This window comes from Rhodopseudomonas telluris, assembly GCF_042432815.1.
GTDB classification, from domain to species: domain Bacteria; phylum Pseudomonadota; class Alphaproteobacteria; order Rhizobiales; family Xanthobacteraceae; genus Rhodopseudomonas; species Rhodopseudomonas telluris.
The window spans coordinates 869,448-925,287 of sequence record NZ_JBHLWM010000008.1; the positions used below are offsets into that span (position 1 = coordinate 869,448).

General features: G+C 65.6%; 56 protein-coding genes and 1 tRNA gene (2 of these 57 only partly in view). 17 read left to right on the forward strand and 40 right to left on the reverse strand.

Features of this window, described 5'->3' with window-relative positions; translation table 11 throughout:
• The 3 genes from ACFFJ6_RS21485 to ACFFJ6_RS21495 form a co-directional block, all read left to right on the forward strand.
• Window positions 1-599 carry the 3' portion of a L,D-transpeptidase gene (locus ACFFJ6_RS21485; protein WP_378391653.1) on the forward strand. Its footprint begins 1,054 nt before the window's first position, so only the last 599 of its 1,653 coding nucleotides appear in the window; the start codon falls outside the window, past its left edge; it ends in the stop codon at window positions 597-599.
• A gap of 216 nt (window positions 600-815) precedes the next feature.
• A complete protein-coding gene (locus ACFFJ6_RS21490; RefSeq protein ID WP_378392255.1) occupies window positions 816-1,760 on the forward strand; it encodes a polysaccharide deacetylase family protein in 945 nt (314 codons plus the stop codon).
• A 39-nt stretch (window positions 1,761-1,799) separates the two neighbouring features.
• The gene (locus tag ACFFJ6_RS21495; RefSeq protein WP_378391655.1) at window positions 1,800-2,369 is read left to right on the forward strand and encodes a dihydrofolate reductase family protein; all 570 of its coding nucleotides are present in this window, start codon (window positions 1,800-1,802) and stop codon (window positions 2,367-2,369) included.
• Here the strand turns inward: ACFFJ6_RS21495 and ACFFJ6_RS21500 are convergent.
• From ACFFJ6_RS21500 to aspS, 3 genes are all read right to left on the reverse strand, one after another.
• Window positions 2,366-2,812, reverse strand: coding sequence for a DoxX family protein (locus tag ACFFJ6_RS21500; protein WP_378391657.1), 447 nt, complete (start codon window positions 2,810-2,812; stop codon window positions 2,366-2,368). The genes ACFFJ6_RS21495 and ACFFJ6_RS21500 overlap by 4 nt on opposite strands.
• A 206-nt stretch (window positions 2,813-3,018) precedes the next feature.
• The gene (locus ACFFJ6_RS21505) at window positions 3,019-5,328 is read right to left on the reverse strand and encodes an NADP-dependent malic enzyme (protein WP_378391659.1); all 2,310 of its coding nucleotides are present in this window, start codon (window positions 5,326-5,328) and stop codon (window positions 3,019-3,021) included.
• A gap of 216 nt (window positions 5,329-5,544) precedes the next feature.
• Window positions 5,545-7,317, reverse strand: a complete 1,773-nt coding sequence (gene aspS / locus ACFFJ6_RS21510; RefSeq protein ID WP_378391661.1) for an aspartate--tRNA ligase — start codon at window positions 7,315-7,317, stop codon at window positions 5,545-5,547.
• A gap of 247 nt (window positions 7,318-7,564) precedes the next feature.
• On the opposite strand from aspS, the gene ACFFJ6_RS21515 reads away from it, so the two are divergent.
• The 3 genes from ACFFJ6_RS21515 (at window position 7,565) to ACFFJ6_RS21525 (ending at window position 11,253) form a co-directional block, all read left to right on the forward strand.
• Window positions 7,565-9,043 carry a protein adenylyltransferase SelO gene (locus tag ACFFJ6_RS21515; RefSeq protein ID WP_378391663.1) on the forward strand — a complete coding sequence of 493 codons (1,479 nt, stop codon included), beginning with the start codon at window positions 7,565-7,567 and terminating at the stop codon, window positions 9,041-9,043.
• A gap of 111 nt (window positions 9,044-9,154) precedes the next feature.
• A complete protein-coding gene (gene rnd / locus ACFFJ6_RS21520; RefSeq protein WP_378391665.1) occupies window positions 9,155-10,333 on the forward strand; it encodes a ribonuclease D in 1,179 nt (392 codons plus the stop codon).
• Entirely contained in the window at window positions 10,330-11,253 is a 924-nt protein-coding gene (locus ACFFJ6_RS21525) for a bestrophin family protein (protein ID WP_378391667.1), read from the forward strand. The genes rnd and ACFFJ6_RS21525 overlap by 4 nt, the downstream gene beginning before the upstream one ends.
• 14 nt (window positions 11,254-11,267) lie before the next feature.
• Here ACFFJ6_RS21525 and ppx read toward each other — a convergent pair whose 3' ends face one another.
• From ppx to ACFFJ6_RS21545, 4 genes are all read right to left on the reverse strand, one after another.
• A complete protein-coding gene (gene ppx / locus ACFFJ6_RS21530) occupies window positions 11,268-12,773 on the reverse strand; it encodes an exopolyphosphatase (RefSeq protein ID WP_378391669.1) in 1,506 nt (501 codons plus the stop codon).
• Window positions 12,774-12,785: 12 nt separating this feature from the next.
• Window positions 12,786-14,987 (reverse strand): RNA degradosome polyphosphate kinase, encoded by a 2,202-nt coding sequence (locus ACFFJ6_RS21535; protein ID WP_378391671.1) that lies wholly within the window; start codon window positions 14,985-14,987, stop codon window positions 12,786-12,788.
• Window positions 14,988-15,134: 147 nt separating this feature from the next.
• A complete protein-coding gene (locus ACFFJ6_RS21540; RefSeq protein WP_378391673.1) occupies window positions 15,135-15,812 on the reverse strand; it encodes a P-loop NTPase family protein in 678 nt (225 codons plus the stop codon).
• A gap of 46 nt (window positions 15,813-15,858) precedes the next feature.
• Window positions 15,859-16,404 (reverse strand): CDP-alcohol phosphatidyltransferase family protein, encoded by a 546-nt coding sequence (locus ACFFJ6_RS21545; protein ID WP_378391675.1) that lies wholly within the window; start codon window positions 16,402-16,404, stop codon window positions 15,859-15,861.
• Window positions 16,405-16,667: 263 nt separating this feature from the next.
• On the opposite strand from ACFFJ6_RS21545, the gene purM reads away from it, so the two are divergent.
• Both purM and purN read left to right on the forward strand, forming a co-directional pair.
• On the forward strand, window positions 16,668-17,741 hold the full coding sequence (gene purM / locus ACFFJ6_RS21550; protein ID WP_378391677.1) for a phosphoribosylformylglycinamidine cyclo-ligase: 1,074 nt from the start codon (window positions 16,668-16,670) through the stop codon (window positions 17,739-17,741).
• Complete coding sequence (gene purN / locus ACFFJ6_RS21555; RefSeq protein WP_378391679.1) at window positions 17,713-18,396, forward strand: phosphoribosylglycinamide formyltransferase; 684 nt, start codon at window positions 17,713-17,715, stop codon at window positions 18,394-18,396. The genes purM and purN overlap by 29 nt, the downstream gene beginning before the upstream one ends.
• Before the next feature lie 60 nt (window positions 18,397-18,456).
• On the opposite strand, the gene ACFFJ6_RS21560 is transcribed toward purN, so the two are convergent.
• Window positions 18,457-18,660, reverse strand: a complete 204-nt coding sequence (locus ACFFJ6_RS21560; RefSeq protein ID WP_378391681.1) for a cold-shock protein — start codon at window positions 18,658-18,660, stop codon at window positions 18,457-18,459.
• 420 nt (window positions 18,661-19,080) lie between these two features.
• Between ACFFJ6_RS21560 and ACFFJ6_RS21565 the strand changes: the two genes are divergently transcribed.
• The gene (locus tag ACFFJ6_RS21565) at window positions 19,081-19,968 is read left to right on the forward strand and encodes a Crp/Fnr family transcriptional regulator (protein WP_378391683.1); all 888 of its coding nucleotides are present in this window, start codon (window positions 19,081-19,083) and stop codon (window positions 19,966-19,968) included.
• A 72-nt stretch (window positions 19,969-20,040) separates the two neighbouring features.
• Here the strand turns inward: ACFFJ6_RS21565 and ACFFJ6_RS21570 are convergent, their stop codons facing one another.
• Together ACFFJ6_RS21570 and ndk are read right to left on the reverse strand one after the other, a co-directional pair.
• Window positions 20,041-20,871, reverse strand: a complete 831-nt coding sequence (locus ACFFJ6_RS21570; protein WP_378391685.1) for a TerC family protein — start codon at window positions 20,869-20,871, stop codon at window positions 20,041-20,043.
• Window positions 20,872-20,942: 71 nt separating this feature from the next.
• Window positions 20,943-21,365, reverse strand: a complete 423-nt coding sequence (ndk, locus tag ACFFJ6_RS21575; protein ID WP_054164926.1) for a nucleoside-diphosphate kinase — start codon at window positions 21,363-21,365, stop codon at window positions 20,943-20,945.
• A gap of 162 nt (window positions 21,366-21,527) precedes the next feature.
• Here ndk and ACFFJ6_RS21580 point away from each other — a divergent pair, with 162 nt between their 5' ends.
• Window positions 21,528-23,405: an ABC-F family ATP-binding cassette domain-containing protein gene (locus ACFFJ6_RS21580; RefSeq protein ID WP_378391688.1), complete on the forward strand. Its 1,878-nt coding sequence runs from the start codon at window positions 21,528-21,530 to the stop codon at window positions 23,403-23,405.
• A gap of 136 nt (window positions 23,406-23,541) precedes the next feature.
• On the opposite strand, the gene ACFFJ6_RS21585 is transcribed toward ACFFJ6_RS21580, so the two are convergent.
• From ACFFJ6_RS21585 to ACFFJ6_RS21615, 7 genes are all read right to left on the reverse strand, one after another.
• Window positions 23,542-23,619, reverse strand: a tRNA-Pro gene (locus ACFFJ6_RS21585).
• Window positions 23,620-23,713: 94 nt separating this feature from the next.
• Window positions 23,714-24,436 carry a MerR family transcriptional regulator gene (locus ACFFJ6_RS21590; protein WP_378391690.1) on the reverse strand — a complete coding sequence of 241 codons (723 nt, stop codon included), beginning with the start codon at window positions 24,434-24,436 and terminating at the stop codon, window positions 23,714-23,716.
• A gap of 14 nt (window positions 24,437-24,450) precedes the next feature.
• Window positions 24,451-24,828 (reverse strand): integration host factor subunit alpha, encoded by a 378-nt coding sequence (locus ACFFJ6_RS21595; RefSeq protein WP_378391692.1) that lies wholly within the window; start codon window positions 24,826-24,828, stop codon window positions 24,451-24,453.
• Between the two features lie 134 nt (window positions 24,829-24,962).
• Complete coding sequence (locus ACFFJ6_RS21600; RefSeq protein ID WP_378391694.1) at window positions 24,963-25,940, reverse strand: beta-ketoacyl-ACP synthase III; 978 nt, start codon at window positions 25,938-25,940, stop codon at window positions 24,963-24,965.
• A complete protein-coding gene (gene plsX, locus ACFFJ6_RS21605; protein ID WP_378391696.1) occupies window positions 25,937-26,998 on the reverse strand; it encodes a phosphate acyltransferase PlsX in 1,062 nt (353 codons plus the stop codon). Before plsX ends, ACFFJ6_RS21600 begins: the two co-directional genes overlap by 4 nt.
• Window positions 26,999-27,235: 237 nt before the next feature.
• Window positions 27,236-27,793: a YceD family protein gene (locus tag ACFFJ6_RS21610; RefSeq protein WP_378391698.1), complete on the reverse strand. Its 558-nt coding sequence runs from the start codon at window positions 27,791-27,793 to the stop codon at window positions 27,236-27,238.
• Window positions 27,794-27,809: 16 nt separating this feature from the next.
• Window positions 27,810-28,349 carry a ubiquinol-cytochrome C chaperone family protein gene (locus ACFFJ6_RS21615; RefSeq protein WP_378391700.1) on the reverse strand — a complete coding sequence of 180 codons (540 nt, stop codon included), beginning with the start codon at window positions 28,347-28,349 and terminating at the stop codon, window positions 27,810-27,812.
• Window positions 28,350-28,447: 98 nt separating this feature from the next.
• Here ACFFJ6_RS21615 and ACFFJ6_RS21620 point away from each other — a divergent pair, with 98 nt between their 5' ends.
• Both ACFFJ6_RS21620 and ACFFJ6_RS21625 read left to right on the forward strand, forming a co-directional pair.
• Window positions 28,448-28,924 carry an outer membrane protein assembly factor BamE gene (locus tag ACFFJ6_RS21620; protein ID WP_378391702.1) on the forward strand — a complete coding sequence of 159 codons (477 nt, stop codon included), beginning with the start codon at window positions 28,448-28,450 and terminating at the stop codon, window positions 28,922-28,924.
• 127 nt (window positions 28,925-29,051) lie between these two features.
• Window positions 29,052-30,047 carry a Bug family tripartite tricarboxylate transporter substrate binding protein gene (locus ACFFJ6_RS21625; RefSeq protein ID WP_378391704.1) on the forward strand — a complete coding sequence of 332 codons (996 nt, stop codon included), beginning with the start codon at window positions 29,052-29,054 and terminating at the stop codon, window positions 30,045-30,047.
• A gap of 211 nt (window positions 30,048-30,258) precedes the next feature.
• Here the strand turns inward: ACFFJ6_RS21625 and ACFFJ6_RS21630 are convergent, their stop codons facing one another.
• The 21 genes from ACFFJ6_RS21630 to ACFFJ6_RS21730 form a co-directional block, all read right to left on the reverse strand.
• Complete coding sequence (locus tag ACFFJ6_RS21630) at window positions 30,259-31,128, reverse strand: alpha/beta fold hydrolase (protein WP_378391706.1); 870 nt, start codon at window positions 31,126-31,128, stop codon at window positions 30,259-30,261.
• 3 nt (window positions 31,129-31,131) lie between these two features.
• Window positions 31,132-31,287, reverse strand: a complete 156-nt coding sequence (locus ACFFJ6_RS21635; protein ID WP_378391708.1) for a hypothetical protein — start codon at window positions 31,285-31,287, stop codon at window positions 31,132-31,134.
• 171 nt (window positions 31,288-31,458) lie between these two features.
• On the reverse strand, window positions 31,459-31,701 hold the full coding sequence (locus ACFFJ6_RS21640; RefSeq protein WP_378391710.1) for a DUF2171 domain-containing protein: 243 nt from the start codon (window positions 31,699-31,701) through the stop codon (window positions 31,459-31,461).
• A 142-nt stretch (window positions 31,702-31,843) separates the two neighbouring features.
• Entirely contained in the window at window positions 31,844-33,964 is a 2,121-nt protein-coding gene (locus ACFFJ6_RS21645; RefSeq protein WP_378391713.1) for a sodium-translocating pyrophosphatase, read from the reverse strand.
• A 229-nt stretch (window positions 33,965-34,193) separates the two neighbouring features.
• On the reverse strand, window positions 34,194-35,165 hold the full coding sequence (gene thiL, locus ACFFJ6_RS21650) for a thiamine-phosphate kinase (protein WP_378392257.1): 972 nt from the start codon (window positions 35,163-35,165) through the stop codon (window positions 34,194-34,196).
• A 163-nt stretch (window positions 35,166-35,328) separates the two neighbouring features.
• Entirely contained in the window at window positions 35,329-35,835 is a 507-nt protein-coding gene (nusB, locus tag ACFFJ6_RS21655; RefSeq protein ID WP_378391715.1) for a transcription antitermination factor NusB, read from the reverse strand.
• A gap of 2 nt (window positions 35,836-35,837) precedes the next feature.
• Window positions 35,838-36,329, reverse strand: coding sequence for a 6,7-dimethyl-8-ribityllumazine synthase (gene ribH, locus ACFFJ6_RS21660; RefSeq protein ID WP_378391717.1), 492 nt, complete (start codon window positions 36,327-36,329; stop codon window positions 35,838-35,840).
• A gap of 212 nt (window positions 36,330-36,541) precedes the next feature.
• Window positions 36,542-37,150: a riboflavin synthase gene (locus ACFFJ6_RS21665; protein WP_378391719.1), complete on the reverse strand. Its 609-nt coding sequence runs from the start codon at window positions 37,148-37,150 to the stop codon at window positions 36,542-36,544.
• 9 nt (window positions 37,151-37,159) lie between these two features.
• Window positions 37,160-38,341, reverse strand: coding sequence for a bifunctional diaminohydroxyphosphoribosylaminopyrimidine deaminase/5-amino-6-(5-phosphoribosylamino)uracil reductase RibD (ribD, locus tag ACFFJ6_RS21670; RefSeq protein WP_378391721.1), 1,182 nt, complete (start codon window positions 38,339-38,341; stop codon window positions 37,160-37,162).
• Window positions 38,338-38,820 (reverse strand): transcriptional regulator NrdR, encoded by a 483-nt coding sequence (nrdR, locus tag ACFFJ6_RS21675; protein ID WP_054162851.1) that lies wholly within the window; start codon window positions 38,818-38,820, stop codon window positions 38,338-38,340. Before nrdR ends, ribD begins: the two co-directional genes overlap by 4 nt.
• A 96-nt stretch (window positions 38,821-38,916) precedes the next feature.
• Window positions 38,917-40,218, reverse strand: a complete 1,302-nt coding sequence (gene glyA / locus ACFFJ6_RS21680) for a serine hydroxymethyltransferase (RefSeq protein WP_378391724.1) — start codon at window positions 40,216-40,218, stop codon at window positions 38,917-38,919.
• Between the two features lie 229 nt (window positions 40,219-40,447).
• Window positions 40,448-41,104, reverse strand: coding sequence for a ChrR family anti-sigma-E factor (locus ACFFJ6_RS21685; RefSeq protein ID WP_378391726.1), 657 nt, complete (start codon window positions 41,102-41,104; stop codon window positions 40,448-40,450).
• Window positions 41,101-41,688, reverse strand: coding sequence for a sigma-70 family RNA polymerase sigma factor (locus tag ACFFJ6_RS21690; protein WP_378392259.1), 588 nt, complete (start codon window positions 41,686-41,688; stop codon window positions 41,101-41,103). Before ACFFJ6_RS21690 ends, ACFFJ6_RS21685 begins: the two co-directional genes overlap by 4 nt.
• A gap of 950 nt (window positions 41,689-42,638) precedes the next feature.
• Window positions 42,639-43,271 (reverse strand): glutathione S-transferase family protein, encoded by a 633-nt coding sequence (locus tag ACFFJ6_RS21695; RefSeq protein ID WP_378391728.1) that lies wholly within the window; start codon window positions 43,269-43,271, stop codon window positions 42,639-42,641.
• Between the two features lie 133 nt (window positions 43,272-43,404).
• Entirely contained in the window at window positions 43,405-43,611 is a 207-nt protein-coding gene (locus tag ACFFJ6_RS21700; RefSeq protein WP_378392261.1) for a hypothetical protein, read from the reverse strand.
• A gap of 134 nt (window positions 43,612-43,745) precedes the next feature.
• Window positions 43,746-44,303 carry a DUF4142 domain-containing protein gene (locus ACFFJ6_RS21705; RefSeq protein ID WP_378391730.1) on the reverse strand — a complete coding sequence of 186 codons (558 nt, stop codon included), beginning with the start codon at window positions 44,301-44,303 and terminating at the stop codon, window positions 43,746-43,748.
• Window positions 44,304-44,315: 12 nt separating this feature from the next.
• On the reverse strand, window positions 44,316-44,531 hold the full coding sequence (locus tag ACFFJ6_RS21710) for a hypothetical protein (protein ID WP_378391732.1): 216 nt from the start codon (window positions 44,529-44,531) through the stop codon (window positions 44,316-44,318).
• A gap of 15 nt (window positions 44,532-44,546) precedes the next feature.
• The gene (locus ACFFJ6_RS21715; protein WP_378391734.1) at window positions 44,547-44,747 is read right to left on the reverse strand and encodes a hypothetical protein; all 201 of its coding nucleotides are present in this window, start codon (window positions 44,745-44,747) and stop codon (window positions 44,547-44,549) included.
• 270 nt (window positions 44,748-45,017) lie between these two features.
• Window positions 45,018-45,536, reverse strand: a complete 519-nt coding sequence (gene ldtR / locus ACFFJ6_RS21720; RefSeq protein ID WP_378391736.1) for a transcriptional regulator LdtR — start codon at window positions 45,534-45,536, stop codon at window positions 45,018-45,020.
• A gap of 330 nt (window positions 45,537-45,866) precedes the next feature.
• The gene (locus ACFFJ6_RS21725; protein WP_378391738.1) at window positions 45,867-47,432 is read right to left on the reverse strand and encodes an AMP-binding protein; all 1,566 of its coding nucleotides are present in this window, start codon (window positions 47,430-47,432) and stop codon (window positions 45,867-45,869) included.
• Window positions 47,433-47,511: 79 nt separating this feature from the next.
• Window positions 47,512-47,982, reverse strand: coding sequence for a DUF6163 family protein (locus ACFFJ6_RS21730; RefSeq protein WP_054162833.1), 471 nt, complete (start codon window positions 47,980-47,982; stop codon window positions 47,512-47,514).
• A 190-nt stretch (window positions 47,983-48,172) separates the two neighbouring features.
• Between ACFFJ6_RS21730 and hemB the strand changes: the two genes are divergently transcribed.
• The 3 genes from hemB (at window position 48,173) to ACFFJ6_RS21745 (ending at window position 50,877) form a co-directional block, all read left to right on the forward strand.
• Entirely contained in the window at window positions 48,173-49,225 is a 1,053-nt protein-coding gene (gene hemB / locus ACFFJ6_RS21735) for a porphobilinogen synthase (RefSeq protein ID WP_378391740.1), read from the forward strand.
• A 234-nt stretch (window positions 49,226-49,459) separates the two neighbouring features.
• Complete coding sequence (locus ACFFJ6_RS21740; protein WP_378391742.1) at window positions 49,460-50,029, forward strand: RDD family protein; 570 nt, start codon at window positions 49,460-49,462, stop codon at window positions 50,027-50,029.
• 74 nt (window positions 50,030-50,103) lie between these two features.
• Complete coding sequence (locus tag ACFFJ6_RS21745; protein ID WP_378391744.1) at window positions 50,104-50,877, forward strand: arginyltransferase; 774 nt, start codon at window positions 50,104-50,106, stop codon at window positions 50,875-50,877.
• Window positions 50,878-51,045: 168 nt separating this feature from the next.
• Here ACFFJ6_RS21745 and ACFFJ6_RS21750 read toward each other — a convergent pair whose 3' ends face one another.
• A complete protein-coding gene (locus tag ACFFJ6_RS21750; RefSeq protein ID WP_378391746.1) occupies window positions 51,046-52,419 on the reverse strand; it encodes an Nramp family divalent metal transporter in 1,374 nt (457 codons plus the stop codon).
• A gap of 234 nt (window positions 52,420-52,653) precedes the next feature.
• On the opposite strand from ACFFJ6_RS21750, the gene ACFFJ6_RS21755 reads away from it, so the two are divergent.
• Both ACFFJ6_RS21755 and ACFFJ6_RS21760 read left to right on the forward strand, forming a co-directional pair.
• The gene (locus ACFFJ6_RS21755; RefSeq protein ID WP_378391748.1) at window positions 52,654-52,845 is read left to right on the forward strand and encodes a hypothetical protein; all 192 of its coding nucleotides are present in this window, start codon (window positions 52,654-52,656) and stop codon (window positions 52,843-52,845) included.
• A 120-nt stretch (window positions 52,846-52,965) separates the two neighbouring features.
• A complete protein-coding gene (locus ACFFJ6_RS21760; protein WP_378391750.1) occupies window positions 52,966-54,219 on the forward strand; it encodes an MFS transporter in 1,254 nt (417 codons plus the stop codon).
• Window positions 54,220-54,237: 18 nt separating this feature from the next.
• Here the strand turns inward: ACFFJ6_RS21760 and parC are convergent, their stop codons facing one another.
• Window positions 54,238-55,840, reverse strand: the 3' portion of a protein-coding gene (gene parC / locus ACFFJ6_RS21765; protein WP_378391752.1) for a DNA topoisomerase IV subunit A. 659 nt of this gene lie beyond the right edge of the window; 1,603 of the gene's 2,262 nt are visible here — the last part of the coding sequence; its start codon lies off the right edge, out of view; its stop codon occupies window positions 54,238-54,240.

Here is a 55,840-nt window from a genome sequence, read left to right on the forward strand (position 1 = left end):
ATTCTGTCTCAACGGAAAAAGCTTCGTCTACCAACGAGAAAGCGCCGACAATTCAGCCGGCGGATAAAGTCGATGCGGCCACCGACAGCGCGGCTCCGAAAGACCAGTCTCGTCCCATGGAGCCGGCCGTGACGGCTACGCCCGAACTGCCCGCGGCCAAGCGTGGCGGCGGTCAGATCGCCGTGTTCGTCAGCGCAAAAGATCAGAAGCTTTACGTCCGCCAGAACATGACACCGTTGTTCGACGTTCCGGTCACGATCGCAGCCGGCGAACGGCCGCTCGGCACGCACGTATTTACCGCTGAGCTCGCGAAGGACGACAGCGTGCGCTGGACGGTTGTGTCGTTGCCAGCCCCCCGACGGACCGAAGATCCGAGCAATTCCCGTCGTATTAAGAAGGTCTTGCCGGCCGAAGTGAAGACATTGCCGGAACCGGATGGTCCCGCTGCAGCGCTCGACAGGCTGACGGTGCCGCCGGACGCCATGGCCCGTATTGCGGAGGCCATCTCGACCGGTTCGTCATTGATCGTCTCCGATCAAAGCATCAGCGCGAGCGGCGAGACTGGGCAGGGCACCGACTTCATCATTCGTCTGCGCTGACCGTTGCCACTCGGCGAGCCGCCGCGGGCAGCTTGCCGGTTGCAGACGCTGTGGCCGCCGTGCACGCGACGCGCGCGAATCTGCGGGCAACTCACCGCGGCGGGTGAATAACCGTTGCCCGGGCCGCTTTTATGCCTCTACTTTGACCGCAACATGCGAGAGCGTCTGCGGTTTTGACGTGTGTCGAACCGCAAACGGCGACGGAGGACGATGAATATGCGGATCGCGGCAGGCCTTGTGATTGCAGGTGCGGTTTCTCTTAGCGCGATCGGGCTCGCCTGGTCGCAGGGAACGCCGAAAGCAGGCGCAGCCGCACAGCCCGCCCCGTCGGCGGCCGCCCCCGCCCCCGCCCCCGCACCTGCTCCGGTCAAACAGGCCTGCGCCAATCCCGACGCGCTCGGTGTCGGCCGTGTCGTCGAGATCGACACCACCGGTGGTCCGGGCTTCGGCTTCGAACACTTCAAGCAGCTCGACTTCCTGCGCGACAAGGAAGTCGTGCTGACCTTCGATGACGGTCCCTGGCCGGTGAACACGCCGGCAGTGCTGAAGGCCTTGGCCGATCAATGCACCAAGGCGATCTTCTTCCCGATCGGCAAGCACGCCACCTATCATCCCGAGATCCTCAAGCAGGTTGCCGCCGCCGGCCACACCATCGGTGCGCACACCTGGTCGCACGCCAATCTCGCCAACAAGAAGCTGACCGAGGATCAGCGCAAGGACGAGATCGAAAAGGGATACGCTGCGGTGAAATGGGCGCTCGGTACCGCGCCCTCGCCGTTCTTCCGCTTCCCGGCCCTGCAGCATCCGCCGGAGATGGTCACCTATCTCGGCACCCGCAACATCGCGATGTTCTCCTGCGATCTCGACTCGTTCGACTTCAAAGCGCGCAAGTCCGAGCAGGTGGTCGACACCGTGATGAAGAAGCTCGACAAGCTCGGCAAGGGCATCATCCTGATGCACGACTTCCAGCGGAGCACCGCGGAGGCGATGCCTGAACTGCTGCGCCGCCTGAAGGCCGGCGGCTACAAGGTCGTGCAGATGCGGGCCAAGGCGCCGGTCGAGACCTTCGCCAAGTACGATGAAGAACTCGCCAAGAGCAATCCGCTGCCGACGGTCAGTTCGCGGCCGGTCAGCTCGGTCGTGCAGACGATCTCCGAATAAGCGGGCCCTATTTTTGCGTAACTGGATCTCGAACGCCCGATGACGGGCCCATCGACGCTGCAAATCGAAGGCTTCGTCATCGTCTCCGCCGAGGGCAATCTGGCGGACGCCTCTGGCGTGATGCCGGACGCTCTGAAGTTCGAAGGCGACCAACGCTTCTTCGCCGCGGCGCTCGACGGCGCGGCACTGATCGTGCACGGCCGCAATTCGTACGAGGATCAACCCAACTCGCCCTACCGCAAGCGGCTGGTGGTGACGCGGAAAATCACAGGCCTCGCCCCGGACCCCAATAATCCAAGAGCCTTGCTGTGGAATCCGGCCAGTGTCGCATTCGACGAGGCGCGGGCTCAAGCCGACGTCCAGTCGGGCATGATCGCCATCATCGGCGGGCCTGACATCTTCGCGATGTTCTTCGACCGTTACGACACGTTCTGGCTGTCGGAAGCGCCCAAGGTCCATCTGCCGGATGGCGAACCATGTTTCCCCGGTGTGCCGGCACAGACACCACAGCAGCTTCTCGCGAGCCATGGGCTGAGAGCCGCCGGCCGCGTCGTGCTCGACGCCGCCAACGACGTTAGTGTCACACCGTGGCGGAAGTCGTTCGACTAGACGTCGTGAGACGCGACGGCGGTAGGCGTTCCGCGGCCAATTCCAGCGATAATGAACAGCGCGCCGATCAGCGAGAGGTTCTTCAGCGCTGCGATCAGGTTGTTCTGCGCGTCGGCTCCGGTCTGGTTCCAGAAGTCGTGGTAGTAAAAGATCGTCGCTGCAACAAACAACACCAGGATCAGCGAGAAGAAACGCGCACCAAAGTTCAGCGCGATCATCAGCCCGCAGATGAGTTCGGTCGCGCCGGCGGCGATCGCCAGCATCTGCGCGAACGGCATCCCGGCCAAGCCTTCGAGCTGCGACGTGTAGGTGGTGAGCATCTCCGGCACGACGATCTTCTGGGTCAGCTGCGTCGTCGTGGTGAGATCGAGCAGCTTGGAGGCCCCGGTGAAGATGAACAACACGGCAAACAGAAAGCGCCCGACAGACACGAAAGCAGGCATGGTCGACCTCACTGGCAGCGGCGGAAACGCGCAGCAAGTATGAGGAGTCGTCGGCCGCTTTTCAAACGGTCAGATCGCGTACCGATGGCTTACGCACCGCGAGTTGAAGAAAAACGGCCCCGCTTCACGCGGAGCCGCTCTTGTTCCTCAAATCAGTGTCGCGCGTGCATCATATGGGGACGTGCGACCTCGCGCCGTCACGCGCCTCAGGCGAACAGCGTGCGCTGATGCCGCCCTGCTCGTTCCTGCGCTTCGACCACCGCGACGGCGGTCATGTTCAGGATGCCGCGCGAGGTTACCGACGGCGTCAGAATGTGCGCCGGCCGTGCAGGGCCAACCAGGATCGGACCGACCGGCAGCGCGTCTGCCAGCACCTTGATCATCTGGTAGGCGATGTTGGCGCTGTCGAGGTTCGGCATGATCAGGACGTTGGCGCCACCCTCCAGTCGCGAATGCGGCAGGATCATTTCGCGGGCGCTCTGCACCAGCGCGCTGTCACCCTGCATTTCGCCGTCGGATTCGATCTCCGGATGACGCTCCGCCAGCAGAGCGGTCGCCCGCCGCATCTTTGCCGACGACTCGGTCGGATAGCTGCCGAAATCCGAATGTGACAGGAAGGCGATCTTCGGCTTGATGTTGAAGCGCTGCACGTGGACCGCTGCGAGCGCCGCGACCTCCGCCAGCTCTTCGGCCGTCGGATTAGGCCTCACCTGGGTGTCGGCGAGGAAGATCGCGCCCTTGCTGGTGATCATCAGCGCCAGCGCCGCATAGTCGGAGACGCCGGGCAGCAGGCCGATGACGTCACGGACGTGACGCAGATGATTCATGTAGCGGCCGTCGAGGCCGCAAATCATCGCATCGGCTTCGCCGCGGGCCACCGCGAGCGCGGCGATCACGGTCGAATTGGTGCGCACAACCGTGCGCGCCGCCGCCGGCGTCACGCCGGAGCGACCGGCGATATCGACATAGGACTGCACGTAGGAGCGATAGCGCGGATCGTCCTGCGGGTTGATCAGGTCGAAATCCTCACCCGGTTTGATCGACAGGCCGCTGCGCTTGATCCGTGCCTCGACCACCGACGGCCGGCCGACCAGGATCGGCCGCGCCAGCTTCTCCTCGAGGATGGTCTGCACCGCGTGCAGCACACGCTCGTCTTCGCCTTCGGCGTAAATGACACGGACGGGCTGCGCCTTGGCCTTGGCGAACACCGGTTTCATCACCAGGCCGGAGCGGAAGGCGAAGCGTTCGAGTTGCGCGTAGTAATCGTCGAACGAGGTGATCGGCCGCGTCGCGACGCCGGAATCCATCGCCGCCATCGCCACCGCGGGCGCGATGCGCAGGATCAGGCGCGGATCGAACGGGCTCGGGATCAGCGAGCCGGCGCCGAAACCCAGCACTTCGTCGGTGTCGAGCCCGGCCGCCACCGGATCGGCCGGCGGATCACGCGCAAGCTGCGCGATCGCGTCGACCGCAGCAATCTTCATCGCTTCGTTGATCGCGGTGGCGCCGACGTCGAGCGCGCCGCGGAAGATATACGGGAAGCACAGGACGTTGTTGACCTGGTTCGGGAAGTCCGAGCGTCCGGTGCAGATGAGCGCGTCGGGACGCACCTTGCGGACCTCGTCCGGCATGATCTCGGGCGTCGGATTGGCGAGCGCCATCACCAGCGGCTTCTCGGCCATCTGCTGCACCATCTCGGGCGTCAGCACCTTCGGGCCGGACAGACCGAGGAAAACGTCGGCGCCAGGGATCACTTCGGCCAGCGTCCGCTTGTCGGTCTTCTGCGCGTAGACCTCCTTCCAGCGGTCCATCAGCACATTGCGGCCTTCGTAGACGAGGCCTTCGAGATCACAGACCCAGATGTTCTCGCGCTTGGCGCCGAGCGACACCAGGAGGTTGAGACAGGCGAGCGCGGCCGCGCCGGCGCCGGCGGTGACAATCTTGACGTCGCCGATATCCTTGCCTTTCAGCAGCAGCGCGTTCTTGACCGCAGCGCCGACGATGATCGCAGTGCCGTGCTGATCATCGTGGAACACCGGGATCTTCATGCGCTCTTTGAGCTGCGCCTCGATCTCGAAGCACTCCGGGCCCTTGATGTCCTCGAGATTGATGCCGCCGAAGGTCGGCTCCAGCGCCGCCACGGTCTCGACCACACGCTCGATCGTGTCGGCGGCGATCTCGATGTCGAACACGTCGATGTCGGCGAACTTCTTGAACAGAACCGCCTTGCCTTCCATCACCGGCTTGGACGCCAGCGGCCCGATATTGCCGAGGCCGAGCACCGCGGTGCCGTTGGTGACCACCGCGACCAAATTGCCGCGCACCGTGAGATCGGCCGCCTGCGACGGATCGGCCGCGATCGCATTACAGGCCGCGGCGACGCCCGGCGTGTAGGCGAGCGCCAGATCGCGCTGGTTGGCGAGCGGCTTCGAGGCGTGGACCTCGAGTTTGCCGGGGCGCGGCGAACGGTGATAAGCGAGCGCCTGGGATTGCAGATCTTCAGAATTGGACGCCATGCGGTCTCCGGGCGGCTTCGTCGGCACGGGATTGCCGATCCTGCCATTGTCGTATCAGCAGCGGTTGATACCAATTTGTCTCGCGCATGTCCGCTCGTTACGGACATAGCGGTCATCACGCCTACGCAACATCACAAGGTCGCGCTCACACAACCCTCGATACGCCGATGCCCGCGGCACGCGCGGGCATCACGAAATCCGGACCGAGGGCCGCGCTCACTCTTCCTGCAGATTGAGCCGGATGTGCAACTCGCGCAACTGCTTCGGCGTCACCTGCGACGGCGCGCCCATCAGCAGGTCCTCGGCGCGCTGGTTCATCGGGAAGAGCGAGATCTCACGCAGGTTCGTGGTGCCGCAAAGCAGCATCACGATGCGATCGACGCCCGCCGCCATGCCGCCATGCGGCGGCGCACCGTATTGGAAGGCGCGATACATGCCGCCGAAGCGGTCGATCACTTCCTGCTCGCCGTAGCCGGCGATCTCGAACGCCTTCACCATCGCCTCGGGGCGATGGTTGCGGATGCCGCCCGACGCGATCTCGTAGCCGTTGCAGGTGATGTCGTACTGGAACGCCTTGATGGTCAGCGGGTCCTGCCCCATCAACGCGTCCATGCCACCTTGCGGCATCGAGAACGGGTTGTGCGAGAAGTCGACCTTCTTGTCGTCTTCGTTGTACTCGTACATCGGGAAGTCGACGACCCAGGCCAGCGCGAACTGATCCTTGTCGACGAGATTGAGCTCTTCGCCGACGCGGGTGCGCGCGAGGCCTGCGAACTTCACGAACTTCGCCGGATCACCGGCCACGAAGAACGCCGCATCGCCGGCCTTGAGGCCGAGTGCCGCGCGGATCGCTTCGGTGCGCTCCGCACCAATGTTGTTGGCCAAGGGACCAGCGCCCTCGCCGCCTTCGCGCCACATGATGTAGCCGAGGCCCGGCTGGCCTTCGCCCTGTGCCCACGAGTTCATGCGATCGCAGAACGCACGGCTGCCGCCGCCCGGACCTGGGATCGCCCAGACCTGATTGCGCTCTTCCTCCAGCATCCGCGCGAACACCTTGAAGCCCGAACCGCGGAAGTGCTCGGAGACGTCCCGCATCTCGATCGGGTTGCGCAGGTCCGGCTTGTCGGTGCCATATTTGCGCATCGAGTCCGCGAAGGCGATGCGCGGCCAGCCCTTGGTGACCCGCTTGCCCTTGGCGAACTCCTCGAACACGCCGGTAATCACCGGCTCCATCGCGGCGAACACGTCGTCCTGCGTGATGAAGCTCATCTCGACGTCGAGCTGATAGAACTCGCCCGGCAGACGATCGGCGCGCGGGTCTTCGTCGCGGAAGCACGGCGCGATCTGGAAGTAACGATCGAAGCCCGACATCATCAGCAGTTGCTTGTACTGCTGCGGCGCCTGCGGCAGCGCGTAGAACTTGCCGGGATGGATGCGGCTCGGCACCAGGAAGTCACGCGCGCCTTCCGGCGACGACGCCGTCAGGATAGGCGTCTGGAATTCGAAGAAGCCCTGCTCCTTCATCCGCCGGCGCATCGAGTCGACGATGGCGCCGCGGGTCATGATGTTCTGATGCAGCTTCTCTCGGCGCAGGTCGAGGAAGCGATAGCGCAGCCGCACGTCCTCCGGATACTCCTGCTCGCCGAACACCGGCAGCGGCAGTTCGCCGGCCGGGCCGAGCACTTCGATCTCGGTGACGAACACTTCGACCGCGCCGGTCGGCAAGTCCGGATTCTCAGTGCCGCCGGGACGCCGTCGGACCCGGCCGTCCATCCGCACCACCCATTCGGAGCGCAGTTTTTCGGCATCCTTGAAGGCCGGCGAATCCGGATCGGCGACGCACTGGGTAATGCCGTAATGGTCGCGCAAATCGATGAACAGCACGCCGCCATGGTCGCGGATGCGATGGCACCAGCCGGACAGGCGGACGGTCTGGTCGATATCGCTGTCGCGGAGCGCGCCGCAAGTATGGGTTCGGTAACGGTGCATGGAAATCCCGGAAAGGCCGTCTTTGGGCAGAATCGAGCGTCCGCTGGCTTGCGGAGAGGGTCAGGGTTTACCCGAGCGAACCCATCGCGGCAACCAAATGAAACCCATTTCAGGGCCATTTGGCCTCCGCTCGCCCGGCCGGACGCATCGGACATGCCCGGCTGCGATCGACAGCCCGCCTCCAACTTGAAACCCCGCCGTTTCGAGCCGATTGTCCAAGGGGCGAACCATTCCTATCTGGTGACCGATGACCTTCCATTTCCCGTTCGACAACAGCTATGCGGCCTTGCCGGAGACGTTCTTCGCCCGGGTGGCTCCAACCCCTGTGGCGGCGCCCCGACTCGTCAAGCTGAACCGGCCACTCGCCGATCGGCTGGGCCTGGATGCCGATTGGCTCGCCAGCCCGGAGGGCACCGCGGTGCTCGCCGGCGCCCGCGTGCCGGAGGGCGCGGCGTCGATCGCGATGGCCTATGCGGGCCACCAGTTCGGCCATTTCGTGCCGCAGCTCGGCGACGGACGGGCCATCCTGCTCGGCGAGGTGATCGACAAGGACGGGGTTCGCCGCGACATCCAACTCAAGGGCTCCGGCCGCACGCCGTTCTCGCGGATGGGTGACGGCCGCGCCGGGCTCGGCCCGGTGCTGCGCGAATACATCGTCAGCGAGGCAATGGCGGCGCTCGACGTGCCGACCACCCGCTCCCTCGCCGCAGTTTTGACCGGCGAGCAAGTGATCCGCGACCCGATCCAGCCCGGCGCTGTGCTGACCCGCATCGCCTCCAGTCACATTCGGGTCGGCACCTTCCAGTTCTTCGCCGCACGCGGCGATCGCGACGCTGTGAAGGCGCTGGCCGACCACGTCATCGCACGTCACTATCCGGATGCTGCGGACGCGGAAGCGCCGTATCTGGCGCTGCTCGAGGGCGTGATCGCCCGGCAGGCCGACCTGATTTCGCGCTGGATGATGATCGGCTTCATTCATGGCGTGATGAACACCGATAACTGCTCGATCGCCGGCGAAACCATCGATTACGGCCCCTGCGCCTTCATGGACACGTTCGATCCAAAAACCGTGTATTCGTCGATCGACCAGATGGGCCGCTACGCCTATGGCAACCAGCCGCCGATCGCGCTCTGGAACCTGACCCGACTCGCCGAGTGTCTGGTGCCGCTCCTGTCGGAAGACGAGGCCAAGGGCGTCGAGATCGCCCAGACAGCGCTGGGTGGCTTCGCCGAGCACTTCAACACCGCCTACCTCGCGCGGCTGGCCGCAAAGCTGGGCCTTGCCACCGTTCAGGACGGCGATCCGCAACTCTGTCAGGACTTCACGGCGGCGATGGCCCGCGGCCGGGCTGATTTCACCCTCGCGTTCCGCCGGCTCAGCGACGCGGCTGCCGATCCGTCGGATCTCGGCGACGTGCGGGCACTGTTCGAGGACACCACCGCCTTCGACGAGTGGGCGACGCGATGGCGGCACCGCCTCGCCGCCGAGCGGCAGGATGCTACCGCTCGTCAGGACTCGATGCGGGCGGTCAATCCGATCTACATCCCGCGCAACCACCAGATCGAGGCCGTGATCCGGGCGGCGGTCGATCGGGACGATTTCGGGCCGTTCGAAGATCTCCTGAACGTTCTGGCCAACCCCTTCCGGGAACTGCCGGAATTCGCCCGCTATGCGGTCCCGCCGCAGCCCCATGAGGAGGTGCTGCAAACCTTCTGCGGAACTTGATCGGCGCCCAGCGAGCGTGTCTAGTGCTTCGGATTCGATGGCTTTTTGGGCAGGCGGCACCCTGCCGCCGATAACGCCCGAGCCGGTTTTTCCGTAACGCGACAGAGTTTAATGGACCTGATTTCCACCACCGAGCAGCTCGCCAGCGCCTGCGCCCGCCTCGCCGCCTTTCCGGTTATCACGGTCGACACCGAATTCCTGCGCGAGACCACCTACTACCCGCTGCTCTGCGTGGTGCAGATGGCGAGTGCCGACGAAGCCGTGGTGGTCGATACGCTCGCCCCCGGGCTCGATCTCACCCCGTTCTTCGACCTGATGTCCAACGAGAACGTGCTGAAGGTCTTTCACGCCGCGCGCCAGGACATCGAAATCGTCTGGCATCGCGCCGGCATTGTCCCGCACCCGATCTTCGACACCCAGGTGGCCGCGATGGTGCTGGGTTATGGCGACAGCATCGCCTACGACCAGTTGGTCGAACGCATCACCGGTCATCGCCCCGACAAGACCCATCGCTTTACTGACTGGTCACGCCGCCCGCTGACCGACGAGCAGCTGCACTACGCCGTTTCCGACGTCACCCATTTGCGTGACGTGTTCGCCGCGCTCGACGCCGACCTGAAGAAGCGTGGCCGCAGCGACTGGGTCAGCGAGGAAATGGAAGTCCTGACCTCGCCCAAGACCTACGATTTCGATCCCGGCAGCGCCTGGGAGCGGTTGAAGACGCGCGTGCGCAAGCCGAAGGAATTGGCGGTTCTGATGGAGATCGCCGCTTGGCGCGAGCAGGAAGCGCAGACCCGCGACGTGCCCCGCTCCCGCGTGCTGAAGGACGACGCGCTCGGCGACATCGCCACACACGCCCCGACCTCGCTGGAACGGCTCGCCAATCTGCGCTCGCTGCCCAAGGGTTTCGAACGCTCGAAATGGGGTTCTGACATCATCGCGGCCGTTCAGCGCGGACTCGCGCGCGATCCTTCAAGCCTGCCGAAGATCGACAAGCCGCGGAACAACTCCAACGGCGCCGCGACCGTCGAGTTGCTCAAGGTGCTGCTGCGGATGACATCGGAGCGCCATGCCGTCGCCGCCAAGGTGATTGCCACCGTCGACGACCTCGAGCAGATCGCAGCCGACGACAAGGCCGACGTCGGCGCGCTGCGCGGCTGGCGCCGTGAACTGTTCGGCGAAGCCGCGCTGGCGCTCAAGCACGGCCGCCTGGCGCTGGCGATCGAGCGCGGCCGCGTCACCCAGGTCGACCGCACCGCAAGCGCGACGGCACCAAGCGCCGATCAATGATCGTTCGCGCGCAACCCAACCTCTTCCAACTCTTCTTCCTGGTTCGCGGTTCGGTTGTTCAGCGGATCTATCCGCAGGCCCTGTTCATTGCCGGCCTGTCGGCCGCGGTGGTGTGGGCGCATCACGCCTATCCGGGCGTCGTCTCGGACTTCAACAGCGCGCCGTTTGCCGTGCTCGGCATCGCGCTGTCGATCTTCATGGGTTTTCGCAACAACGCCTGTTACGACCGGTGGTGGGAAGCACGGCGCCACTGGGGCGAACTCATCTGCCTCAGTCGCAACCTGTCACGGCAGACGCTTGTGCTGACCGAACACGACAGGGAGGGCCGCTCCGACCGGATGGCTCTGCTTACCCTGGCGATCGCCTTTGCCCAAGCCCTCGTCCTGCATCTGCGCCCGGGCAGCGACGTCAGCAAGGTCACGCGTCACCTCTCGCCGGACCTCCTCGCCCGCTATCAGGCCAGCCGCAACGCTCCCGAGGTCCTGCTCGCCGCGATGCAGGCCGAGCTCGTCGCGCTTCATCGCGACGGCAGGCTGCGCGATATTCCGTTTCAGATGCTGGACCGTACGATCGGACAGATGGCGATGGTGCAAGCGGCCTGCGAACGCATCCGCTCGACGCCCGTCCCGTTCGGTTACACCCTGCTGCTGCATCGCACGGCCTACGTGTTCTGCTTCCTGCTGCCGTTCGGCTTCGCCAACACGCTGGGCTGGCTGACGCCGTTCGCGACCGCCCTCGCCGCCTACACCTTCTTCGGACTCGATGCGCTGGGCTCCGAGCTCGAGGAGCCTTTCGGTCAGTTGCCCAATGACCTGCCCATCGCCGCGCTCGCGGACACGATCGAAATCAATCTGCGGGAGGCTCTCGGTGAAACCGAGCTACCGCCGCTGCCGGCACCGGTCGACTACATCCTGGTCTGACGGCGGGCGCCGCGTCAACGCCGCACGATGCTGCCGGTGCGGCCGACCATCCGGGCAAGTTGTTTGAAGCGGCTGCCGACCCGGTCGGCGACAAGATCGACCAACCTGTGTTCGAACACGAGCATCAGCTTGCGCTCGCTGGTCCGGAAGTGCGTTGCCGGCAGCACGCCCGGGCGCGCCGCGCTGATCAGATGCGCAACGCGGAAAGCCGCGCCGAGCAGCCGCGCACGCTCGTCCATTGCGTGCGTGACCAGCGCGCGAACCGCCGGTGGCGGCTCGTTCTGCTCACTAAAGCCGGCATAGCGATAGAACACCGACAACGCCATGAAGGCGCGCTCTTGGTGGGTGACGTCGCCAAAATTGCCGTTGGTGATCAGCGCCAACGTCTGCTCGCCGCGGTGGTCCGGATGCACGCGCCAGCCGACGTCCGACATCAGGCAGGCGGCATGGCGAAGGCGGCGCTCGCCTTCCGCCTCGCGCACCTTGGCGATCCGGAACAGCCGGTCGGTCCAGTCGATCAGTTCTTCGGCGTGCCGCGCCGAGCGTGACAGCAGCTTGTTGAGATCCTGCGCGGCGCAGATCAACCCGTCTTTTGCGCGCTCTACCGCCGGAAGCTGCTCGTACAGCAGGCCCTCGCGCACGCCGTAGGTCGAAAACACGATGGTCTTCGGCTTCGCGACCTCAATGACGTATTCCAGAACGAGCGCCGCATAGGCGAGGAGCGGTCGGCGCGCATCTGAGACGAGTTCGATATCTGCGAGCTGATTAGTCGCGACCAGCGTGCGTAGCCGCCGCGCGAAGCGGAGCGCTTCGGCGGCCGGGATCGCATAGCCGTGCATTACCTTGAGCTGGTAGCCGCTCTGCGCGATGTGGATGCGTGCCAGCGCACGCCAGGTGCCGCCGACCGCGTAGAAGGTCCGCGCCCGCGCAGCCTTCAGCGGCAAGGCTCCGGCGAGCGCCTCCCTGGCGATCTTCTCGGCCCGCTTCAGGGATTTCTGCGAAGCATCCTGCAACGCCAGGCTGCCGAGCGGCAACGTCACACCCTTGCGCACCTGGTTGCCGCGGACGTCGATCAGTTCGAGCGAACCACCGCCGAGATCACCAACGATGCCGTTGGGCTTGTGGACGCCGGAGATGACGCCGAGCGCCGACAGTTTGGCCTCCCGCGGCCCCGACAGGATCTCGATCGAGACGCCGCAGATCCGCTCCGCCGCAGCGATGAAATCAGGGCCGTTCCTGGCATCACGGCACGCGGCCGTGGCGATCGCATAGACGCGCCCGACCTTCATCACCCGGATCAGAGCGCGGAACCGCCGCAGCGCCGTCAGCGCCTTGTCGACGGCATCCGTCGCGAGCAGCCCGGTGCTTTGCACTTCACGGCCGAGGCCGCACAGCGCCTTCTCGTTGAAAACGGTGATCAGGCTGCGCGCCAGCGCCTCGTACACGACGAGGCGGACGGAATTCGAGCCGATGTCGATCACGGCGACGCTGGCTTCGCGCCTCGGCGTTGGCTTTCTCAACGTCGCCGATCCTCAGGAAGACGTATTACGCTCCGACCGGCGCGTGAGGCGCCGCGGCGAAGATTCCTTGAGCGACTTTCCACGGCCTGACAGACTCGGATTGGTCATGAAGTAGTTGTGCACGTTGAAGGGCTCCTCGCCCTTCCCCACCTTCATACGCGTCGATGATCCGTCGGGCAACAATTGCCAGCTCTGCTCGGTATCCTTCAGGTTCGCCACCATGATCTGCTCGAGAACCTGCTGATGCACGGTAGGGTTCTGCAACGGACACAGGATCTCGACCCGGCGATCGAGGTTACGCGGCATCATGTCGGCCGACGAGATGTAGACAGAAGCCTTGGAGCTCGGCAGGCCATGGCCGTTGCCGAAGCAGTAGACTCGTCCATGCTCCAGGAAGCGGCCGATGATCGATTTGACACGAATGTTTTCAGACAGCCCGGGCACGCCCGGACGCAGGCAACAGATGCCGCGCACAACCAGATCGACCGACACGCCGGCGCGCGACGCTTCGTAGAGCGCATCGATGATGTCCGGATCGACCAGGGCGTTCATTTTGAGCCAGATCGCCGCCGGCTTGCCGTGGCGCGCGAACGTCGTCTCGCCGTGGATATGTTCGAGCATCCGCTTGCGCAGCGTCAGAGGCGAAACGGCCATCTTCTCGATGTCGCTCGGCTCGGCATAGCCAGTAATGTAGTTGAACACCCGCGCCGCGTCGCGGCCGATGATAGGATCCGACGTGAAGTAAGACAGGTCGGTATAAATACGTGCGGTGACGGGGTGATAGTTACCCGTCCCGGTGTGGACATACGTGGTCAGGCTGCCGCCTTCGCGGCGCACGACGAGCGACAGCTTGGCGTGGGTCTTGAGCTGCAGGAAGCCGTACACCACCTGCACGCCAGCGCGTTCGAGATCGCGCGCCCAGCGGATATTTGCCTCTTCGTCGAAGCGCGCCTTCAGTTCGACCAGTGCGGTCACCGACTTGCCGGCCTCGGCGGCCTCGGCAAGCGCGCGCACGATCGGCGAGTTGTTCGAAGTTCGGTACAGCGTCTGCTTGATCGCCACCACATCCGGATCGCGCGTCGCCTGCTGCAGGAACTGCACCACCACGTCGAACGACTCGTACGGATGATGCACGATCAGGTCCTTCTGCCGGATCGCCGCGAAAATGTCGCCGCCATGCTCACGCACACGCTCCGGATGCCGCGGAACGTAAGGCGGGAATTCAAGATCCGGACGATCGACGCGCGTCAGCTGCGACAGCTCGTTCATCGCCAGCACGCCGTCGACGAGCAGTACCTCATCGTCCGAGGTTGTCAGTGCGCGTTGCACGAAGGCGCGCAGCTCCTCAGGCATGGTGGCGTCGACTTCAAGCCGGATCACCGAACCGCGGCGGCGGCGCTTCAGGGCGGTCTCGAACAGCCGGACGAGGTCCTCGGCCTCTTCCTCGATTTCGAGTTCGCTGTCGCGGATGACCCGGAAGGAGCCCTGCCCCTTGACCAGATAGCCAGGGAACAGCCGCCCGATGAACAGCGAAGTCGCCTGCTCCAGCGTGATCAGCCGGACCGACTGGTCCTTCCCGTTCGGCGGCAGCCGGATGAAACGGTCGATCTTGCCCGGCATGCGGATCAGCGCGTTCATCGCCTTGCCGTCCGTGACCCGCGCCAGCTGCAGCCCGATGGTGAAGCCAAGGCTGGGGATGAACGGGAACGGATGAGCCGGGTCGATCGCGAGCGGCGTCAGCAGCGGGAAGATGTTGTGGAGGAAATGATCCTCGATCCATGCCCGCTCCGACTTGCTGCAGTCGCGGCCGTCGAGCAGCACGATTCCATTCTCGGCCAGAACGCCACGCAGGTCACGCCAGATCGCCTGCTGATCGGCCGCGAGCCGCGAAACCGCGTCATTGATCAGGACGAGCTGCTCTGCCGGAGTCAGGCCGTCGGGACTACGCTCGGTTATACCTTCGCGGACCTGCGCCTTGATGCCGGCGACGCGGACCATGAAGAATTCATCAAGGTTGTTCGCAGAAATCGACAGAAAACGGACGCGTTCCAGCACGGGATGGTGCGGGTTGACCGACTCTTCCAGCACGCGGCGGTTGAAATGCAGCCACGACAATTCACGATTGATGAATCGCTCTGGCCCGGCCGCGACCACCGAAGCCGGCTCGGCTTCACCCTTTTTCTCTTCGATGACAATGACTTGATCGGTATCCATGAGAAATCGGTCCAGTGCCGTTGGGAGCAGACGTGCCGGTAGGCGGTGCGGCGAGACAATGCTGCATTCGCAAGACGTTTCCATGACAATGATGGACGAGGCCTGCGGCCCGTCAAGCCGCAGCGGCGGCCAGGTTGCCGCAGATACTCAGGTCTCGCGCAGCACTTCTGCGGCGAGCGCGCGCGTCACCGGACGGCCCAGACGCAGCGCCTCGGTGTCGAGCAGCTCCACCGTCCGCCGCGCGGCCGCGAAGGAGCGATCGATCCGCTTGGCCAGATAGCCGACCAGATTGGCATCGATGCTCATCTGCCGGTCGGCACAGAATTTGACGATCAGCGCCCGGAACAGCGCGTCGTCCGGCGCGAGCAGGTTCACGACCGGCACGGCCCGCAGCCGGGAGCGCAGGTCGCGGAGTTCCGGCGGGAACGCCGACGGCGCCAGCCGCGCGGTGATGAGGACGGAGGCTTCGTCCTCTCGCGCCAGGTTCATCAGATGAAATAGCGCTCGCTCGTCAAAGCTGCCCGGAATCAGGTCTTCGACCACCAACGCGCCGGTTGCGAGTTCTCCCGGCACGTTCGCGGGCGTCAGGGCCTGCGCCGAAGTCGACCGCGCACCGGCCAGTTCGGCCCAGATCGACGCCAGATGGCTTTTGCCACTGCCCTCGGGGCCGACCAGCAACATGATACGGTTCGGCCAGTCCGGCCAGCTTTCGATCAGCTTGAGCGCAGCGGTATTCGCCGTCCCCTCGAGGAAATCCTCGCGGGACAGGCTTTCGGCGTGCGGCAAGTCCAGAGCCAGTTGTCGAGGTTGTACGCGGACTGCCACGGGGTCGCTCCATGCCGGGCCGCTTCACGCGGCCGGCCGACGCGTGTCAGCGACCAGGCTCGATCGTGCTCATGTGCCGCGTCCACTCCACGAGATAGAAGGAGACCGAAAGCAAGGTCAAGACCGTGACCAGTCCCATGAGAATAACGTCGTAGGGCGCCGGCTCGAAACCGAAGCCGAGCGCGCCGAGCACCAGCGCCGCAAACCCGACCTGCGCCACCGTGTTCAGTTTCGAGACCATCAGCGGCTTCATCGGCACCGGCTTGCCGAACAGCCACGAGACGATCACGGCGCCGACGATCATGATGTCGCGCGACACCACCAGGATCACCAGCCAGCGCGGGATCGCCCCCCAAATTCCCAGCGAAACGTAAATCGAAACCAGCAGCGCCTTGTCCGCCAGCGGATCGAGCAGCGCGCCGAGTTCGCTCGCCATGTTGAAGCGCTTGGCGAGGAAGCCGTCGACCGCGTCGCTCACCCCGGCGATGATAAAGATCGCGAAGGCGATAGCCATTTGGTTCGACGCAATCGCCCAGACGATGACGGGCACCAGCAGAATACGAACAAGCGTAATGATGTTGGGTATACTCACGCGACGGTCCCGACTTCCACCCCAGGCCCGGCTAAATCTTTGCAATTTCGGCGATTGCCGGGGCCGGTTGTCTACATAGACCATGGGGGGGCACCTTGCGAGCCATTGCGCGCCGGCGAAATCCGACGTAACCACCCCAAAACCATCGCTCGGACGCGGACAAGCGGGACTTAGGTCTAGCGCGACCGGCGGGGACCATCGGCGGCGGCTTGATGCCGGGCGGCACCCGTGCCGCGCAGCGCCTTTTTCTGCAGGAGCCGGCCATGACCGAGCGCAAGCACGGCCTCACCTACGCCGATTCCGGCGTCGATATCGACGCGGGCAATCGGCTCGTCGATCTGATCAAGCCGATGGTGCGGGCGACCGCACGGGCCGGCGCCGATTCCGAAATCGGCGGCTTTGGCGGCTTGTTCGACCTGAAGGCGGCCGGGTTTAAAGACCCGGTGCTGGTGGCAGCCACGGATGGCGTCGGCACGAAGATCAAGGTGGCGATCGACGCCAAGCTGCACGCCGGCATTGGCATCGACCTCGTGGCGATGTCGGTCAATGACCTCGTCGTCCAGGGCGCCGAGCCCCTTTTCTTTCTAGATTACTTCGCCTGCGGCAAGCTCGACCCGGAAGCCACCGCGGAGATCGTTGCCGGCGTTGCCGAGGGCTGCCGCGAGTCCGGCTGCGCCTTGATCGGCGGCGAAACTGCCGAGATGCCCGGCCTCTATAAGGACGGCGACTACGATCTCGCCGGCTTCGCGGTCGGCGCAGCTGAGCGCGGCACCCTGCTGCCCTCGCCCGACATCGCCGAAGGCGACGCGGTGATCGGCCTCGCCTCCTCCGGCGTACATTCGAACGGCTTTTCGCTGGTGCGGAAGATCGTCGAGAAGTCCGGCCTGCCCTACGACGCGCAGGCGCCGTTCTCACCAGTGATGACGCTTGGCGGCGCGCTGCTGGCGCCGACCAGGCTGTATGTGAAATCCTGCCTGCACGCGATCCGCACCACCGGCGCGATCAAGGGACTGGCGCACATCACCGGCGGCGGCTTCACCGACAACATTCCGCGGGTGCTACCCAAGCATCTCGGCGTCGGCATCGACCTGCCGCGACTGCCGGTGCTCCCGGTCTTCAAATGGCTGGCTGAACAAGGCGGCATCGCCGAACTCGAACTCCTCCGCACCTTCAACTGCGGCATCGGCATGATCGCGATCGTCAAGGCGGATGCCGCCGACGCCGTCACCGAAGCGCTCACCAGCACCGGCGAGAGCGTGCATCTCCTCGGCCAAGTGATCGCCGCCAAGGGCGAGCATCGCGTCGTCTATGACGGCCACCTCGACCTCGCCTGGTGATGCCGTGAGCAAGCGTCGCGTCGCTATCCTGATTTCCGGGCGCGGGTCGAACATGGCCGCGCTGATCGAGGCCGCGGCCGAAGACGGCTTTCCGGCAGAGATCGCCGTGGTGATTTCGAACACTGCAAGCGCCGGCGGTCTTGCGATCGCGCAGCGGAGCGGCATCGAGACGCTGGTGATCGAGAGCAAACCTTTCGGCAAGGATCGCGCCGGCTTCGAGGCCGTGCTGCAGGCCGCGCTCGAACAGCGCAAGATCGAGCTGATCTGCCTCGGCGGGTTCATGCGGCTGTTCACTGCGGAGTTTGTCAACCGGTGGCACGGCCGGATGCTGAACATCCATCCGTCGCTGCTGCCGTCATTCCCGGGCCTCGATCCGCATGGTCAGGCGCTGCGCGCCGGCGTCAAAATCTCCGGTGCCACCGTGCACTTCGTGATCGCCGAGACCGATGCCGGTCCGATCGTGATGCAGGGAGCGGTGCCGGTGCACGATGACGACACCGCAGACGGATTGGCGGCGCGCGTGCTCGCGGTCGAGCATCGCATCTATCCGAAGGCGCTGGAACTCGTCGCGTCCGGCCGCACGCGTTTCGAGGGCGATCTCTGCAAATCGACCTCGAATGGCGTCGACGATCAGGTATTGATCGTTCCGGCGTAGTCTCGGCGTTGCTACGGACTACGGATCGCGCTGCGATTTGCGCAGCGGGAAAGCGACCTGTTAGGAGACCTTCAAATTCTCTGCCGAGGTCTTGCCGCGATTTTCGACGAGATCGTATTCGATCGTCTGGTTCTCATTGAGGGTGCTCAATCCGGCGCGCTCTACCGCCGAGATATGGACGAACACATCCTTGTCGCCCGTGGTCGGGCGGATGAAGCCGTAACCCTTGGTGGGGTTGAACCATTTGACGGTGCCCTTGTGCATCGCCTGTCTCCTGTCTGGACATAAAAAAGACGCGGCGCGCTAACTGCGTGCCACGCCACACACGGCGATCCCGAGGCCTGCTGAATTTCCAAGTCGCAAAACATCAAAGCCGAACGGCCCAACTCCGAATGCACCTCAATTGCAACACGATTTTCCCGCCTTAGCAAGTCTTGCGCGTGCTGCAGAAATAAGCGCCGGATAGTTGCGTTGGTTAGTTGAACTGATTACTTCGGCGGCGCTTCGGCCATGTTGCTCTGCGGCAATCGCGCACGAAGTCTGCTTCATCGGCAAATTTGCCACCGATTGATTGAAAAACGGGCGTCACGCTGCGCATGGTCAGCTCGCCGCGCGAACGCGACGGCCGGTCGCTCTTTCGGGTTCCATCACATGCGACAATTTTGAACACCTGCCGACGTGTTCATGCACCGTACAGTTGACTACTGTCCCGCCATGAATCGGCTGCGCCGGTTCCTTTCGCCCTCCACTCACCCCGCGCGCAAGGAGACCGTCCTGATCGTGTCCAGCGACATTCAAAGTTCCCCTATCCCGGTGAAGAACCGCATCCTGGCGCAGCTTCCGCCGGATGATCTGCTTGCCCTCCAGCCGATGCTCCGGCCGGTCGACTTCAGGGGACGCACCGTCCTGCAGGAAGCCAATCGGCGGGTGGACTACGTCCACTTCATCGAGGAAGGCCTCGTCTCGCAACTTGCCGGTAGCCGGACAGACTACGTCGAGACCGCGATGGTCGGCGTTTTCGGCTATGTCGGAGTTCCGGTGGTTCTCGGCAGTCCGATTGCATCGCAACGCTCGATCGCGTCGATGCCGGGGTCGGCGCTGCGCATCTCGGCGGACGACCTCACCGCAGTGCTGGCGAGCCGGCCACATATTCGCGAGCACCTGCTGCGCTACGTGCAAGCGCTGATCGCACAGAACACCCAGAGCGTGCTCTGTGCGGCACGGCATGAGATCAACCAACGCTTGGCGCGCTGGCTGCTTCTCGCCAACGACCGGATCCAGAGCGACGTCCTCTACATCACCCACGAGCTGCTGGCCGCCAGTCTCGGCGTCCGCCGAGCCAGCATCACCAACGCGCTCCTTCAGTTCGAAACGGAGGGCGTCGTTCAGAAGACCCGTGGCGCGGTCCGCATCATCGATCGCACTGGGCTCGAAAGTCGCGCCTGTGATTGCTACAGCGTCGTTCGTGACGCCTATGCCTGGACGCAGGCGTCCTCCCAGGACGGCCATTCGCATACCGGTTGCAGCCATGGCCATGCAGGCCACGGCGACATCATCGCAGGTACTGCCTGAGTTTTTCCCCGCGCCGCCATGCGGCGCGGGTCCAGCCCGCTTGAGATCAGGTCTGTAAAAGCCTGAAGACGATCAGGTCGGCTTCGCGGCTTCGTCGCCGCCGAGCGAAATCCGCCGCCAGATCGCGCCCGCGACCAGCACGAGCACCGCGCCGCAGAGCGCGAACAGATACTCTCCGACATTGCCCGGAACGGCAAAATCCGTTGCGAGACCGACGGTTCGGAACAGCCGGTCGATCTGCGCGCCGGGCCCGTCGAATGTCATCATCAGCGGATGGATCGCCGGATCTGTTGCGATCACCTCGCCGGCAACCCAGCCGAGCAGCGCCGCGCCGAGCCACACCAGCAGCGGCAGCTTTTCCAGCACCAGCATGATCAGCGCCGCGCCGGCGACGATCATCGGCACGCTGATCGCAAGGCCGAGGATCAGCAGCGGCACGCTACCATTGGCGGCGGCCGCCACGGCGATGACGTTGTCGAGACTCATGACGATGTCGGCGACGACCACGATCTGCACAGCGTGCCACAAATGCTTGCCGGACTGAACGCTGTCCTCGTCGTCGTTTTCGGGCACCAGCAGCTTGGCGGCGATCACCAGCAGCGCCAGGCCGCCGACCAGCTTGAGATACGGCCACTCCATCAGAGTGGCGACGATGCCGGTGAAGATGATGCGGAGAAACACCGCGGCGCCGGCGCCGAGGATCATGCCCCACAGCCGGTGCTGGGCGTTGAGGCCCCGGCAGGCAAGCGCGATCACCAGCGCGTTGTCGCCGGAGAGCAGCACGTTGATCCAGATGATCTTGCCGACGGACAGCCAGAACGCCGGCTGCTGGACGTCGCTTTTGAACTGGGCGACCAGCCCCGAAAGGGTGGCGGGGTCAAAGATGCTCAGAACCCAGTCCACAGTCCCTCACCGCGCTTGAAAAATGGCCGCGGCCGCAATCAGCGGTCCGCGACCATGGTTCGTCACAACGTTCAGCCGACGATTTCGTTGCCGGCGAAGAACTGCGCGATCTCGATCGCGGCGGTCTCCGGGGCGTCCGAGCCGTGCACCGAGTTCTCGCCGATCGACTTGGCGTGCAACTTGCGGATGGTGCCGTCGGCGGCCTTCGACGGGTCGGTGGCGCCCATCACGTCGCGATACTTGGCGATCGCGCCCTCGCCTTCGAGCACTTGCACGACCACCGGGCCGGAGGTCATGAAATCGACCAGCTCGCCAAAGAACGGGCGTTCCTTGTGCACGGCATAGAAGGTCTCGGCCTGGCCGCGGGTCATGTGGATCCGCTTCTGCGCCACGATGCGCAGACCGGCCTTTTCGATCAGGGCGTTGATCGCGCCGGTGATGTTGCGCTCGGTCGCGTCGGGCTTGAGGATCGAGAAAGTCCGCTGAATCGCCATGGAAGGTCCTTGAGAGCTAGGGCTGGAGTGAGTTGCGCGGCTTATATCGGCGCGGCTGCGGTCCGGCAAGCCGGAGCCGGCCGGCGCCGGCAGAATCGTGCCGCCGCCGATATTCGCCCCCTCGCCGGTTGCCTTTGCCGGCCGTCCCGGTCAAAACGCGGCATGCTCACCCTCTCCGACATTTCGGTCCGGATCGCCGGACGGCTGCTGATCGATCAGAGCACGGTGCAGATCGCTCCGGGCGCCCGGGTCGGCTTCATCGGCCGCAACGGCGCCGGCAAATCGACGCTGTTTCACGCCATCCGCGGCGAGCTGGCGACCGAGACCGGCCGCATCACCATGCCGCCACGCTGGACCGTCGGCAGCCTCGCCCAGGAGGCGCCGAACGGCCCCGAGACGCTGATCGAGGTGGTGCTCAAGGCCGACCTCGAGCGCCACGCGCTGCTGGAAGAAGCCGAAACCGCGCACGACCCCCACCGGATCGCCGAGATCCAAACCCGGCTCGTCGATATCGACGCGCACTCCGCCCCGGCCCGCGCCGCCGCGATCCTCAGCGGCCTCGGATTCTCGGCGGCGGATCAGGCCCGCTCCTGCTCGGAATTCTCCGGCGGCTGGCGGATGCGGGTGGCGCTGGCGGCGACACTGTTCGCGGCGCCCGATCTGCTGCTGCTCGACGAGCCGACCAACTATCTCGATCTCGAAGGCACTCTGTGGCTCGAGGATCACCTCGCCAACTATCCGCGCACGGTGATCGTGATCAGCCATGACCGCGATCTGCTCGACACCTCAGTCAACGAGATCCTGCATCTCGACCGCGGCCGGCTGGTCCACTTCCGTGGTACTTACTCGGCCTATGCGGAATTCCGCGCCAACAAGGAAGCGCTCGACGCCAAGAACGCCAAGCGCGAGGAAGCGCGGCGCAAGCACCTGCAGGAATTCGTCGACCGCTTCAAGGCCAAAGCCTCGAAAGCGCGCCAGGCGCAGTCGCGCGTCAAGATGCTGGAGAAGATGAAGCCGGTCACCCGGCTCGTCGCCGACGACGTGCCGGACATCGTCTTCACCCCGCCGGAAAAGACGCTGTCGCCGCCGATCCTCGCGGCCGACAACGTCACCGTCGGTTACGACCCGAAGCATCCTGTTCTGCGCAACGTCACGCTGCGGGTCGACACCGACGACCGCATCGCGCTGCTCGGCGCCAACGGCAACGGCAAGTCGACGCTGGTGAAACTGCTCGCCGATCGGCTCGCGCCGTTTTCAGGTTCGGTGACGCGAGCCGACAAACTCTCAGTCGCTTACTTCGCCCAGCACCAGCTCGATGAACTCAACGAGGACGGCTCGCCCTATGACCACATCCGGCGGCTGATGCCGGATGCGCCGGAGAGCAAGATCCGCGCCCGCGCCGGCTCCATGGGGTTCTCCGGCAAGGCCGCCGACACGCTGGTGAAAAGCCTGTCCGGCGGCGAGAAGGCGCGGCTGCTGCTCGGCCTCGCGACCTTCTTCGGCCCGAACATGATTATCCTGGACGAGCCGACCAACCATCTCGACATCGACAGCCGCGCCGCGCTCGCCGAAGCGATCAACGATTTCCCCGGCGCCGTGATCATGGTGTCGCACGATCGCTATCTGATCGATGCCTGCGCCGATCAGCTCTGGGTGGTCGCCGACCACAAGGTCAAACCCTATGACGGCGATCTCGACGATTATCGCCGCGCCGTGCTGTCGTCGCGCGGCGGACGGCCCGCACGCGATGCCAGGGAGCGTGGTGATAGCAGCGCCGCCGCCAAACCGGCGCAGCCGCGGCCGAAGAAGACCGTGCCGCTGAAGCAGCGGATCGCCGACGCCGAATCCGAGATCGAACGCATCACGGCAATCATCGACAAGATCGACGCTGCGCTCGCGCTGCCCGATCTGTTCACCCGCGACCCGAAGCAAGCCGCCCAACTTTCGACCGCCCGCGCCAATGCCCAGGCGGCGCTGCACAAGGCCGAGGAGCAATGGCTCGAAGCCAGCGCGGCGATGGACGAAGCGCAGGGGTCCTAGCGACGCGGACCGCGCATTGGAATTCAGATTGCTGGCGACGCGCGAGGACGCGCCATAGCTCGCGGCCCGTCGTCAATGTCGAAAAGTCGCTGTAAGGGCCAAAGCCCGCACTGAGTCCCAACGGACTGAGTGCAAATGGTCGGAGCGAAAGGATTTGAACCTTCGACCCCTAGTCTCCCAGACTAGTGCGCTAACCGGGCTGCGCCACGCTCCGATGCCGTTTCGGCCCTGATGCTGTAGCTTCGATTGGGCCGACGCGCAAGGCGGCAGGCGTCAAATGGCGGGTCCGGCACACACGAAACCGGCCGTCAGCCGTCCTTCATCACCGCGTCGAGGGCCTCGCGGCAGGCGATCAGATCCTGCAGCACGGCGCGCAGCGGCGCAAGATCGACGGGCGGCCGCGCTGGCGATGGACGCGCCGCGTGCAAATCCAGCGGCGGGAGTTTCAGCCGCGACGCCGGGGCGGCCATCGCCGGATGATCCTCATCTTCGTCCGCGTCGAGGACCGGGCTGTCAAACTCCGGTTCGTCGAAGGCGGGCTCCTGCCGCGTCTCCTGCCGTGCGGGACGGCTGGGCGGCGGCGCCGGCGCGGCGCGCAGATCCGGCTCGGCCATCGCCGCGTGCAGATCCAGACCTTCGTCCTCGCCCTCGTAATCATCGTCATCGAGGTCGATACCGTGGCCGAGCGCCGGCTCGTAGTCCTCCTCGGCGACGGTCCGGCCGATCGCTTCCTCGACGGCGCCGAAGGTGGCGCTCGCCTCGCTGTCGGCGAGCCGCTGCACCGACTTGATGCCGTGCTCCTTAAGGATGCGCTGGACGCCGCGGATGGTGTAGCCTTCGCCGTACAGCAGACGGCGGATGCCCTTGAGCAGATCGACATCGTCCGGCCGGTAGTAACGCCGGCCGCCCGATCGCTTCATCGGCTTGATTTGCGTGAAGCGCGTCTCCCAAAACCGCAGCACGTGCTGCGGAATGTCGAGCTCTTCGGCGACTTCGCTGATGGTTCGGAATGCATCCGGCGCTTTGTCCAAATGCAGTCTCCTCGTCAGGTGCCCGATGCCGACCCGGCGGACTCGGTCTTGTCCTCAGCCGCGGTGCTCGCCGATGTCGGCGCACCTGCGGTGCCATTGGCGTTGATACGCTGCTTGAGGATTGCCGACGGCTTGAACACCATCACACGCCGTGGCGAGATCGGCACTTCGGTCCCGGTTTTGGGATTACGGCCGATCCGCTGCCCCTTCTGACGCACCAGAAACGAGCCAAACGACGACAGCTTCACCGTCTCGCCCTTCTCCAGGCAGTCGGTGATCTCCTTCAACACCAGCTCGACAAATGCCGACGACTCCGTGCGCGACAGTCCCACCTTCTGGTAGACGGCCTCACATAAATCGACACGTGTAACTGTTCTTCCGGTCCCGGTCATCGCCCGCCCCGCCTCACGGCGAAATGAAAAATCCGTGCTGAAACTAAGGGTTTAACAATCGGCGGTCAACCTCCGCCAACATTCAGAATAGCACGGAACGCGATGGAAACACTGTTAAAACTTTACACGCGCTACTACCAGCGGAGCAGTGCAGCACCCCAGGTGAAGCCGCCGCCCATCGCTTCAAGCAGCACCAGATGGCCCTTCTGGATGCGTCCGTCGGCCACTGCGGTGGCCAGCGCCAGCGGAATCGAGGCCGCCGAGGTGTTGCCGTGACGATCCACGGTCATCACCACCTTCTGCGGTGCAATATGAAGTTTCTGCGCGGACGCGTCGATGATGCGCTTGTTGGCCTGATGCGGCACGAACCAGTCGACGTTGTCGGCACTGGTGCCGCTGGCGTTGAACGCGTCGACGATAACGCCGGTGATCATGCCGACCGCGTGCTTGAAAACTTCGCGCCCTTCCATCCGGAGGTGGCCGGTGGTCTGCGTCGTCGACGGCCCGCCATCGACATAAAGCTTGTGCTTGTGCGCGCCGTCAGAACGCAGATGCGTGGTGAGCACGCCGCGATCGGCCGACGTGCCCCAGCCTTCCTGCGCCTCGAGCACGATCGCGCCGGCGCCGTCGCCGAACAGCACGCAGGTGCCGCGATCATTCCAGTCGAGAATGCGGGAGAACGTCTCCGCCCCGATCACCAGCGCGCGCTTGGCGGAGCCGCCGCGCAGGAAGTTGTCGGCCGTCGCCACCGCGAACACGAAGCCCGAGCACACCGCCTGAATATCGAAGGCGACGCCGTGATGGATGCCGAGCGCGGCCTGGACCTGCGTGGCGGTCGCCGGAAAGGTGTGGTCCGGAGTCGAGGTCGCGAGCACGATCAGATCGATCGACTGCGCGTCAACGCCGGCATTGGCGAGCGCCGCCTGCGCGGCCTTGGTGGCGAGATGCGAGGTGTATTCGCCCTCGGCGGCAATGTGGCGCTCCCGGATGCCGGTGCGCTGCACGATCCACTCGTCGGAGGTATCGACCTTCGCGGCCAGTTCGGCGTTGGTGAGGACCCGCTCCGGTAGATAAGCCCCGCAGCCCAGCACAACCGAACGTACCACAGTCACGAGACAGCCTCCTGAGCGGGCGGCGTCGAGACCAGCGCGCCAGCTTCACGATTGAGCGTTTGATTGATCTTGGTCAGGAGATCGTAGCGGACCATGTCATAACCAACATCGACCGCATAGGCAAAGCCGTCGGCACTGGTTCCACCGTGGCTCTTGACCACGATTCCGTTAAGACCCAGGAAGACGCCGCCGTTGGACTTGTTGGGGTCCATCTTCTCTTTCAGCGCCTTGAAGGCGTCGCGGGCGAACAGATAGCCGATCTTCGAGCGCCAGGTCCTGGACATCGCGGCGCGCAGATATTCGCTAAGTTGCCGAGCGGTTCCTTCCGCGGCCTTCAGCGCGATGTTGCCCGAAAAGCCTTCCGACACGATCACGTCCGCGGCGCCCTTGCCGATGCCGTCGCCTTCGACGAAGCCGATGAATTCGAACCGTCGGGAATCCATCGCCCGCAGCAATTCGGCCGCCTCGCGGATCTCTTCGCCGCCCTTGATCTCCTCGACGCCGATATTGAGCAGGCCGACGGTCGGGCGTTCGAGATCGAACAGCACGCTGGCCATGGCGGCGCCCATCACGGCCAGAGCCTTCAAATGGTGAGCGTCGCCGCCGATGGTGGCGCCGAGATCGAGCACCACCGAATCGCCGCGCATTGTTGGCCAGGTCGCGGCGATGGCCGGACGGTCGATGCCGGGTAGCGTACGCAGGCAGAATCGCGCCATCGCCATCAGCGCACCGGTGTTGCCGGCGGAGACGGCAACGTCCGCGTCGCCCTTCTTCACCGCCTCGATCGCCTGCCACATCGACGATTTGTAGCGACCGCGCCGCAGCGCCACGCTCGGCTTGTCGTGCATCGCCACCGCGACATCGGTGTGAATCACCCGCGCAGATTTTCTCAGCGCAGCATGTGCGGCCAGCTCTTCTTCGATGGAGGCGCTGTCACCGAACAGCAGAAATTCCGCATCGGGGTGTCGGCCGAGCGCGATCGCGGCCCCTGGCACCACGACCGATGGACCGAAATCACCACCCATGGCGTCCAGTGCGATTCGAACCTTCTGGGGCATGCCGTTCCGGAAACCCGTTCGCTTGCGGCCTGAAGCGCTTGGCCGCGACTTGGAAATGCCCTGAGGCACGAAATGTCCAGGCACTTGGCGTGCAGCGCCGCACGCCTGATCGGGCCGGACAATAGCCGTTCCCGGCTCCGATACAACATCTTGACCGGGCAGATTTAAGTCGCATTCCGGCATGCGGAGAACACAGTCGCAATTGCGAATCCTGCGCGTTGGCGCGATCTCCGTCCGCTACTCGCCTTTCGGCTTACGCGCCGGCTTGGTCGAAGCCTTCAGCGCGCCAAGTGCGGCGAACGGATGCTCTTCGGGATCGTCCGCCTCGACGACCGGTTCGAACGATGCGTCCGGCTTGCGCGGATACGGATCGATGCCGAGAAACAGCGCATCGGCAGCGACCCGGCCGAGATCGATCACACCACGCTCGATCGCCTCCGGTGGATCGCCGGGATCGGGTTCGCCGTCGTCGTCCACGGTCTCGGACAGTTCGCGAATCTGCTCCGGCGGCACGAACATCAGGTCGACCGTCTCGTCGATCTTGCTGTCGATCGGATCGAGCGTCACCACGCAGACCTGCCCGACCGTCGCCTGCACACGCCCGGTGACATGCACGCGCCCACCGCTCAGAGGCGTCAGGTCGAAGCTGGCCTTCGCCGAACTCACGTCGCGCAGATCACCCAGCGTCGCCAGCGCGGCGCGCACTGGCTCGCTCGCCTCGATCTGCCGATGCAGCCCCGCGTCCGGAATCTGCATCACCACCACCGGCTCGCGCCAGGGATTGTCGCCGCTCATCTCGATGTCCTTCGTCTCAAGCAGAGGCCGGCGCGGCAAACCGCAACTCGCCGCTGCGCAATTTGGCCGGCTCGATGCCGTCCAGCGTGTCGATTGTCTTCCGGACATAGGAGGCCAGCCGGCGCGCATTTTCAATGTCTGCGCCGTCGAGAACGTTCCGGTTGAGTGCGATCGCCAGCGCCTCGTCGCCTTCGGTCATCGCCAGGTCGTAGGCGGCGGAGCGACCGTAGAATGCTTCGCCGAAGGCCTGCATGCGCTTGGGCACCGACAGGTCGCCGACCCCGAGTTCGCGCAGATTGGCGTCGAGATCGCTGCAGAAATAGTCGAACAGCGCCTGGGCGAAGGTCGAGGCGTCCTGAACCGCCCGAATCCGCCGCAGCACCAGCCAGAGATGGACGACGATCATCTCGAATCGGCCATTCACCGTGTCGGCGACGCCATATTGCTGGTAAAACGCCGGTTCTCGGGCTTGCGCCACGATCATGCCATAGATCGCCTCGATGGTGCCGCGCGACGGCGTCCGGGGCGGACGGAAGTGGTTGAACGGCCAGATCATTGTGGGTTCCTGACGCGGGCCCTTCGGGATTGCAATCCGAATGCCTGCCCGGTACGTCAACGCCTTGCGCGATGCAAGGGGATGGAGCCTGCTTTCGGATGAGACATTCGATCGAACGAAGCCGTCGCGGCGGCCTGCGCGCGGCGGTCCGTCGTGCCATCGGCCCGGCGCTCGCGCTGGGACTGCTCGGTGCCGGCCTGTCGGCCTGCACCTCTGAGCAATTCCAGAAGGGCTACATCCTGCCCAACGGCGCGCTCGAACAGATTCCGATCGGCGCCAGCCAGGATCAGGTGCTGATCGTGATGGGCACGCCGTCCACCGTCGCCACGCTGAACGGTGAAGTGTTCTACTACATTTCGCAGCGCTCGGAGCGCCCGGTCGCGTTCATGCCGCAGAAGGTGGTCGATCAGCGCGTCATCGCGATCTATTTCGACCAGAACCGCCAGGTCCGCCGTATCGCCAATTACGGCCTGCAGGACGGCAAGATCTTCGACTTCATCAGCCGCACCACGCCCACCTCCGGTCAGGAGATGAGCTATCTGGCGCCGCTGTTCAGGCTGATCAGTTTCCGTTGAACGGAAACTGATCACGACGCCGACGCGTCCGGCGGGGATGATCGAGCGCCGCGACAGCGCGGCGCTTGCCGGTGTGGGCCCCCGCCTCTAGGCTTCCTGAAAATACAAGCCTCAGGGAGTCAACGCCGTGACCTACCTTTCGCGCCGCCGTCTTCTCGGCGGAGCCGCCGCTCTGTCCGCCGCCGCCATCCTGCCTCGCCGCGCGCTCGGTGACTGGAAGCCGACCGAAACCATCCGCATCATCGTGCCCGCCGCTGCCGGCGGCTCGACCGACGTGATGGGCCGCCTGCTCGGACAGCAGTTGCAGGCATCTTGGGGCCAATCGACCGTCGTGGAGAATCGCTCCGGCGGTGGCGGCACCATCGGCACGGCCGAGGCCGCGCGGCAGAAGGGCGACGGCCACACCATCCTGGTCGGCAATCCCGGGCCGAACGCAATCGCGTACAGCATCTTCAAGAACCTCAGCTACAAGCCGGATCAGCTGCTGCCGGTCTCCAACATGATCCGGATTCCCAACATCGTCGCGGCGCATCCCTCGACTGGACTGAAATCGATCCCCGAACTGATCGCGTATCTGAAGGCCAATGCGGACAAGCTGACCTGGGGCTCGTCTGGCGTCGGCCAGAGCCCGCATCTCACCGGCGCCTGGTTTTTGCAGCTTACCGGACTGAAGATGACCCACGTGCCCTTCCGCGGCGCCGGCCCGGCGCTGCAGGCGGCGCTCGGCGGCGACATCCAGATTCTGTTCGACAACCTCTATCCGAGCCTGCCGCAGGTGCTCGACGGCAAACTCACCGGCCTCGCCGTCACCACCACCGACCGCAGCGATCAGGCGCCGCAACTGCCGACCGTGCGCGAAAGCGCGCCGGAGCTCGACAAGTTCGATGTGTCGTCGTGGTTCGGCGTCTTCCTGCCGAAGGGCGCATCGCCGGAGATCGTCGCGGCGCTCAACCAGCAGATCAAGCTGGTACTCGCGCGCGACGATGTCAAAAAGAACATCGCCACGATGGGCGCCCGTGCCGACTACGGGACGCCGCAGCAATTCCAGCAGTTCGTCGAGGCCGAGACCGCCAAGTTCAAGGGCATCATCGACCGCGAGGGATTGCAGATGGAAGTGAAGTAACAAAGCGGATCGAACTAACTTACCTCATCATTCAGACGCCGCCTCACCCGCAGCGTCATTTTGAGGTGCCAGCCGTGTCGCGCGCTCGCGCGGCGCGGCTGGCCTCGAAGGATGGGCCGCACGTTCTGTCGCAGTCCTCCTTCGAGCCTCGCTGCGCTTGCACCTCAGGATGACGACCGACCGCGCCGGACGGCCGAGTGCATCCTTCCGCTCACGCCAGCCCCTTTGTCCGCGCCCACTCAGCAATCAGCTCGTTGACGCGGTCGGGCGCGTCCTGCTGTACCCAATGCGAGACGCCGGGCAGTTTGCGCAGGGTGAAATCGGCGACGTGCTGCTCGTTGCCTTGCGTCAGTGCGATGTCGAGCGCGAGGTCGTCCTCACCCCAGATCATCAGCGTCGGCACGGTCAGCTTCGGATGCGTTCCCGCACCTCGTTCCAGCACAGGGAAGTTCGCACGGTAGTAATTGATCATGGCGGTCGCTGCGCCCGGCTCGATCGCGTTCTGCCGATAGATTTCGATCTGCGCGTCGGAGATCTTGCCGCTGTGCTGGCGGAACATTTGCGCGAGCGGCTTGCCGAGCTCGCGCGTCATCAGCCATTCCGGCAGCCACGGCAGCTGGAAGAACGCGACGTACCAGGACTTGCGCTTCTGCCGCCAACCATCGGCCAGCACCCGCGCGAAGACGTCCGGATGTGGTGCATTGAGGATGATCAGCGCGTCGAGCGCGAGCTTGCCGCGTAGCGCCGTCTGCCAGGCGATGACGCCGCCCCAGTCATGTCCGATCAAAATCCTGCGGCGGCCGCCCAGCACTGCAAACAGCGCAGCGACGTCGTCGGTCAGGTGATCGAGATGATAGGCGGCCTTGCCCGTCGGCCGCGACGAGCCGCCATAACCGCGCAGATCCGGCGCGATGGCGTGCCAGCCGAGACCGGCCAGAAACGGCAGTTGCCGCGACCACGACTGCCGCGCCTCCGGGAAGCCGTGCAGCAGAATCGCCGTTGTATCGCCCTCACCCGCTTGGTCGGTCGCGAAGGTCAGGCCATTGGCGGCAACCGTGGAGGTGCGGATCGAGGGCGCCACCGATCAGCTCGACTTGTTGATCTTCTTTATCTTGGCGTCGGTGGTCTCGATGGACGATGCCAGCTCGAGAATCGCCTTCGACAACAATTCGATCGCCTCCTTCTGATCCTGCGACTTCGACGCTCGCAGCGCGTAATTCTTGGCGGACGACAGCGACATTCGGTGGCTCCTCATTGGCATTCGAACCGCGCCAACCATCCATGCTTCGGAGCGCCGCGCAAGGGTGTGGCTGCTTGCCATGAGCCGCGCCACCAAACGAAGAGCCCCGCGATTTGCACCGCGGGGCTCTTGGCGAAATGTCTGCCTTGGCGCGACGACCAGGACCGAGACCTACTTTTCTTGCTCCATCGTCACCGCGACGCTGGCGTTGGCCGACAGCCGGACCTTGTCGCCTTCGACCTCGGCCACCAGGCCGCCGTCGATGAAGTGGTGGTGGCCCTTGTGGCTGCCCTCGCCGCTGTCCTTCTTGGTCAGCTTGATGCGGCTGCCCTCGACCTTGTCGACGGTGCCGACATGCGCACCGTCGGCGCCGATGACTTCCATATGCTCTTTGATTCCGCTTACGCCGCTCATGCGAGATTCCTTCCGAGAGTTGGGCACGGTTAACGCCCCCGGTTCCGATAGGTTCAATCGCAGGTGCCGCCCGAGTCCCCTTGAAACGAAAACCCCGCGGCTCGCGCCGCGGGGCTTTGTTTCAACCAACTGCCTCGGCGCGTCAGTGCGCCAGGATCGCCAGCAGCAAGAGCGCCACGATGTTGGTGATCTTGATCATCGGGTTCACGGCGGGGCCCGCCGTGTCCTTGTAGGGGTCGCCGACGGTGTCGCCGGTCACCGCGGCCTTATGGGCATCGGAGCCCTTGCCGCCGTGGTGGCCGTCCTCGATGTACTTCTTGGCGTTATCCCAGGCGCCACCGCCCGAGGTCATCGAGATCGCGACGAACAGGCCGGTGACGATGACGCCGAGCAGCATCGCGCCGACCGCCGAGAACGCCGCCGACTTGCCGGCAGGCCCACCGCCCGCGATCGCGTAGATCGCGAAGTAGACGAAGATCGGCGACAGCACCGGCAGCAGCGACGGGATGATCATTTCCTTGATCGCCGCCTTGGTCAGCAGATCCACCGCCTTGCCATAGTCCGGCTTGTCGGTGCCCTGCATGATGCCCGGCTTCTCGCGGAACTGACGACGCACTTCCTCCACGATCGCGCCCGCAGCGCGGCCGACCGCGGTCATGCCCATCGCGCCGAACAGATACGGCAGCAGACCGCCGAACAGCAGGCCGACCACGACGTAGGGGTTGTTCAGCGAGAAGTCCGGGGCGACGCCGACGAAGTAGGCGTTCTTGCTGGCAATGAAGAACTTGAGGTCTTCATTGTAGGCTGCGAACAGCACCAGCGCGCCGAGACCGGCGGAGCCGATCGCGTAGCCCTTGGTGACCGCCTTGGTGGTGTTGCCGACCGCGTCGAGCGCGTCGGTGGCCTTGCGCACTTCCTTCGGCAGGCCGGCCATTTCGGCGATGCCGCCTGCGTTGTCAGTGACCGGGCCGAAGGCGTCGAGCGCCACGATCATGCCGGCCAGCGCCAGCATCGTGGTGGTGGCAATCGCGATGCCGAACAGGCCCGCGAGGCTGTAGGTGATCAGGATGCCGGCGATGATCACGATCGCGGGCAGCGCGGTCGATTCCATCGAGATGGCGAGTCCCTGGATCACGTTGGTGCCGTGGCCGGTGACCGAGGCTTGGGCGATCGACTTCACCGGACGGAAGTCGGTGCCGGTGTAGTACTCGGTGATCCAGATGATCAGGCCGGTGACGGCGAGACCAACGACGCCGCACAGGAACAGCGACATGCCGGTGTAGGCGACGCCCGGCAATGCACCGAACCCGACCAGCCAGTAGATCGCGCCCGCGACGCCGAACAGCGACAGCACGCCGGTGGCGATCAGGCCTTTGTACAGCGCCCCCATGATCGACTGCGAGGCGCCGAGCTTGACGAAGAAGGTGCCGATGATCGAGGTGATGATGCAGATGCCGCCGATGGCGAGCGGCAGCGTCATCACGTTCTGCAGCTGGGTCTTGTCGGCCGCGCCGAAGAAGATCGCGGCGAGCACCATGGTGGCGACGGCGGTCACCGCATAGGTCTCGAACAGGTCGGCCGCCATGCCGGCGCAGTCGCCGACGTTGTCGCCGACGTTGTCGGCGATCGTGGCCGGGTTGCGCGGATCGTCTTCGGGAATGCCGGCTTCGACCTTGCCGACAAGGTCACCGCCGACGTCCGCACCCTTGGTGAAGATGCCGCCGCCGAGACGGGCGAAAATCGAGATCAGCGAGGCGCCGAAGCCGAGCGCGACCAGCGCGTCGACCACGGTGCGGCTGTTGGCCGCCAGACCCGCGAAGTGGATCAGGTAGATGAAGTACAGGGTGACGCCGAGCAGTGCGAGACCCGCGACGAGCAGGCCGGTGATCGCACCCGCCTTGAAGGCCAGTTCGAGGCCGCCGGCGAGCGAGGTCGTCGCCGCCTGCGCGGTGCGAACGTTGGCGCGAACCGAGACGTTCATGCCGATGAAGCCGGCGGCGCCCGACAGGATCGCGCCGATGGCGAAGCCGATCGCGACCAGAACGCCGAGGAAATAAGCGAGCAACGCGAAGATCACCACGCCCACGATGGCGATGGTCATGTACTGGCGCTTCAGATAGGCCTGCGCGCCTTCACGCACCGCGGCGGCGATTTCCTGCATCCGCGCGTTGCCCTGGTCTGCAGCGAGTACTGAAGACGTCGCCCACGCGGCGTATACGATCGCAAGAGCTCCGCAGAGCACGATCACCCATAAAGCTGTCATTCCCTGATGCCTCAGTCCCGAGTTTCACCCCCGTGCCTGCAACGCGGGAGCGATGCGGGCGCGCAACAAGATGGCCTGCCCTCTTCCCGGGGCAGCCTCAAATCGGTGCGAACCTTGCCGCAATCACGGGTGCTCTGCAATCGCTGCGAATGGATGAACGCGGGCTTTTCCCGCCGCCTCGGACCAATTCCAGAATGACCCTCAGCTTGCGATTACCTGTCACTAACCGTCAGAAATGACTGTACGACAAAGCTGTCAGCGAAACTTCACAACCATTCGCATCGAGCCATTGCGGTGCAGCAGTTCCGCTTGCTGCAGTGCCGATGACTGCGACCGGAACTGATGATCGTTGCGCCGCAGCAAGGAAAGAGTCGAGCTGATCTGCTGCGACGCCGCAAAGTAATTCGTAGTCATCGCCACCGCTGAGAATGCGTTGCAGTGCAGCGGCGCTGCTGTTGATCATCCGGTGCGCCGCCAATGACATTGGGACGGCCGTCGCATCAAGCACGGCGGTGACGCCGGAGGCGGCGCACATCTTGGCGAGATCGCCCGCGAGGCCGTCGGAGACATCCATCGCCGCGCGGGCATGAGCGCGCACTGCCTCGGCCAGCGCCGAGCGCGGCTGCGGCTCGCGATAGCGGCCGATCAGGAAGGCGCGATCCGCCTCGCTCGTCGCGACAGCCCGCCCCTGCAGCAAATCGAGCCCGAGCGCCGCATCCCCGATCGTCCCGCTGACCACGATCCGATCGCCGGGCTGCAGGGCGTCGCGGCGAACCATCGTGCCGGGCGGCACCCGGCCGAAGGCGGTGACAGAGATCATCATCGGTCCCGGAGTCGACACCGTGTCGCCGCCGAGCAGCGGGCAGCCATAGGCGAGCGAGTCGGTGCCGAGGGCTTCGGCAAATGGCGCGAGAAACGACTCATCGGCGTTACGCAGGGCCAGCGTCAGCAGGAAGCCGGCCGGCGTCGCGCCCTTGGCGGCGAGATCGGACAGATTGACCCGCAGCGCCTTGCGGGCGATCGCCGCCGGTGGATCGGTTGGCAGATAATGCACGCCCTCGACGATCGCGTCGGTGGTCAGCACCAGGTCGCTGCCCGACGCCGCCAGCACTGCCGCGTCGTCCACCAGCCCCCGCGCGCCCGGATCGGTCGCGAGCGGCTTGAAATAGCGGGCGATCAGGTCGTCTTCACCGGAGGGCATGGGCATCCACACGCTGCAGTCATTCCGGGATGCGCCTCTATTTGGGCGCAAGCCCGAATTTAGGCGCAGGCCCGAAATCCATACGCCCTGCAGTGGTTATGGATTCCGGACTTGATCGCGTCGCTCGCAATCCGGACTGACAACCGAAATGCGGTCGGATCGATTACTTCGTAAACTCATCCGCGCGAAACTGCCGCGCGATCTGATCCAGCACGGCGTTGACCATACCGGTTTCGTCCGGCTCGACGAAGGCGTGCGCGACATCGACATATTCGGAGACGACGACGCGCGCCGGGATGTCCTTGCGGTGTTCGAGCTCATAGGCGCCCGCACGCATCACCGCGCGGATGATGGCGTCGATCCGCGCCAGCGGCCAGCCCTTGGCCAGCGCCTCGTCGATCAGCGGATCTAGCGTCTTCTGGTCGCGCACCACGCCGGAGACGACGTCGCGGAAGAACGCAGCCTCGGCCGGCAGGTACTGATCCCCCTCGACCTCGTTGCCGATCCAGTGGCTCTCGAATTCGGCGAAGGTGTCGTCGATGCCGGCGCCGCCGATGTCCATCTGGTACAGCGCCTGCACGGCCGCGAGCCGCGCTGCGCCACGCCGGTTGGCCTTGCGCTCGCCGGCTTTGGGCTGCGGCCGAAACGGTTTGCGGGGTTGCTCGGCCATCGTCAGGCCTTTGCCAGCCGGCGCTTGATCCGCAGCATCGCCAACGCGGCGCGCGCGGCGTCGCCGCCCTTGTTGAGATCGCCCGGCTTGGCGCGTGCCCAGGCCTGCTCGTCATTGTTGACGGTGATGATGCCGTTGCCGAGCGGGAATTTGCGAGCGACGCTGAGGTCCATCAGCGCACGCGCCGATTCCATTGACACGATCTCGAAATGGATGGTCTCGCCGCGCACCACGCAGCCCAGCGCGATCGCCGCGTCGTAGGGCTTGCCGGCGGCTTCCGCGGCATCGACCGCGATCGCGACCGCGGCGGGAATTTCCAGCGCGCCGGGCACGGTGAGCACGTCGTGCGTCGCGCCGGCCGCCTTCAGCTCGGCGATCGCGCCTTCCAACAACGCGTCCTGGATGTCGTCATAGAACCGCGCCTCGACGATCAGGACGCGCGCGCCCGAAATGTCGGTCTGGTCTTTCAAGGGAGCGCGCCGCGCGTCTGCCATGGGTGTTTCTTCTTCGATCCGTTTGCTGTCACTCGGCCGGCCCGGACCTCATCCTGAGGAGCGGCCGTCAGGCCGCGTCTCGAAGGCTGAGCGCCACGGTGCTCGTGGTTCGGGACGGCGCTTCGCGCCTCCTCGCCATGAGGGCCCGGGGGTTGTAGGCGGAGGCCGGGGCAAAGCCAAGCCCGCCAAGGCCGATGGTGCCGCCCTGCCGCCTATTTCATCTCGCTCAGCCGCGCCGCATAGCGCGCCATCAGGTCGACTTCGAGATTGACCGCGCTGCCGACCTGCCAGCCGCCCAGGATGGTGGCGGACAGCGTGTGCGGGATGATCAGCACCGAAAACCGCGTGCCGTCGACAGTATTCACGGTCAGCGAGGTGCCATCGAGCGTGACCGAGCCCTTGGCGGCGATGAAGCGCGCCAGCTCGCGCGAGGTCTCCAGGGTGAACCGCGCCATGTCGGGCAGCTCTTCGCGCGCCACGATGGTGGCGATGCCGTCGACATGACCGGTGACGATGTGGCCGCCCAGCTCGTCGCCGATCTTCAGCGCGCGCTCGAGATTGAGCTTGGTACCGGCCGCCCAGGCGTTCGCGGTAGTCTTGGCCAACGTTTCGGCGCCGGCATCAACCTCGTACCAGGTGGTGCCGCCCTCGACGCCCGACCCGACCACGGTCATGCAGATGCCATTGCTGGCGATCGACGCGCCATCGACGATCGTCGATTGGTCGTAGGTGCAGCGGATGCGCAATCGGTGCAGCTGGCCCTGAGCGACCGGCTGGACGGTTTCGATCTCGCCGATGTCGGTGACGATGCCGGTAAACATGGAGGCCTCTCAGGTCCGGTCGTAAATGGCGAGCGTGTCGTCGCCGACGCGCTCGGAGCTGCGTTCGCGCCAGTCCGGCGCATCGGTGATCGCGGTCAGCGGCAGGCCGTCCAGCGCGGCGACGCCGCCCTCTCCGATCGGTGCCGGACCGCGCAGCAACCAGATCTCGTCGGCGAGCCGGCCGGCCACGATCGCGCGCGCGACCTGCGCGCCGCCTTCGACCAGCAGCCGCGTCACGCCCCTGTCCGACAGCGCGCGCAGCACCGCCGGCAACGACAGGCCGGGCGTGTCGGCACAGTCCGCCACATGGATGACCTCGGCACCGGCGGCGCCGAGCCGCATCGCGCTGGCGGCTTCGGCGATCTCGGACGCCATCAGCCACAGCGGCGTCTGCCGCGCCGAGTGCACCAGCCGGCTGTCTCCGGGAATCCGCAGGCTGCGGTCCAGCACCACACGGATCGGCGATTGGGCCGCCATGCCGGGCAGCCGGCAGGTCAGCTGCGGGTCATCGGCCAGCACCGTGCCGATGCCGACCAGGATCGCGTCCGATTGCGCGCGCAGCAGATGCACCCGCGCCCGCGCCGCCTCGCCGGTAATCGCCACCGGCTTGCGCCCTGCGGCGGCGATCTTGTCGTCGGCCGAGACGGCGAGCTTGAGCACCACATGCGGCCGCTGCTCTTGGACGCGCAGCAGATGCCCGGCATGGTCGCGCGCGGCCTCCTCGGCACACAGTCCGACCTCGACGGCGATGCCGGCGTCGCGCAGCCGGGCATGGCCCTGGCCGCCGACCAGCGGATTGGGATCTTCGATCGCCGACACCACGCGGGCCACGCCAGCCGCGACGATCGCGTCGGCGCAGGGCGGCGAGCGGCCGTGATGCGAGCATGGCTCGAGCGTCACGTACAGCGTCGCGCCGCGCGCGGCCTCGCCGGCCCGGCGCAGCGCCTCGACCTCGGCATGCGGGCGGCCGCCGTCCTGAGTCCAGCCGCGGCCGATGATGACGCCGTCCTTGACCAGCACCGCGCCGACCGCCGGATTGGTCCCGGTCCGGCCAAGCCCCCGGCGCCCCAGCGTCAGCGCCAGCTGCATGTAACGGCGATCAGCGGCGGCGCTCGGCGACGCCTGCGCTTTCGCAGCCTTCTCGGCGGCCAGCCGCGCGCCGTATTGTTCTTCCAGAATGCGGAAGATCATTTGCGGACCAGCGCCGGCCGAATCTCGTCCTCATTGGTGAGTTCGCCCAGCACCGCCTCGAAATCCTTGGCCTCGCGGAAATTGCGGTACACCGAGGCGAACCGCACATAGGCGACGTCGTCGAGCTTGCGCAGGTGATCCATCACGATCTCGCCGATCGTCTCCGACGAGATATCCGCCTCGCCACCGCTTTCCAGCTCACGGACGATCGCCGAGACCATCTGCTCGACCCGGTCCGGCTCGACCGGCCGCTTGCGCAGCGAGATCTGCACCGAGCGCACCAGCTTGTCGCGGTCGAACGGCACGCGGCGGCCGTTGCGCTTGATCACGGTGAGTTCGCGCAGCTGCACCCGCTCGAAGGTGGTAAAGCGGAAATTGCACGCGACGCAAACCCGCCGCCGCCGGATCACCGAGGAATCCTCGGTCGGCCGGCTGTCCTTCACCTGGGTATCGAGGCTGTTGCAGTTCGGGCAGCGCATCGCTTGTCCCCTCGCGTCATGCCCGGGCTTGACCCGGGCATCCATCGCTTCTTCACAAGAAGATGGATTGCCGGGTCAAGCCCGGCAATGACGGTCTTACTGATAGATCGGGAAGCGATCGGTCAATTCCTTGACGCGCTGCTTCACCGAGGCTTCCACCAGTGGCGCGCTGCCATCCGGAGATTGCGCAATCGCATTCAACACTTCGGCGATCAGGTTACCAACCTGCTGGAACTCGGCAACGCCGAATCCGCGGGTCGTCGCCGCCGGGGTGCCGAGGCGCAGGCCCGAGGTGACGAACGGCTTCTCCGGGTCGAACGGGATACCGTTCTTGTTGCAGGTGATGGCCGCGCGGACCAGCGCCTTCTCGGAGACGTTGCCCTTCAGCCCCTTCGGCCGCAGGTCGACCAGCATCAGATGATTGTCCGTGCCGCCCGAGACCAGATCGAAGCCGGCCGCGCGCAGCGTTTCCGCAAGCGCCTTGGCGTTTTCGACGACGTTCTTCGTGTAGACCTTGAAGTCAGGCTGCAACGCTTCCTTGAACGCCACCGCCTTGGCGGCGATGACGTGCATCAGCGGGCCGCCCTGCAGGCCCGGGAAGATCGCCGAGTTGAACTTCTTAGCCAGCGCCTCGTCGTTGGTCAGGATCAGGCCGCCGCGCGGGCCGCGCAGCGACTTGTGGGTCGTGGTGGTGACGACGTGGGCGTGCGGCACCGGCGAGGCATGGACGCCGCCCGCCACCAGCCCGGCGAAGTGCGCCATGTCGACCATGAAATACGCGCCGACGCTGTCGGCGATCTCGCGGAAGCGCTTGAAGTCCCAGGCGCGCGGATAGGCCGAGCCGCCGGCGATGATCAGCTTCGGCTTGGTCTCCTCGGCCAGCTTGGCGACCGCATCCATGTCGATCATCTGGTCCTCGCGGCGCACCGTGTAGTGCACCGGCTTGAACCACTTGCCGCTCATGTTGACCGGAGCGCCGTGGGTGAGATGGCCGCCGGCGGCGAGGTCGAGGCCCATGAAGGTATCGCCCGGCTGCAGCAACGCCAGGAATACCGCCTGGTTCATCTGGCTGCCGGAGTTCGGCTGGACATTGGCGAAGTTCGCGCCGAACAGCTTCTTGGCCCGCTCGATCGCCAGATTCTCAGCGACATCGACGAATTCGCAGCCGCCGTAATAGCGGTTGCCCGGATAACCTTCCGCATACTTGTTGGTCATAACCGAGCCCTGCGCTTCCAGCACCGCGCGGCTGACGATGTTCTCGGAGGCGATCAGCTCGACCTCGTGGCGCTGCCGGCCGAGTTCGCCCTTGATGGCGGCGGCGATCTCGGGATCGGCCTGCTCGAGCGAGGCGGAGAAGAAGCTGTCGGGCGCGGAGGCGGTCTTGGCTGATGTGCTCATGGGAAAAGTCTCCACCGCCGCAGCCGGGTCCCGGGTGCGAGCGGTTACAGGATAGCGGTTCGGAAGCGGCGGGTGCCGCATAGCACATCCGGACCGCCCGGCCAAGGACGCCGCCACCATTTGCGGCCATGCGCCCCACTCAGACCCAGATATGGTGGATGTGAGGCATTTGCAGGAGGGGTCGGTCTCACCGCCGGCCCGGCCCGCGCTCGCCCCGCCGGTCGGCCGGTTAGATCCGGAACAGCGGCTGCAGCAGACGCGCCCAGGCGTTCTTGAAGCGCAGCGGCGCGTCGGTGACGGCGAGACAGATGCAATCCTGATCCGGGCCGGCATGCGGCTGGTGCTCGGTCTGCTCGTCGGTTTCGGCCACGTCGCCGCGCACCAGCACCACGCCCTCGTCGCAGAGGCTGCCGCTCAGCACCAGGGTCAGCTCGCGGCCACCATGGCTGTGAGTCGGCACCTTGGTGCCGCCCTGGAATCGCAGCATCCGCGCCTGCGGACGGCAGCCGGGAATGTCGATCACGATCTGCTGCACCCGCGGCGCCACCCGCGTCCAGCGCAGCGTGTCCAGATCGCCGCCGAGATAGCTGCGCAGCGGCTCGGGGATCACGATGTCGGATACCGGCAGACCATGGACCGGCGCCGGCGCCGCCACGGGTTCGGCCCGGAGCCGGGACAGCACCGATTGCATCAGCCCCGGCGACAGCTCCGCCGCCGGCAGCGCTTCGAGTAGTTCGCCGCCGACGGCCTCGGCCGCTGCGCTGCGCGCACGGCAATGCGGGCACAGCGCCAGATGCGTGGCGACCAGGAGGCTGGAGGCTTCGTCCAGCGTGCCGGCGGCATAGCTCAGCAGCAGATCGTCGCCGATATGGTGGCGCGCGCTCATCGCCCGGCTCCGGTGCGGCCGTCGAGCGCCGCGCGCAGCTTGCCGAAGGCGAGACGGATCCGGGACTTCACCGTCCCGACCGGCAGGCCAAGATGCTCGGCGATTTCGCCGTGGGAGCGGTTCTCGTAGAAAGATAGCATCAGCACGCTCTTCTCGTTGGCGGACAGTCCATTCATCACCTCGCGCACGGTCTGTTCGATCTCGGCGCGTTCGAGCAGCCGGTCCGGCGGCTCCTCGTCGTCCGGGATGAACGCGGGATCGTTGGGATCGAACGACGGCCGCCGCGCCTGGCGAAACCGGTCGATGCCGACATTGCGGGCGATGGCGAAGATCCAGGTCGCCGCCGAGGCCCGGGCAGGATCGTAGGCCGCGGCATTGCGCCAGACCGACACCATCGTCTCCTGCGTGATCTCCTCCGCCAGCGCGGGATCGCTGCCGCGCCGCGAGAAATAGGATTTCAGGCGCGGCGCGAAATGCCGGAACAGCTCCTCGAACGCCGCCTCGTCCTGCGCGGCGGCGATCCGCACGATGCAGGCGGACCACGGGTCCGCGATCTCCGAAGGGTCGCTCCGCAGCTTGTCCATGGCGACCAGTCCATTCTCGCGCGACGATCGGCCGAGATCCGCCCATTGATCGAGCGGCCCTGCCCCGGCGCCGAACCTACCGACCGCGACCGCAGGATGCATTGCGCCTTCCGTCGAGGCGCCCGACCGTCGAGATGCGAGGCCGCGCAGACCGGGCGGGTAGTTGGCAACGACTCCGTCATCGCGCGTCTGTGCTCTCATCCGACGATCGCCCGTTCGCTCCGGTGCGGCCCGCGCCTGGCCCCGACGTCATGACGGTCACGGACTAAGCGCGACCAATTTATCCGGCCGTGGCTCGATACGTTGCGGCCGGGCGTTTGGATCACAGCTGCCGACGAAAAAACGGCCGCCCGGGCTGCGGCGAAATGGCCTCGCGGAGTCACGCGGCCGTGACCGGCCTGCAGTGATCCACGCGTCGTGGCGCGCCGTAGTGAGGGCACTACCAACCCGGAGGAGGTCTGCCATGACGTTTTTCAGCAAGCTCAGCGCGATGGAACGTGCCGCGATCGGAGCCGCCCTACTGATGACTCTCGCCCCGCTGGTGCCCTACGCCATGCTCGGCTGACGCCCTGCTCGGCTGAACGCCACCAGCCTGACTTGCCGACGGTCGCGCGCGCCTGACATCGCGCGTCCGCCCCTGTCGATCGGCGCCGTCCCCGCGCCGATCGACTCGCGGCGCACCGACATCAAAGTCGGTGCGCGCGGCGGTGTCCACGTCTCGTCAGCTTCAGGTACTCGGGCACTCGGCGACGCACAGGGCCGATCTTGCCTCCGTCTCGAGCCGGATTGGTTCATTCAAGCGATGACGCGCTTTCAGCAGAGTGGCTGGGGTAAAGCCAACATTCAGACCCCACCGCCGCAGCCGTAGCCGTAGCCCGCATGAGCGCAGCGACATGCGGGGCAAGTTTGGAAGCGAAGGTCAGCATGACCATCAAGAGGCCGCTGCCCCGTCACCCCCACGCCATCCGATACGCCCCGCCCTTCTCCACACTCCGCCGAAACGCCGGCCGGGTGTGCATGCGATCGATCCAGGCGGTCAGCTGCGGGTATGGGCCGAGCCTCCCGAACGAGCCCGCGACCTCGGCGACGAAGCTCATCATGATGTCGACGCCGGTCAGGTTGTCGCCGACGAAATACTCCCGCCCCTTCAGCGCGCCCTCGATGAAGCCGAGGTGGTTGGCGATTTCGCTGTCGATGCGGGGCTGCAGCGGGGCGGCGGCGTCTTTCAGGCGGCTGGTGTAGAGCTGCAGCATCAGCGGCAGCATGGCCGAGCCCTCGGCGTAGTGCAGCCATTCCTGATAGGTCTCGAAGTCGCGCGTACCCTCGGCGGGCCGCAGCGTGCTGCCCTGGGCGTACCGGCGCAGGATGTAGTCGACAATCGCGCCGGACTCGACCAGCGTCAGGTCGCCGTCGGTGATCACCGGCGACTTGCCGAGCGGGTGCACGGCGGCGAGTTCAGGCGGCGCCAGCCGCGTGACGGCGTCGCGCTGATAGCGCTTCAGCTCGTAGGGCGCGCCGATCTCTTCCAGCAGCCACAGGATGCGCTGCGAGCGGGAGTCGTTGAGGTGGTGAAGCGTCAGCATGGCGATCTCCGGGGAAGCTGCGGGGCGCTGACGCGCCGCCGACTGGGATGGGAACGTCGTCGATCTCTGGCGCTGTCCGGATTGCGCCTGCCGGCATCCGGGCGACGGACCGCTCGGGGAGCGTACAGACGCCTTACATCGTCTCCTGCTTGGCGCCGCATTCCTTGCAGACGTAGGCGACGCGGGTGACGCCCCTCGGCGCCTTGACCTTGTTGGGCGCGCCGCATTTGCCGCAGGTGGCCATGATGACCGTGTCGCCCTGCTTCACCGTGACGTTCTTGTTGGCCATCGCCTCGCGCATCAGCCGTTCGGCCTCTTCGCGCATCGCCTTCTTGTCCATGCCCTGCCCTTGTTGCTGCATATCCGACGCGCCTTGTAGCCTACCGGTGCGGCGGCGCCGCATGAATTTCGCCGCCGGCTGTGAAATCCGGTTGACAGTCGGTCGGTCCCGGATCGGATGCCCACCGGGCGACATCACTGCAGCGTCTGCAGCTCCTCGCGGGTCTCTTCGAGCAGCGGCAGCTGCTGCTTGGCGAAGCGGCGGATATCGTCATTGTCGGGATGCAGCAGATATCGTCGCAGCAGCCCGATGGCGTCGTCGATGTCCTCGCGCTGCTTGGCCAGATAGTCGCTCAGGAAGGCCTGCCCGACGGCCCCCTGCAGCCCCGCCAGCTCGTTGCGACGGACTAGGCTGGGGTCGGTGGCGAAATCGATGTTGAGAAGCCCGAAGGTGTTGAGCCGCACGATGGCCGCCTCGCGCTGCTGGGCCCGCGCCGCCTGCTCGGCCGCGAACTGCCGCACCCGGTCGGTACCGCGGGTCTCGGCGAGCGCCGCCGCGCGAAGCTGGACCATGTCGAACTCGTGCAGCAGGCGCAGCACGTCGTGCGCATTCGGCGGCCAGTCGAACAGCCGCTTGACGCCGAGGTCTTCCAGTAGCGAGCGCTTGCGCGGGGTCTCCGAGCCGGCGATGGCGCCGGCAAAAACGACGATCGCCGGGAGGATTGCAACCAGCCCGGCGACCAATCGGATCATTGTGAACCTGCCTCAGAGGCCGGTGTAGCCCGCCTTCACCGGATCGTTGCTGCCGTCGAGCTCGCGCAGATAGACAAGCCCGCAAACCGTCAGGCGATTATCGTCGGTCTCGCCGGCTTCGAACAGCGTGCGGATATAGTTTTCCACCTTGACCTTCGCCTGGTCGGCAGCTTCCTGGCTGGTCAGCAGACCGTAGGTCTGGATCACGCGGTCGATGGCTCGTTGCATGAAATGCCTCTCTTCTCAGGCCGCGATCTTGGCGGCCTCGAAAATGGAAATCGCCTTGTTGGCGAGCTTGATCGGATGTCGTTCGCCGCGATGAAACATCTGGACGATGAGCTGCAGCAAAGCATCGTGAGTCGCCGAGGTGTCGGCGATGACCCCGCTGCCACGAAGGTAGTTCGCGGCGATGTCGTAAGCTCGGCCGATTACGTCGACATTCATGGTGTACCCGTCCAGACTTTGCAGCTTCTCCGAGGATAATAAGTTGCAGCGCGGCGAAAAGTTCCGCGCGGCTCGAAAAATCGGCAGATCTCGAAGAGCCACGTGCAAAGCGGCCAGGCAGCAACAAAAACGGCTCCCCTTGCGAGGAGCCGTTGACGACAGATTGGCTGTAGACTGACCTGGAGGGCCTACGGGGAGCGCGCGTGCCTGTCTTCCTCGGACAGTCCGGCTTGTCGCCGGTTCGACGTCGGCGCGCTCCCGGATCGGAAATCAGAGGCGATACAGGATCTGGTCGGTCCAGAACCGCTCGAGACGGTGCAGCGACTTGTTCAGGGTGGCGAACTCCTCGCTGGAGATGCCGCCGACCTGCTCCACCGTCTTGACGTGCTTCTGATACAGCGCGTCGACGATGTGGCGAACTTCCTGGCCCTGCGCGGTCAGACGAATCCGGACCGAGCGGCGATCGACGCGCGAACGCTGATGATCGAGGAAGCCGAGCTCGACGAGCTTCTTCAGATTGTACGACACGTTGGAGCCGAGATAGTAACCGCGCGTGCGCAGTTCGCCGGCCGTCAGCTCCTTGTCGCCGATGTTGTACAGCAGCAGCGCCTGCACCGAGTTGATATCAGCGCGGCCGCGACGATCGAATTCGTCCTTAATGACGTCGAGCAGCCGGCGGTGCAGCCGCTCCACCAGAGTCAGGGCCTCGAGATAGAGCGGCTGGACCGGCGCTTGACCTGCAACTGCGGGCGCGGCGGTTTCGGCTGCCGTGGCGACGGCTTTAATCATGACACTTCCCCTGTCGTCTTTTTTGATCGACTTATTCGACGAAACTTGTGTCTCGTCTGATAGGTCCACCTTAAGGGGGTGCTTTGAACATCAGCTTAAATAAGACGATAAAGAGATCATGAATTTAAGACAGTGAATCGTGGATTAAGCCCGCAGATCGGGCACTTCTCGCAACGTTTCATTGACGGATGAGGGCCGATTCCGTGCCCTCATCGCCCCGCTTGTCGCATTTGAGAACAGCTCCGTTACAATTCGAAAGATTCCCGTAACGGACGTGACCGAACCCTTTAAGGTGACCGGAACCTTACCTGCGACAATTCTCCGAAAATCTTACGCGACGCCGCGCGTGCGACCTTCCCAATACGGCGCGCGCAACACCTTGCGGTCGATCTTGCCGAGGCCGGTCACCGGAATGGCGTCGACGAAGTCGATCGATTTCGGCGACCACGGCGCGCCGCGCTTGTCTTTCACATGCGCCTGCAGTTCGGCCGCGTCGTTGTTGGCGCCCGGCTTGAGCACCACGAAGGCCTTCACCGCCTCGCCCCATTTCTCGTCGGGCACGCCGATCACGGCGGCGGACGCGACGGCGTGATGCGCCATCAGCGCGTCTTCCACTTCGCGCGGATAGATGTTGAAGCCGCCGGAGATGATCATGTCCTTGGTGCGGTCGACGATGTACAAGTAACCGTCCGCATCTTTCACGGCGACGTCACCGGTGTGCAGCCAGCCGCCGCGAAACGCTTCGGCGGTCGCTTCGGGCCGCTTCCAGTAGCCGTCCATCACCAGCGTGCCGCGCACGCAGATCTCGCCGGGCTCGCCGATGCCGACCTCGCGCAGCTCGCTGTCGAGCAGCTTGACGTCGACCAGCGGATTGGGCCGACCGCAACTGCCGAGGCGGCCGGGCTTGCTGTCGTCGTGATCGATCTTGCGCATCGTGGTGATGCATTGCGGCGCTTCGGTCTGACCGTAGAGCTGCACGAAGATCTTGCCGAAGATCGCCATGCCCTCGCGCAGCCGGTCCGGCGACATCGGCGCGGCGCCGTACACGATCATGTCGAGCGACGACAGGTCGTGGCGTGCCCTCACCTCCTTGGCGTCGATCAGCGCGTAGATCAGCGTCGGCACCAGGAACACCGCGGTGATCCTGTCTTCGGCGACGACGCGGCAATACGACTCGATCTCGAAGCCGGGCACCAGCCGGGTAAAGCCACCGCGCATCATCACCGGATAGACGGTGACGCCGGCGGCGTGGCTGATCGGTGTCGCGGCGAGATAGCGGATCTCGGCGGGCCAATCCCAATCCGCATAGAGCAGCGCCGCCATCGTGGTCAGCGCGCGATGCGGGATCATCACGCCCTTGGAGCGGCCGGTGGTGCCGCCGGTGTAAGCCAGCCACGCGATGTCGGAGGTCACGCTCTCGTCGACGAGCGGCGCGGGCTCGACGCTGGCAAAGCCGTCCAGCAGGTCACGTGCGCCCTCGACCGCGCCGAACGACAACAGATGCTTGAGGGCGGGCACGCGGGCGCGGATCGCGAGGCCGCGCGCGGCGAACTTGCCGCTCTCGACGATCAGCGCGTCGATCTCGGCGTCCTCGATGATGAAGGCGTGGTCGTCCTCGGCCGCCATCGGATGCAGCGGCGTGTAGCGCAGGCCCATCACGGTCGAGGCCGAGATCGCCGCCCACGACTCGGCGCGGTTCGACGACAGGATCGACAGCGCGCTGCCTTTGGTCAGCCCGACGCTCCGAAACAGCGCGATGAAACGGCCGACCGCCTGGCCGAATTCGCGATAGGTCCAGCGCGTGGTGTCGTCGGCGATCGCCGGCCGGTCGCCGTAGCGCGCGATGGCGTTGACGATCAGGCTGCCGCCCGTTCCGCCGGAATGAAGCTGGTCCATGGTGCCCTCCCCTTGAGTGTTGTTCTTGGTTGATTGCGAGTGGCCGCGCGGCCTTCGGCGCGTCGCGGAGGAGATCAGGCTATGGCGGCCGTTCGCGCGCCGCCATCCAGGCGAGCGCCAGATAGGCCGCGAGCAGCAGCGCCTCGATCGAGACGATCAGCAGGCTGCCGCCATAGATCGCCGGAAACATCAGCTCGATCACCGCCATCGACACGACGGTGGTGAGCCAGACGACGGCGCCCCACGGCGTCGCCAGCCACAGACCGATCGCCGCGACCAGTTCGATCACGGCGAAATAGACGGTCGCGGTCTGCCACGCCATCGACTGAACTTCGAAAGCGTCGTCCTCGCCGCCGATGAAGCCGGTGATCTGCGCCCAGTGATAAAGTCCCTTGCAGATCGAGATCACCGCCATCACGCGCAGGAACAGCACCAGACGCTGGGTCCAGTCGTTCTCGTGCTGCTCGTCGCGCTCGGGCGCGATCGCGGCGACTCCGACCGCGGGATCTCGCGGCGGCTGTTCGCGCGACGTGGGTTGGATCTCGGTCATGCGGCTCCTGGCCCGGGGTGGTCGATGCAGCGTGCGGCGGGAGTCTTGGCCCGCCGGGACGGCAAAATCAATCGCCTGTGATCGCGCTTGCTGCGCTGCGATTGCGCCAAATCAACAGCGCAGTGACGCGGCAATGTCAAAATGCTAGCTTGATGCTCCAAACCGGACGCCTGCAGGGAGAGTTGGCACAATGGCGATTAAATTCGGCCGTCCTATCGAAGTTCGCGAACCCGCCCTCCGGCCGTCCGCCCCGTCGCTCGACCTCACCGTGCGCCCGCGGCGCAATCGCAAGACCGAGTGGGCCCGCCGCCTGGTCCGCGAAAACGTGCTGACCACCGACGATCTGATCTGGCCGATGTTCGTGATCGACGGCGACAACAAGCGCGCGCCGATCAACTCGATGCCGGGCGTCGAACGCCTGAGCATCGACCAGGTGGTGCGCGCCGCCGAACGCGCCGCCAAGCTGGACATTCCCTGCATCGCGCTGTTTCCCTACACCGAGCCGTCGCTGCGCGACGAAGAAGGCACGGAAGCGACCAACGCCGACAATCTGGTGTGCCGCACCGTTCGCGCCATCAAGAAGGAGTTCCCCGAACTCGGCGTGCTGTGCGACGTCGCGCTCGATCCCTTCACCAGCCACGGCCATGACGGCCTGATCCAGGACGGCCGCATCCTCAACGACGAAACCGTCGCGGTGTTGGTCAAACAGTCGCTGGTGCAGGCCGAGGCCGGCTGCGACGTGATCGCGCCCTCGGACATGATGGACGGCCGCATCGGCGCGATCCGCGAGGCGCTCGACGCGGCGGGCTTCCTCGACGTGCAGATCATGGCCTATGCGGCGAAGTACGCATCGGCTTTCTACGGCCCGTTCCGCGACGCGATCGGCTCGGCCAAGGCGCTGACCGGCGACAAGCGCACCTATCAGATGGACCCGGCCAACACCGATGAGGCGATTCGCGAGGTCGAGCTCGATCTCGCCGAGGGCGCCGACATGGTGATGGTGAAGCCCGGCATGCCGTATCTCGACATCGTCCGCCGCGTGAAGGAAACCTTCGCGGTGCCGACCTTCGCCTATCAGGTGTCGGGCGAGTACGCGATGATCGCTGCCGCCGCCAACAATGGCTGGCTCGACGGCGACCGCGCGATGCTGGAAAGCCTGCTCGCCTTCAAGCGCGCCGGCGCCGACGGCGTCCTCACCTACTTCGCGCCGCAGGCGGCCGAAAAGCTGAAGAAGCTGACCTGAGCCGCCGCAGCGAGCCGGCGCGAAGCACACCAGCTTCGGGCTCCGACGCGTCGAACGCTTCACCTCCTCATCAATCTGCGTCATGGCCGGGCTTCGTCCCGGCCATTTCCGTTTTGGCGCCCTGGCCGCGCACCCCGCCAATTGCCGCTTTGTAATGTCGCGGCAGCCTTGCGGTGGGGCGGTGCCGTCGCCATGTCGAACCGCGTCGCCATTTTGCAAGCTGGGAGCGGGGTCATGTCTGACTATGGTTCGAACGGACAGAGCGGGTCCGGCCCGAGCTCGGGCTGGCGCAGCAGCGACTCGCGCGGCGGCGGCTACGACCAGCCGGCGGCATTCGATCCCTGGCGCGCTCCGGAGCTGTTCCAGGGTGTGCTGACCAAGCGCGTCTTCGCGTTCCTGATCGACGTCGTGGTGCTGGCGATCCCGGTGATTCTCGCCTGCGTCTTCATCGCGGTGTTCGGCGTGGTCACGCTGGGCCTCGGCTGGACGCTGTTCTGGATCGTGTCGCCCGCCTCGGTGATCTGGGCGCTGGTCTATTACGGCGCCTCGCTCGGCGGACCGCATTCGGCGACGCTCGGCATGCGGGCGATGGGCATCGAGCTGGTGACCTGGACCGGCGAGCCGGGCTACTTCGTGCTCGGCGCGGTGCACGCCTTCCTGTTCTGGCTGTCGGTCTCGGCGCTGTCGCCGCTGGTGCTGCTGGTCGGCCTGTTCAACGGCCGCCGCCGGCTGCTGCACGACATCGTGCTCGGAACCGTGATTATCAACAGCACGGCGCTGGCCGCCGAGCCGGCCCGCCCGTGACGGGTCGCCAAACTGATTGACCGGAGCCGGCCGGAGCGCGATGCTGGACCGCGTTGGACATTGAACGGACCGACGTGACTCAGCACTCGCGCGACACCCCGCAGTTCTATCTGACGGCCCCCTCGCCGTGCCCGTATTTGCCGGGCCGGCACGAGCGCAAGGTGTTCACCCATCTGGTCGGCAACAAGGCCGGCGAGCTGAACGATCTGCTCACACATGGCGGCTTCCGCCGCAGCCAGTCGATCGCCTACCGCCCCGCCTGCGACCAGTGCCGGTCCTGCGTCTCGGTCCGGGTGATCGCCAATGAATTCCGGCCGTCGCGCAATCAGCGCAAGATCCTCGCCCGCAACGCCGACATCATCGGCGAGCAGCGCAACCCGGTGCCGACCTCGGAACAGTACTCGGTGTTCCGCGCCTATCTCGACCAACGCCATCGCAACGGCGGCATGGCCGACATGACCGTGCTGGACTACGCGATGATGGTCGAGGACAGTCACGTCGAGACCCGCATCATCGAGTATCGCAAGCGCACCGTCGACTCCGGCGTCACCGGCCGCGGCGGCGACCTGATGGCCGCGGCGCTGACCGACGTGCTGGGGGATGGGCTGTCGATGGTTTACTCGTTCTACGAGCCCGGCGAGCAGAGCCGTTCGCTCGGCACCTTCATGATCCTCGATCACATCGCCCGCGCCCGCCGCCTCGGCCTGCCCTACGTCTATCTCGGCTACTGGATCGAAGGCTCCAAGAAGATGGACTACAAGGGCCGCTATTTGCCGCAACAGCGCCTCGCCTCCAGCGGCTGGATCCGCATCGACGCATCCGGCGAATACCCCGAGCCGCAGGACTGATATCACCTCTCAATTGTCTGGGCGTCATCCTGAGGCGCGAGCGCAGCGAGCCTCGAAGGATGGGTAGCAAGCACGCGTGGGCCATCCTTCGAGGCTCGCCCTGACGGGCGAGCACCTCAGGATGGCGCGCCGTGCAGATGGCGCTGTATCAGCGGGTAGATTGCGCGATCACCCGGTCGCGAAGTCGAACACCAGCTTCATGTTCAGCGCGATGATGATGAATGCGATCACCGCGGCCGATGCCGAGAGCCAGCGCGGGGCAACGAACACGCCCATCTTGGCGCGGCTGGCGGTGAACATCACCAGCGGCACCACCGCGAAGGGAAGCTGCAAACTCAGCACGACCTGACTGAGGATCAGCAACTGCCCGGTCGCCTTCTCGCCGGCCCACATCGTGACGCCGACCGCCGGCACGATCGCAATCATCCGGGTGATCATCCGGCGCAGCCACGGCGCCATCTTGAACTGGATGAAGCCCTCCATCACGATCTGCCCCGCAAGCGTCGCGGTGATCGTGGAGTTGAGGCCGCAGCACAAGAGCGCGATGCCGAACAGCGTCGGCGCCAGCGTCGAGCCGAGCAGCGGCGCCAGGAACGCGTGGGCCTGATCGAGTTCGGCGACGTCGGTCTTGCCGGCGTGGTGGAAGGTCGCCGCCGCGAGGATGAGGATCGAGGCGTTGATGGTCAGCGCCAGGCACAGCGCCAGCGTCGAGTCGACGGTGGCGAGCTTGATCGCCTCGCGCTTGGACGGGATGTCGTCGCGATAGCCGCGGGTCTGCACCAGGCCGGAATGCAGGTACAGATTATGCGGCATTACCGTGGCGCCGATGATGCCGAGCGCCAGATACAGCATCTCGCTGTTCTTGAAGATCTCGGTGGTCGGCGCAAAGCCGCGGATGACCCCGCCCCAGTCCGGATCCGCCATCGCGATCTGGATGGCGAAACAGGCGGCGATGACGCCGAGCAGCGCCACCACGAAGGCCTCGATCCAGCGGAAGCCGAACGCCTGCAGCGCCAGGACGAGGAAGACATCAGCCGCGGTGATCAGCACGCCGAGCTCAAGCGGAATGCCGAACAGCAGATTGAGGCCGATCGCGGTGCCGATCACTTCGGCGAGGTCGGTCGCCGTGATGGCGATTTCCGCGGACAGCCACAGCGGCCACGACACCCAGCGCGGAAACGCGTCGCGGCAGGCCTGCGCCAGATCGCGCCCGGCCCCGACGCCGAGCCGCGTGCACAGCGACTGCAGGATGATCGCCATGATGTTGGAGATCAGCGCGATGCTGAGCAGCGTGTAGCCGAACTTCGAACCACCCGCGAGCGAGGTCGCCCAGTTGCCGGGATCCATGTAGCCGACGGCGACCAGATAGCCCGGCCCGAGGAAAGCGATCAGCTTGCGGCCGAACGATCCGCTCGCCCGCGCCGGCACGGAGCCGAACATCCCCACAAGCGACGGCTCGCCGCGCGCAGAGCGCCAGCCCGCCGGTCCAGCCTCGGGCTGGAGCGGCAGATCCGGGCGAGGTCCAGGCGTACGTGCGTCCATGTGCTCAGACTGGATGATTTCGATCCTTCTTGCAACTGATTTGCAAAAGCAAGAACCGGGTACCTTTCCATTTGATCCCAGATTCGCTGGGCGTCGGAGGTATTTCGGTTGTGCGCTGCAAATTCAGTGAGCACGCCGGTTGATTGGGCACCGGTCGTCACGCCGCCATCTTGGCACGGCGCCTCTGCCGATTCCCGCTTTTCCTGGGACGTGATTTCGCGCACAACGCCGCCCATGCAGAACCAGTCCAACCAGTCCCTGTCGTTCGGCGGCCTGCTGCGGTGGGCGACCAGGCCCCCGCAGGCCTATGTGGTGTACTTCCTGTGCGTGGTGCTGGTGGGCGGCGCGTCGTTCTATCTCGGCACCATGAAGCCGAACCGCCATCCCGGCCTGGCGCCGCCGCCGGCGAGCACGCCCGCCAAATAGCGTCGTCCGGAACTTCGACGGCGCTGTCGATCGAGGGGATCGGAAACCGGGTGGCTGCCTGACAGGCGGCTTCCTAGGGTGAGGTTGCGTTGATGCCCCCTCCCCACCTCCGAGCCCCCGATGACCGACGTCCTCGACACGCGGCGCCCAACGCGGCTGCCCGCGGCCTTCAATCGTCTCGCCTGGTCCAATCTGGCGGCGCAATCCGCTGAGCAGATCGCGCTGGCTGCAGCCCCGATCGTCGCGGTTCTGCTACTCCACGCCGATGCCGGTGCCACCGGTGCGCTACAGACCGCGGTGACGCTGCCGTTCCTGCTGTTCGCGATCCCGGCCGGCCTGCTGGCCGATCGCATGTCACGCCGCACGCTGATGGTCGTGGCCGAAGCGGTCCGCGCCCTCGCGCTGACGGGCATCCTGCTGCTGCTCGTCACCGGCGGCCTGACGCTGTGGTGGATGGCACTACTCGGTTTTGCCAGCGTGTGCGGCACCGTCGCCTACAGCGTGGCCGCGCCGGCGCTGGTGCCCGCGCTGGTCGGTCAGAGCGACCTCGCCGCAGCCAATTCCCGCATCGAACTCGCGCGCACCATCGCCTTCGCCGGCGGCCCCGCGCTCGGCGGCGCGCTGGTCGGATGGATCGGCGGCGCATCGGCCTTCGGCATCGCCGCGGCGCTGTCGCTCGCGGCCGTGCTGCTGCTGGCACGAATTGCCGAGCCGATACGGTACGCGCCGCCCAAGCGACATCCCTGGCAGGAATTGAAAGACGGCGCGGCGTTCGTCGCGTGCCATCCCTTGCTACGCCCAGTGTTCGTGACCCAGCTCATCTTCGGCACGGCGTCGTTCGCCCTGATGGGCGTGTTCATTCCCTACGGCGTCGGCCACCTGCAGCTCAGCGCGGTCGGCATCGGCCTGACGCTGGCGATGTACGGCGTCGGCATGATCGTCGGCGCGCTGCTGGCGACGCGCGCGATGCGGCGGCTGCCGTTCGGCGTGGTGGTCGCGCTCGGGCCAGTCTCCGGCTTCGCGGCCTCGCTGCTGATGGTGGCGACGATCTACCTGCCGGTCGGCGCGCTGGCCGGGCTGAGCTTCTTCGTGATGGGAGCGGGTCCGATCCTGTGGGTGATCTCGACCACCACGCTGCGTCAGGCGGTGACGCCGGCCCATCTGCTCGGCCGCGTTTCGGCGATCAACATTCTGAGCTACGGCGCCCGGCCGCTGGGCTCGGCGATCGCCGCCCTGGTTGGCGGCACATTCGGCGCCGAGCCTTGCCTGTATGTCGCCGCCGCCGGCTTCGCCCTGCAGGCGCTGGTGATCCTTGCATCGCCGGTCGTCGCCCTGCGGCGACAACCGGATATGATGGCGCAAGCGGCGGCCTGAGCGAGCCGCACGCCGGACTTACTCGATGCCGCGGCCGAACTTGTTCGACTTCGGGAAGCCCTTGGGCGGCAGCCGGCCGGCGTCGGCGCGGTTGCCGCGCCATTCGGCCAGCTCCTTGAGCGTGGCGCTGAACTCGCGGCCTGCGGAGTCGCGCCAGGACAGACCTTCCTTGGCCACGAAGGCGACGATGTCGGACAGCCCGCCGTCCTTGTACTTCTGCAGCCGCACGCCGCGGCCGCGCGTCATCTCCGGCACCTGGTCGAGCGGGAAGATCAGCATCTTGCGGTTGTCGCCGATCACCGCGACCTGATCGGCGCCTTCGCCGACCACCGTCAGCGCCCGCGCCTCGTTCGGCATGTCGACGTTGAGGATCTGCTTGCCCTTGCGGGTCGAGCCGACGCACTCGTCCTCATTGACGACGAAGCCCTGCCCGTCATGGCTGGCGATCAGGAATTTGCGGCCGCCCTTGTGCACGAACACGGTGACGATCGCCGCGTCCTGCTCCATGTCGATGAACATGCGGATCGGCTCGCCATGACCGCGGCCGCCCGGCAGCTTGGCGACATCGAGCGCGTAGAACCGGCCGTTGGTTGCCAGCAGCAGCAGCTTCGAGGTGGTCTCGGCGAAGAACGACTGGCCGAGCTTGTCGTCCTGCTTGAAGTTCAGGCCCGACAGATCCTCGACGTGACCCTTCAGCGTGCGCACCCAGCCCTTGTCGGAGATCACCACCGTGACCGGCTCGCGCTCGACGAAGGCTTCCTCGATCGCGGCGAGATCGTGCTCGGGCGCGTCGGCGAACTGGGTGCGGCGCTTGCCGAGCGGCGTCTTCGGCCCGAACATCTCGCGGACCTTGCGGACCTGCTCGCCGACCTTGGCCCACTGCTCGGTCTCGGACTTCAGGACTGCGTTGATGCCCTTCAGTTCGGCACGAAGCTCCTTGTCTTCCTTCTTGATCTCGAACTCTTCGAGCTTGCGCAAGCTGCGCAGCCGCATGTTGAGGATCGCTTCGGCCTGAATTTCCGTCAGGTCGAAGGTCTTCATCAGCACCGGCTTGGGCTCGTCCTCGGTGCGGATGATCCTGATCACCTCGTCGATGTTGAGGTACGCGATCAGGTAACCGCCGAGCACCTCGAGCCGATGCTCGATCTGCGTTTTGCGATAGTTCGAGCGACGCAGCAGCACGTCGCGCAAATGGTCGAGCCATTCGCGCAGGCATTCGGCGAGGCCGAGCACCTTGGGGATTCGGCCGCCGACCAGTACGTTGAGGTTCAGCGGAATCCGGCTCTCCAACTCGGTCAGACGGAACAGCGACTCCATCATCAGCGCCGGATCGACCGCGCGCGACTTCGGCTCGATGACGATGCGCACGTCCTCGGCGGACTCGTCGCGGATGTCGCCGACCAGCGGCAGCTTCTTGTCGTTGAGCAGCTCGGCGATCTTCTCGATCAGCCGCGACTTCTGCACCAGCCACGGGATCTCGGTGACCACCACGCTCCAGGTGCCGCGCACGCCCTCTTCCTGGGTCCACTTGGCGCGGGTGCGGAACGCCCCGCGGCCGGTGGTGTAGGCCTCGGCGATGCTTTCCTTGGAGTCGATGATGATGCCGCCGGTCGGGAAATCG

Coding starts and splice junctions, on each gene's coding strand:
- ACFFJ6_RS21565 (WP_378391683.1), top strand. CDS start 19,081: ATGCACCGTACAGTTGACTACTGTCCCGCCATGAATCGGCTGCGCCGG.
- ACFFJ6_RS21700 (WP_378392261.1), bottom strand. CDS start 43,611: ATGGACAAGAAGGCGATGCGCGAAGAGGCCGAACGGCTGATGCGCGAG.
- ACFFJ6_RS21710 (WP_378391732.1), bottom strand. CDS start 44,531: ATGCAACGAGCCATCGACCGCGTGATCCAGACCTACGGTCTGCTGACC.
- plsX (WP_378391696.1), bottom strand. CDS start 26,998: ATGCCCCAGAAGGTTCGAATCGCACTGGACGCCATGGGTGGTGATTTC.
- ACFFJ6_RS21740 (WP_378391742.1), top strand. CDS start 49,460: ATGTCTGACTATGGTTCGAACGGACAGAGCGGGTCCGGCCCGAGCTCG.
- ldtR (WP_378391736.1), bottom strand. CDS start 45,536: ATGATTAAAGCCGTCGCCACGGCAGCCGAAACCGCCGCGCCCGCAGTT.
- nrdR (WP_054162851.1), bottom strand. CDS start 38,820: ATGCGCTGCCCGAACTGCAACAGCCTCGATACCCAGGTGAAGGACAGC.
- ACFFJ6_RS21580 (WP_378391688.1), top strand. CDS start 21,528: ATGCTCACCCTCTCCGACATTTCGGTCCGGATCGCCGGACGGCTGCTG.
- ACFFJ6_RS21495 (WP_378391655.1), top strand. CDS start 1,800: ATGACGGGCCCATCGACGCTGCAAATCGAAGGCTTCGTCATCGTCTCC.
- nusB (WP_378391715.1), bottom strand. CDS start 35,835: ATGGCCGAGCAACCCCGCAAACCGTTTCGGCCGCAGCCCAAAGCCGGC.
- thiL (WP_378392257.1), bottom strand. CDS start 35,165: ATGCCCTCCGGTGAAGACGACCTGATCGCCCGCTATTTCAAGCCGCTC.
- ACFFJ6_RS21515 (WP_378391663.1), top strand. CDS start 7,565: ATGACCTTCCATTTCCCGTTCGACAACAGCTATGCGGCCTTGCCGGAG.
- ACFFJ6_RS21525 (WP_378391667.1), top strand. CDS start 10,330: ATGATCGTTCGCGCGCAACCCAACCTCTTCCAACTCTTCTTCCTGGTT.
- ACFFJ6_RS21730 (WP_054162833.1), bottom strand. CDS start 47,982: ATGACCGAGATCCAACCCACGTCGCGCGAACAGCCGCCGCGAGATCCC.
- ACFFJ6_RS21755 (WP_378391748.1), top strand. CDS start 52,654: ATGCAGAACCAGTCCAACCAGTCCCTGTCGTTCGGCGGCCTGCTGCGG.
- ACFFJ6_RS21725 (WP_378391738.1), bottom strand. CDS start 47,432: ATGGACCAGCTTCATTCCGGCGGAACGGGCGGCAGCCTGATCGTCAAC.
- ribD (WP_378391721.1), bottom strand. CDS start 38,341: ATGATCTTCCGCATTCTGGAAGAACAATACGGCGCGCGGCTGGCCGCC.
- ACFFJ6_RS21610 (WP_378391698.1), bottom strand. CDS start 27,793: ATGAGCGGCGACAATCCCTGGCGCGAGCCGGTGGTGGTGATGCAGATT.
- ndk (WP_054164926.1), bottom strand. CDS start 21,365: ATGGCGATTCAGCGGACTTTCTCGATCCTCAAGCCCGACGCGACCGAG.
- ACFFJ6_RS21535 (WP_378391671.1), bottom strand. CDS start 14,987: ATGGATACCGATCAAGTCATTGTCATCGAAGAGAAAAAGGGTGAAGCC.
- ACFFJ6_RS21760 (WP_378391750.1), top strand. CDS start 52,966: ATGACCGACGTCCTCGACACGCGGCGCCCAACGCGGCTGCCCGCGGCC.
- ACFFJ6_RS21595 (WP_378391692.1), bottom strand. CDS start 24,828: ATGACCGGGACCGGAAGAACAGTTACACGTGTCGATTTATGTGAGGCC.
- ribH (WP_378391717.1), bottom strand. CDS start 36,329: ATGGCAGACGCGCGGCGCGCTCCCTTGAAAGACCAGACCGACATTTCG.
- ACFFJ6_RS21685 (WP_378391726.1), bottom strand. CDS start 41,104: ATGAGCGCGCGCCACCATATCGGCGACGATCTGCTGCTGAGCTATGCC.
- ACFFJ6_RS21750 (WP_378391746.1), bottom strand. CDS start 52,419: ATGGACGCACGTACGCCTGGACCTCGCCCGGATCTGCCGCTCCAGCCC.
- ACFFJ6_RS21505 (WP_378391659.1), bottom strand. CDS start 5,328: ATGGCGTCCAATTCTGAAGATCTGCAATCCCAGGCGCTCGCTTATCAC.
- ACFFJ6_RS21705 (WP_378391730.1), bottom strand. CDS start 44,303: ATGATCCGATTGGTCGCCGGGCTGGTTGCAATCCTCCCGGCGATCGTC.
- ACFFJ6_RS21715 (WP_378391734.1), bottom strand. CDS start 44,747: ATGAATGTCGACGTAATCGGCCGAGCTTACGACATCGCCGCGAACTAC.
- rnd (WP_378391665.1), top strand. CDS start 9,155: ATGGACCTGATTTCCACCACCGAGCAGCTCGCCAGCGCCTGCGCCCGC.
- ACFFJ6_RS21620 (WP_378391702.1), top strand. CDS start 28,448: ATGAGACATTCGATCGAACGAAGCCGTCGCGGCGGCCTGCGCGCGGCG.
- purM (WP_378391677.1), top strand. CDS start 16,668: ATGACCGAGCGCAAGCACGGCCTCACCTACGCCGATTCCGGCGTCGAT.
- ACFFJ6_RS21640 (WP_378391710.1), bottom strand. CDS start 31,701: ATGAGCGGCGTAAGCGGAATCAAAGAGCATATGGAAGTCATCGGCGCC.
- ACFFJ6_RS21615 (WP_378391700.1), bottom strand. CDS start 28,349: ATGATCTGGCCGTTCAACCACTTCCGTCCGCCCCGGACGCCGTCGCGC.
- purN (WP_378391679.1), top strand. CDS start 17,713: ATGACGGCCACCTCGACCTCGCCTGGTGATGCCGTGAGCAAGCGTCGC.
- ACFFJ6_RS21560 (WP_378391681.1), bottom strand. CDS start 18,660: ATGCACAAGGGCACCGTCAAATGGTTCAACCCCACCAAGGGTTACGGC.
- ACFFJ6_RS21665 (WP_378391719.1), bottom strand. CDS start 37,150: ATGTTTACCGGCATCGTCACCGACATCGGCGAGATCGAAACCGTCCAG.
- ACFFJ6_RS21695 (WP_378391728.1), bottom strand. CDS start 43,271: ATGCTGACGCTTCACCACCTCAACGACTCCCGCTCGCAGCGCATCCTG.
- ACFFJ6_RS21635 (WP_378391708.1), bottom strand. CDS start 31,287: ATGTCGCTGTCGTCCGCCAAGAATTACGCGCTGCGAGCGTCGAAGTCG.
- ACFFJ6_RS21490 (WP_378392255.1), top strand. CDS start 816: ATGCGGATCGCGGCAGGCCTTGTGATTGCAGGTGCGGTTTCTCTTAGC.
- glyA (WP_378391724.1), bottom strand. CDS start 40,218: ATGAGCACATCAGCCAAGACCGCCTCCGCGCCCGACAGCTTCTTCTCC.
- ACFFJ6_RS21645 (WP_378391713.1), bottom strand. CDS start 33,964: ATGACAGCTTTATGGGTGATCGTGCTCTGCGGAGCTCTTGCGATCGTA.
- ACFFJ6_RS21500 (WP_378391657.1), bottom strand. CDS start 2,812: ATGCCTGCTTTCGTGTCTGTCGGGCGCTTTCTGTTTGCCGTGTTGTTC.
- aspS (WP_378391661.1), bottom strand. CDS start 7,317: ATGCACCGTTACCGAACCCATACTTGCGGCGCGCTCCGCGACAGCGAT.
- hemB (WP_378391740.1), top strand. CDS start 48,173: ATGGCGATTAAATTCGGCCGTCCTATCGAAGTTCGCGAACCCGCCCTC.
- ACFFJ6_RS21690 (WP_378392259.1), bottom strand. CDS start 41,688: ATGGACAAGCTGCGGAGCGACCCTTCGGAGATCGCGGACCCGTGGTCC.